The following is a 56,830-nucleotide window of genomic DNA, read 5'->3' on the forward strand; positions in this document are numbered from 1 at the left end:
CGCCTTATCCGGAGAGTCCGGCGACCGCGCTGCGCAGCCTGGAGGCTCCGCGCGGACGCCTCTTGCCACCCACCACCACCAAGGCTCAAATCAACCTAGGACTCTCGTTATGGCTGGATGAGAAAAGGGGGTCACGTCACCCCAAGCTCCATTAGCTTCTTATTAGTTTTTCCAATCCGCCATTCCACCCGGCACCTAGGGTAGTCTTCGAACTCGGAATATTTTCCCTTTTCCTGAATTTCATCCCTCTTGTTGTAGGCCATGTTTTTGAAGCCCTTATCAAGAAGGCTTGTCACTGTTTGGAGCCCGCCCTCCTTGTCCACATATAATTTGACCTTTCGATCATCGCGCAACTGGACCACCAAATCGTTGAACCTAATTCCGAGTATATCGACCGCAATATCCACCCTCGTAATGGTCCCGAATTTAACAAACCAACCAAGCCCGAACTTATTTTTAGAAATCTCTCGCAAATAAGAATCCATCTTGTCGACGGCATCCTGCGAAAAATGAGCTGGATTGAACTCAATTCGTATCGCCCAGGGCTTATCTGGGAGGCCAATTTGAATAAGCGCTCCAGCCTCTTTATCGATCACGAGAATGGCCGAGTGCTTATATTTTCCTGTTTCCTTCTTTTTATATTTTCCAAGCTCTTTTAACGAATATAGAGGCAGCCCGCCTTCTTGGTTGGCTTTTCCAACCAATTCGGCGACGTTCTGAGCGATCTTGGTATCCTCAATCTTAGCAGTGATACTAATATTATCAATTATCGGATTAAGAACGAAGGCCCCCTTCTTGGATCCAACCGCATAGGCGATCCTCGAACTGGGGATCTCAATCTTCTTATTAGAGGATGTGACGACGCTCCAGAAAACCGGCATCGTCAGGGCGCCGCCTTAACAGAGGCATCTTGGCGCAAAAACTCGAATTTCAGAGGGTATTTTACCTTCTGTATGGCCGAATTCAAGTGCTCAAGGGTGGCGCCAGAGCCATAAATCGCATGAACGCTGGCGTCTGAATGCCCCATGAGAGCTTTCGCAATGGATTCAGGAACTTCAGCTTCCATCAATGCATCCTTGAATGTGTGCCTCAGGCTATGAAATGTCAGCTTGCGGGATTTCAGTCCGATCGCGTCAAGATAACGCCCGAACTGCTTGCTGAAGGCGTGAGAAGGATCTCCCATGTTCCCGAGACGCACTTCGGGGAACAGGCGCCCTTTCGGATCGACCTTTCGCCGGCGCTCCACATAGTCGAGCAGGCCGCAGAAAATGAGTTCTCGATGAATTGGAATTTGCCGCTTGCTGGAAGCCGTCTTGAGGGTCTTCTGCCCCGCCGCTCCTTGCCATACGTGAATGAAGGGTATCTCGCCCTGTTGTCCGATGTCCGACACTTCCAGTTGAACGATTTCTCCGAGGCGCATTCCCGTAAAAAGCCCAATCAGGGGTATCCAGAATTGGCCATCTCGGATCACTACAGACCCCGGTGCAGATCGACGAGCGGCCGACTTCACCCCCGTATATGCAGGCGATGAAAAGAGTTGGCGGAGCTGATCCGCATTGAAGGCAAGCCGCGCATCTTGTTGTTCCTTCAATGATGGCTTCGCAACCTGAACCATCGCCCCTGGACGCTTGACGATAATTTCTTCGTTCTCAAGCCAAATCAGGAACGATTTCGCCAAGGCGAAATACTTTTGGACCGTTTTGGCGCTGAGTCGTTGGAAATCCTTGGGCTGTTTAGAATGGCCATCTGTGCCGGTCTCTTTGACGATTTGTCGCTTAGCCGCATGGGCAGGCAGATCCGTGAGACGCTCTCGGAAATTCTTCACATCGCTGGTCGTTAGCGACGCGGCCAGGCGATCTCCGCCGACCACTTCGTTGAAAAAATCCAGCACTCTCCTGTTGTCGAGATAGGTTTTGTGAACCCACTCCTTATCCTTCTTTTGAGCGCAATATTCTTCAGAAGCGGCCCTTATTGTCACGCTGGACGGCGGCGCAGAACTCGCCTCCAATTCAGGTGCCGGTGCAGTTGACTGCAAATTAGCAAAGAGCGGGTCCACGGGGCTGGCGTTCGCCTCATCTCCCCCCATCCGCGCGGCATAGATGCGGAGATGCTCGATCTGGGCGCGTACGATCGCTTCCCTGAGCTGGTCCCGACTATCCAAGGAGAGCTTTTCCACCGGGAGTCCAACCATCTGCAACGCCTGAACAGCCTCGGCCCAAACCCTACCGTCAAATGAGTGATTGGCGAGCGCCCCCCTGACCTTCTGAGCGGCCTCCAGCGAGTCTGAGGCCTCAAACTCTTTGTCCAGATCACGGCCGATGCGGGCAGCCCATACGAGCTCATTCACGCGCTTGAGGCCTTCGAGGAAATAGGCTCTCGCTGCCTTTTCGATATCCGGGCTGCAGTTCGATCATCGCTTCGACGCTTGCAATCAATTGCACGCAGAGCGCGCTTACGCTCCGGCATCGAAGCCTAGCGATTCCCGCATCGCTTGTCCTGAGGCTTATTTTCAGCTCGGTCCGCCCAAGAATGCGCCGGAGATGGCGCGGCACGGCCATTCGGAAGCCGTAGGTGGCCCGCCCTCGCACAAGATGGGGAAGCTTGTAGTTGGCCACAGTGCTGTACCGTCTTGCTGTACCAAAGACGGGCTGCGCGAACGTGCTGGCCGATTGGCGCCAGGAAAATCAGGCACCTAAGGGGAAACTGGCGGGCCGCGTCCGATAGTGATGATCACTACGTTTTCGCTATAGCACTATGAAATCGCTCGCCGCCCCATGTTGCGCGCGAGATCGAACGAATTGCGCAGCGTGTGGCTTTGATTGTATGGGGACCACCTCAAGTCGGACGACGCGAAATTCAACATGACTTTCGTATTTTCGATATGGCATTTCGCGTTCGCGGTTGCTGGCGTGCGAGGGTACGTGCTTTCCCATGCAGCCATGACTTTTCAAACCGCGACGCAATGCATGTTCGGACGCAGCGCGGCTTCGGCGATCGCGGCCGCGTCAGCGGCATCATTCTTCTGCCGCTTCACAAAGGGCTTCACGTAGATCGGCGGAACCAGCCGCACGTGGCGTCCAAGGCCTTGAGCGACGCGGCCCCAATAATGGCTCGTTGCGCAGGCCTCCATCGCCACGATGCAAGGCGGCTGCGCGCTCAACAGTTGGATCAGCTTCGCGCGGGACACCGTCCGGTTGAACAGAACCGCCCCGCCCCGATCCGTGCCGCAGACCTGGAAACTCCGCTTGGCCAGGTCGATCGCAAGGACATGAACATCTGGCATGTGCCCCTCCCTTGAAAGCGCCACCACGGCGCTGCCCGGACACAATACGAGCCCGCAGGAGGGGGCATCCACCCCATCAGTTCACGCCCTCCAGGCTCGGAACATCCCCTGTAACCTTACGTAAAAAAGGTGAGCCAGGACACCCACTTACCCATACATGTTATCGGCAGTGATGAGGACGGCATCCGATGCAGGATGCCGTCCTCTTTGTCTGGGGGATGGCTCAGAAATTGACCCGCAGATTGCCCTTGAGCGTGTTGCTCTGCGCATCGGAGCCGAGCACGCCGTCATAGGCGAAGCCGGCGCTGACCGCGTCGTTGAAGGCATAGCTGAGGCCCACATTGAGCGCCAGCGCATCGCGGGCGATGGGCGTGCCGGAGACCAGGAACGGGGTGGAGCCGTTCAGCCACATCACCGACGTCGTGTCCACGTCGCCGAAGGCATGCTGCCAGCCCAGCTTGAGGCTGGGGGTGAAGAGGCCGTTGCCCACCACCATGTCGGTGCTTAGCCGCGCGCCCAGGGTGGTAAGCGTGGTGCTCATGGACTGCGCCGAGCCTGAGAGTGCGGCGGCGCCGCCGGTTTCGGAGAAGGCGTCGAAGTTCTGGTTCACATAGGCCACCGCCGCGAACGGCGACACCTGAGCCGGTCCGAAAGCGAACGGACGCGAGACTTCGCCGAACACCTGGGCGGTGTTGCCGTTGTAGCTGCTACCCAGGCCGTTGGAGAAGGTGCCGAAGGCGACGTTGCGAGACGCCATAGAGCGCCAGGTCGGTGTGGCTGTTGTCGGCCTTGGAGTTGAGGCTGTCCACATGGCCATCGGACTGGCCGAAGCCGGCGGCGATGCCGAGGCGGGTGGTGTCGAACACCTTGACGTCGGCACCGGCGATGAAGCCGCTCTGGGTCCAGCCCAGGGAGGCGAGGCCGTCGCCGGAGGCATTGCCCCAGCCGCCGTAGCCGGTGGCCCACACGGCGACGTTCAGGCTCGACGAGAGCTTGGCGGTGGCCTTGTCGGGCTTGGGCCCGGTGGCGTCGTCCAGGCGCTCGTTGATGGCGGCGCGCACCTGGCGGGCGTCATCGAAGGTCTGGGCGGCGGTGGAGGCATAGACCTCGCCGGTCATCTGGCTGAGGGCGGCGGCCAATGCCGTCGGGGCCAGGCTGTAGAGGCTGTTGAACAGCCCGGCATTGGCTCCGGTCAGAGCAATGCCGGCCACCGGGCGAATGCTGTCCACCGCGCTGCCGAGCGCGCTGGCATTGGCGGTGGTGGCCAGGCCGTTGGCCGCCAGGTTGCCGTACCACAGCGGGGTGACCACCAGCGCCAGGCTGGTGGGGCCGTAGAGGGCATCGAAGCGGGTGGAGGCGGGCAGGCCGCTCGCCGGCTGGGCCAGGCCGGCGAAGGAGCCGGAGAGGCCGGCGCTGCTCTGGATCACCGTGAAGCTGGTGCCCAGCGGCGGGGTGTAGCTGTTGGTTGCGCTGCCGGTGATGCCGCGCAGGGTGGGCGCCAGGGTTCCGGCCACGGTGACTGTGCCGTTGGTGCCGGTGGTGACGAGGCGGGAATAATTGCCCGCGCCGGTTCCGGTGCCGGTGCCGTCGATGTCGGTCTGGAAGGTGGAGGTGCTGGCGAGCGTCACCGGCCCGTTGACGGTGAGGGTGCCGGGCGAGTTGCCCGGCGCCAGCCGCCCGGCCACCACCAGCGGGCCGGAGAGGGTGCCGGAGCCGCGCAGGGTGCCCGAGGTGCCGATGGCCAGCGTCGAGGAGAAGGCGCCGTTCACCGACAGCAGGCCGCCGGTGACGGTGGTGAGGCCGGTATAGGAGTTGTTGCCGGTGAGGGTGAGGGTGCCGGCACCGGCCTTGGTGAGGCTGGTGCGGCTGGCGCCATCGACGATCTGTCCGGCATAGCTGGCGGAGCTGCCGTCTGTGCCTACCGTGAGCTGGCCATTGCCAATAACGGCGGTGGCTGTGGTGCCGGTGAGCGATCCGACCGTCAGGGCGGTGCCGCCGAGATCGATGGCGCCGTTATTGCTTAGGCGGGTGATGCCTGTGGTGCTGCCGGTGAGGGCGACGGCTGCGCCGGAGGCATTGCTCACCGTTCCGGCGAGCACGCCGGCGGCCTGGACAAAGCCGGTATTGCTGAGCCCGCCGGCAATGGTGCCGGTGGTGATCAGGGTGCCGGCATTGGTGACGCCGCCGGCCAGGGTTCCTGCGTTGGTGAGGGTGGTTCCTGCCAAGGTGACGACCGGGGCGATGAGGCTCGCGGTTTCGGTAAGCTGGAGGCCGCCGCCGGCGAGGGTCGCCTGGCCGGTGAAGCTGTGGGTGGCGGTGAAAACCAGGGTTCCTGCCCCGAGCTTGGCGAGGCCGCCGGTGCCGGAAAGGGACTGGTTCAGGGTGAAGGTATTGTCCAGGCTGGCAATATCGAAGCCGCCGCCGCCGTTGCCCCAGGTGATGGCCCGGCCGGTGGTGGTGAAGCTGGTGCCGGTGACCTGGAGGATGCCGCCGTCAAAGGTAAGGCCCCCCGCCGCCGCGCCGAGGTTGGCGTCACGGGCCACCGACAGAATACCCCCAGCGAATGTGGTGCCGCCGGAATAGCTATTGGTTCCGGTGAGCGTGAGAATGCCGTCTCCGGCCTTAATCAGGCTGCCGCGGGTAGGGACATCGGCGAAAGCCGCGACGCGCGTGGTCTCCACCTGAATCTCGGTCTGCCACTCGGGGGTGAGTGTCGGATCATGGGCGGCCTTGCGGGCTGCCCATGCGGCCGCCGCTGCGTCATTCTCCTGCTTGCGCTGGATGAGGGCGTCCTCGGAGATGTTGTTGGACCAGGTATCGCGGGTGCCGGCCGGGAGGTTCGCGGCGACTGAGCCAAGAAATTGCCCTGGGCCATTCATGGCCTTATTGAGATCGATCACGCCCCAACCCCAGACGGCGTTGGGAGCATTGGGATTGGCATCCGCCACGCCGGCGACCACGTTGCGGTGATAGGCCGTGGTGAGCAGGACATCGCGGGCCTGCTGGTTGGTCATATAGGGAAATCGCTCCATGATCAGGGCCAGCGCGCCAGTGGCATGGGGCGCGGCCATGGAGGTGCCGTTCACTGTTGTGTAGCCGGTCTGCTTGTTTGGATTGATAGCCCATTCACCGAGATTCCATCGAGCGCCTGGCGCATAGGTAGGAACCGTACTGTTGATAGCGCTGCCTGGTGCGACAACGTACCAATATTTGGCGACGCCGGCTCGATTTGAATAGCTCGCGAGGACAAGATCTCCGGGATTTAGGCCGCCATTGCCCCCCTTAGCAGCTGCGCCTACGGCAAGCCAATTGCTCTCAAGATCCGGTCTGAAATAAGGTAGCGAAGATCTAACGTTTGGGTTGCTGTATCCGGTGTTTCCCGCCGCAAATACCTGAATAATATTGTATTGTTTTGTGGTCTCGGAAAGCGCGTCGACGTAGCTGAGCTTGCCAGAAAATTTAGAATAAGCTGTGCGTAAGCCTTGGATGGTGTTGTAATTGTCTCCAGTAGGCGGGCTGCCCCAAGAGGAATTAATCACACGTGCGCCGGCCGCCGCTAGGCTACCATAAGCGTTTTTGAAGTAGGCATAATCAACGTTCGTTCCGTATCGTGCCGAGTCGTTCGTTTGTGTGTTGGTGACGTAGACATTGGCATTGAACGCCACGCCTTGCATGCCGACGCCGTCTCGGGAGGCCCCGATCGTCCCTGTGACGTGTGTCCCGTGTGGATCGTTGTAGATGGGGCTGTACGTTCCCGGAGCGGTATAAGAATCACCCGCCTTGAAGAAGCTTGGTTGTGGCGACTGATTCTGCGGCTTTCCGGACCCGTCCATAAAATAGAAGCCGTCCGATCCGAAGGTCCCGGTGATGGTGAGCGGCTTGACGCGGCCATCGGCGAATTCCGGGTGGGCACTATAGACACCTGAATCAACAACACCCACCGTCACACCCAGGCCGGTGTAGCCCGCCGCATAGGCGTTGGCGGCGTGCATGGCTTCCAAGCCCCAATCGGCCTTGTATTCCGGCGTGCGCCAACTCGCGGGATCGGCGGTGGACAGACTCTGCGCCAAGGCGTTATGCGACACCGACGCGCCGAGCGCGGCCAGCCCTAGGGTCCAGACTCATAACCAGTAGCTGACGGTTGCCGCGATGCTGACTGCTGCAAGGAAGTTGATGGCGAGGCGGTCATATCGTGTGGCGATGCGCCGGAAGTCTTTCAGGCGGCAGAACATGCGCTCGATGGCGTTTCGGTCGCGGTAGAGCACGGGAGAGAAGCAGTTCTTCCAGAGCCTGTTGGAGCGGGGCGGAATGTTCGGCATGGCGCCCATGCCCTCGACCTGTCGGCGGATCGCATCGCTATCGTAGCCCTTGTCACCATGGAGGATGCGGGCACTGGACATCTGGCGCAGCAGAACCGCTCCAGCGGTGCAATCTGCGACCTGTCCGCCGGTCAGCAGGAATGCGACCGGTCGGCAGTGGCGGTCTGTCAGCGCATGGATTTTGGTCGTGCGCCCGCCCCGCGAGCGGCCGATCGCCTGACTGCTCTCCCCCCTTTTCCACCAGAAGCGGAGCGATGAGCTTTGACCGCAGAACTGTCGATCAGCACCTGGGCGGGAGGACCTCCTGCGCTGGCGAGAGCATGGAAGAGGTCTGTCCAGATCCCCTTGGCAGCCCATCGGACAAAGCGGTTGTAGAGCGTCTTGCGCGGCCCATATTCGGGCGGCGCGTCGATCCATCGGCCGCCCGATTTCAGGACATGCACGATGCCGCTGATCACCCGCCGGTCATCGACACGCGGCTTGCCGCGCGTGTCCCTGGGCAGATACGGCTCAAGCCGCGCAAACTGCGCATCCGTGAGCCAGAAACGGTCTCCGCTCATCATCAGATCCTCCACGGACTGATGAATCACAACATGCTGCGAAGGCCAATTATTTTATGGGTCCGAGCCCTAGGCCGGTGTGCCGCAGCAGCGAGGCGATAGATGTCCGCCGGCCCCTGCGATCCGTTGGGATTGATCGAACAAGCCTTTTCACGCGCATTCCACTCACCGCTTGATAGGAAACAGGATCGGCCATCCGTGACGGAGTGGACCGAATGCTCGAAATTCAGGTCAGCTTGCCGGTCACCCGCGACTTGGGCGTGGGAGGGTCTATGATGGCAGAAAGGGGACGCGACGATTGCCTTCGGCGCCAGACATGGCACATCAGTCGCGCAGGAATCTTGATGCGCACACGTGCAGCCAATCGCTCTCTTGGGTGCTTTTTTGTTGAGCTATCGCTCAGTTTGAGTGCTGGTGCCAGGGATGTGAAAGCCCTGGTCGGCGGCTGCCGGTAACATGGCATCGCCTGTCGCTCGCCGCTGGTGGAGAGCGAGCGCAGCCCAGCATGTCAGGCATTGTATCTCTATCCCTTTGTCACTCATTGGCTCGGAGAGCCATCGAGCATGGCGGCAATGGAAAAATTCGTCACCTAATTAGTCTAGGTTACGGTTCATAAAATCTGCTTGTCCAGAAAATTTAAGCAACTTTCAGAAACTATCTCTGGATATATTGGGTTGCGGTCGGATCGATATTATAATCAATTGGTGTAAGGCCTCGACACCTCACGCTAGGCCGTGTGGACGGATTGCGGTGGGTTTAGGCAGAGGGGATTCCCTTCTGCCCCTTTCGGTGATTCATAGCGGGTCGGCTTTTGGCGAGATCGACCATGCTGACGCGGATGACGGACGAGGATTGGGCGCTGGCGCTGGAGGTGTTCCGCGCCTGCCGTTCACGGCGCGGCGACAAGGGTCGCGACGATCGCAAGTTCCTCGAAGCCATGCACTATTTCACTGTGCACAACATCACCTGGCGGGCACTGCCTGCCGAGTTCGGCGCGTGGAATAGCGTCTGGAAACGGTTCTGGCGGCTACGTCAGGCCGGCGTGTTCGAGCTTTACTTCGAAACCCTGGCCTCGCTGAGCCGCACGGCCCATCTGGTCCAGATGTTCGATTCCACCGTGGTGCGCGCCCACGTCTCCGCCGCCGGAGCAAAAGGGGGCAGGACGGCCAAGCCCTCGGCCGTTCGCGCGGCGGCTTCTCCACCAAGATCCACCTCAAGAGCGACTTCGACGGCCTGCCGATCGCCTTCCACCTGACCGGCGGGGAAGCCGGCGACAGTCCGCTCTTCAAGCTGCTGCTGGATCTGGGTCCCGATGTCACGCCGCGCGCGGCGCTCGCCGACAAGGGCTATGACGCCAAGGCCAACCGGGCCATCGCCCGGGCGCGCGGCATCGCGTCCGCCATCCCTTTCAAATCCAACGCGAAGGAGCGCCCAGCCTTCTTCCCGAAGGCGCTTTACAGGGGGCGCGCCCGCATCGAGCAGTGCTTCGGAAAGCTCAAGCGCTTCAAGCGCGTCGCCCTGCGCTGCGAGAAGACCGAATGCGGCTTCGCCGCCATCGTCGCTCTCGCCTTCAGCTTCATCCTCATCCTCATCCTCATCCTCATCCTCATCCTCATCCTCATCCTCATCCTCATCAAAATCCGTCCACACAACCTAATATGGCGCAGTGGCACTCCACAAACCGATTACACATGAATTGCGCAAGATGGTCAATTAATTTCCAATTCGGTGCCAATTATAAACGATAAGATATAGTATTATTATATGAAGATCTGGCCATTAATATGGCAGCGATCGGCAGTGTGTCGTGGAACTTATAGTCTATCGTGGTCAGGTATATGTTTTTTTCTCCACCGCCGCCGCGCAGAACTTGAAGTCCGGCACGCGGGTGGTGGGATCCAGTCGGTTCACCGTCAGTTCGTTCGCAGCCGCCTCGAAGAAGGACATGGCCATCCACACGACGCCCGGCCGCACCGCCCGATCGGGCATAGCGGCGAGATGCACCATCCCGCGGCGCGTGCGTACCTCCACTTCCCCTCCGACGGTCACGCCCAGCCGGGCGAGGTCGTCAGGATGCATGTGGGCCTGCGGCTCCGGGCTCAGGGCCTCCAGCACCGGCGAGCGGCGGGTCATGGTGCCCGTGTGCCAGTGTTCGCGCAGGCGGCCGGTCATCAGGATGAAGGGATAGTCGGCGTCCGTCATCTCGTCCGCACCACTCGCGTCGAGAGGCACGATGGCGGCCTTGGCCCCGCGGGGAAAATCATCGCCGAACAGGCTCTCGCCGGCGCCGGCTGGGCGCAAGGGGTAGCGCGCATGGTCGTCTTGGACCATCATCCGCCAGCTGAAGCCGGCAAGGGTGGGCAGTTCCTGCGCCATGTCCTCGAACAGGCTCTCCACAGTCAGATTTGCCCACGATAGGCCGAGGCGCGCGCCGATGTCGCGAATGATGCGCCAGTCCGGTCGCGCGCCGCCGGGCAGGGGCAGCGCCGGTGCGATGCGTTGCACCAGTCGGTCGGTATTGGTCACGGTACCCGCCCGCTCCGCCAGCGCCGCTGCGGGCAGGATCACATCGGCGAAGGCCGCGGTCTCGGTGGGGAAGATATCCTGCACCACCAGATGCTCCAGGCAGGCCAGCCCGGCGCGGGTGACGGCGAGGTCCGGGTTGGCCATGGCCGGGTTGCCACCCACCACATAGAGCCCGCGCACCGCCCCTCGACGGGCCGCATCGAACATTTCCACCACCGTGTGACCTGCCTGCGCAAGCGGCCGGTAGCCGGGGAGATAGTTGGGCAACAGGCCGGCGTCGCAGGAGCCCTGCACGTTGTTCTGCCCGCGCAGGGGATGGAGGCCCGCGCCGGGACGACCCACCTGCCCGCACACGAGAGCGAGGGCGATGACGGCCCGGATGTTGTCCGCGCCGAAGGCGTGCTGCGAGGCACCCATGCCCCAGAAGGTCATGGCCGCGCGCGTCCCGGCGAACAGGCGGGCGGCGGCCACGATGTCCTGCGCCGGAACGCCCGTGAGGCCGGCCGCCATCTCCGGCGTGAAAGGTGCGACCCGCGCGCGCAGCGCCTCGAAGCCCTCCAGCCGCCCAGAGACGAAATCCCGGTCGTGGAGCCCCTCCTCAATCACCACGCGCGTCATGGCGGAGAGCAGGGCCACATCCGTCCCCGGGGCCGTCCTGAGGTGATGGGTGGCGAACCGCGACAGGGCCTGAATGCCGGGATCCACCAGGATGAGCTTCGTCCCACGCCGAAAGGCATTCTTCATGAAGGAGGCGGCCACCGGATGGTTGCTGTCCGGGTTGCTGCCCACCATCAGCACCACCTCGGCGCAGGCGATCTCCTCGATGGGGGCGGTCACGGCGGCGAAGCCGGTGGCCTCCGCCAGCGGCGGCACCGAGGCGCACAAGCGTGTGCAGTGGTCAACATGGGGGGTGCCCAAGCCCATGCGTGCGAGTTTCTGCAGGAGATAGGCATCTTCGTTCGAACCCTTTGCCGACCCTAGCACCGCCAGAGATCCGGGGCCGTGCGCCGCGCGCAACCGGGCGAAGCCACGAGCGGCGGTGTCCAGCGCCTCGTCCCAGTCAACGGGACGGAACAGGTCCAGCACCGCGGCGCCGCGCAGGGCGAGGGCCGGATCCTTGGGCGCATCCGCCCGGCGCACCAGGGGCACGGTGAGGCGATCCGGATGCCTCAGGTAGGAAAAGCCGAAGCGGCCCTTGACACACAACCGACCGCGGTTCGCCGGGCCGTCGGCACCTTCCGCCCACGCCACCTCGTCGTCGACCATATGCAGGGTGACCCGGCAGCCGACGCTGCAGAAGGGGCAGACCGTTTCGCCCTTGGCCGTCACCGCGGTCCGTCCACCGGCCCGCTCCAGCGCCTTGGGCGCCAGCGCGCCGGTGGGGCAGAGCTGGGCGCATTCCCCGCAGGAGGCGCAGTTGCTCTCCCCCATGGCCATCCCGGCATCGAATGTCACGTGGATGCCGTCGCCTCGCCCGGCGAGGGCGATGACCCCATTCACCTGCACGTCACGGCATCCCGCCCGGCACTTGCCGCAGCGGATGCACGCCTCCGGGTCGAGGACAATGGCGGGGTGGCTGGCATCCGCGGGACGGCCTGCCGCCCGGTGGCCGAAGCGATCGGGATCGGCTCCGGTGCGCGCGACGAGATCGAGGAACGGCGTGTCGGGGTGGCGCGCCTTCGCCGCGGCGCTCATCTCGGAGGCGAGCAGGCTGACCGCGAGCCGCCGCACCCGCGCGGCGCGCGGCGTGTCGGTGCGCACGGCGAGTCCGGTCCGGACCCTGTGGCGGCAGGCAGGAACCAACTCGGCTTCGCCCTCCACCTCCACCAGGCAGGTGCGACAGCTGCCCATGGGCGCGAAGCCATCGCGCGTAGAAGCGCACAGGTGAGGTAGGTCGAGTCCGGCGGCGGTGGCCGCCTGCAGCAGGCTCTGCCCGTCCTGCGCGGCAACGGGCTGGCCGTCGATGGTGAAGTTGATGAGGCTCATGCGCTAACACCGCGGCCGGGGATGGACAGCCGCCCGAGGAAGCGGCCCGCATTGCGCCCGAGCGCGCACAGGGAGGCTTCGCCCATGACCGCTGCGAGGTCTTCGAGAAGATGCTGATCCAGCGGGCCCGGCGCAGCCAGGGCGCGCGAGGCGTGCGCGGTGCCGATGCGGCAGGGCCCACACTGGCCACAGCTCTCCCGTGCCAGATAGGCCGCCATGCGGGCGGCAATGGCGCGCGGCTCGTCTGTCGCGCCGAACACGATCGCCCCGCCCGTGCCGAGGCGCAGCCCTTCGTCCAGCAGATCGGCAAGCGGCCTGTAGCAGTCTGCGGCGCTCACCAGCGCCCCCGCCGATCCGCCGATCACCATGCCGCCGAGGGCATGGCCGTCCTGCATTCCACCGGCGATCTCCACCAGGTCGGCGAGGCGCAACAGACCGCGCATCGGCTTCGGCCCCGGTGCGCACACCCGGCCCGAGACGCTGAACAGCCGAACCTCGGGATCCAGGAGGGCCGAGGCAGGCGAGCCCAGCGTGCCGCCCCACGCTGCAGTGACGCGATAGAAGGTCTCCACGTTGTGCAGCAAGGTGGGCCGGCCGAGATAGCCGCAGGCGGTGGGAAAGGGCGGGCGCTCGACAGGGCGGGCCGGGCGTCCCTCGAGGCTCGCGATGAGCGCCGTTTCCTCGCCGCAGATGAAAGCACCACCGCTGCGCCGCAGCTCCAGGGCGAGGCCCTCCGCGAGGCCGGCCCCCGCCACCTCCATCAGCGCTTGACGCAGGATGGCGTGGATGGGGACGTAGTCGTCGCGCACGTAGAGGAACACCTGGTCCGCGCCTATCACCCGCGCGGCCACCAGGGCCGCCTCGATCACGCCGTGCGGGTCGTTCTCCAGGATGAAGCGGTCCTTGAAGATGGCAAGCTCGCCCTCGTCGCCGTTCACGATGACCACCGGCGTGCCGCCGGCAGCGATCACCTGCCGCCACTTCTCCGCCACCGGGAAGCCGACGCCCGCCCGCCCCACCGCCTGGTGCACCGACAGCCGCTCCAACATCTGCGCCGCCGCGCCGGGATCGGCCATGATGCGGCCGAGCTGCCCGTAGCCCCCTGCCGCCCGGTAGGCCGCGAAGGAGCGCGGAACGGGTTCGGGGCGGGGCCCGTCACAACGGTTGCGGCACACTCCGGCGCCGAGCGCGCCGTGCAGCAGGCCGCACACCAGATCGCCGCAGCCGTCGGCGGCATAGGGCGTGGTGGCGGCGTAGTTCACCGCCGGAAATGCGGTGGCCACCTCGTATGCCTCGGAGGGGAACAGGCGCAGGCGCTCGGCCAGCGCCAGAAGCCCGGCCTGAGAGATGCCGATCCCGCCCTTGGCGTCGCGGACCTCCAGCAGGATTTCCAGAAGCCGGCCGCGATCATCGCCGCGGGCAAGCACGGTGGCGATCGCGGCCCATTCTGCGGTGTCAGCGGGCGTCGCGGTCTCAGGAACGGGCGGCACGATACAGGTCCTCCCGCAGGCCGGGGGTGAAGGCGGCCGCCGGGCCGTCGAAGAACAGGCGCCCCTGGCGCAGGGCGATGATGCGGTCGGCGTAGCGCACGGCGAGATCCACCTGATGCAGGCTGCACAACACCGAGAAGCCGCGCTCCCGCGCCGCCCGCTGCAGGATCTGCAGCACGTTCTCGGAGGATTCCGGATCGAGGCTGGATATGGGCTCGTCGGCGAGGATCAGTTCCGCCTGCTGGGCGAAGGCGCGGGCGATGGCGACCCGCTGCTGCTGCCCGCCGGAAAGACGCTCCGCGCGCTGATAGGCTTGGTCCATGAGGCCCACGCTGTCGAGGCAGGCGAGCGCCAATTGCCGGTCCCGCGCGCGGAAGCGGCGCAGCAGCACCCGCCACAGGGGCGTCGTCGCGAGCCGGGCCGCCAGCACGTTGTCGATGGCGCTGAAGCGCTTTACCAGATTGAACTGCTGAAACACGAACCCCACCTCCCGGCGCAGCGCCTCAAGGGCAGCGGGCTTCAGGGCAGTCACCTCGGTGCCGCGGATGGTGACGCTTCCGGCATCCGGCTCCACCAGGCGGGTCAGGCAGCGGAACAGGGTGGACTTGCCGCACCCGGAGGGGCCGAGCAGCACCACGAACTGGCCGGCAGGCACGGTGCAGGAGACGCGATCCAGCACCACGCGACCGTCGAACGCCTTGCTCAGGTCGCGCACGACGATTGCGGCACCCTCCTCCTCGCCCAGGGAACGGTCGTGCGGCAGATGCGCAGGGGCGATGCTCTTCATCGGTCAACTCCCATGGGCCGCTCAGGCGCGGCTTTCGCCTTCGAAAAGGCGCGTCGGCGTGCCGGCGCGGGTGGCGGCGGTCTCGGGGCTCAGCACGAGACGGCGCAAGTGGGCGCTCAGGGTGTCGATGGCGATCACCATGGCGAGGATGACGCCCAGCACGGTGGCCAACTTAGGAAAGTCGAGCAGGTCGATGGAGTCCTTCAGCGTCTGGCCGATGCCGCCGGCACCGACGATGCCCAGCACCGTGGAGGCGCGCACGTTGAACTCCCAGATGTAGAGGGTGACGGCGACGATGTTCGGCCACACGTCCGGCAGGAGGGCGTAGCGGAACGCGCGCACCGGGCCGGCACCGGTGAGCTCCAACGCCTCCACCGGGCCGCGATCGGCCGGCTCGATCACCTCAGTGAGCAGCTTGCCGAGGGCGCCCACCATGTTGAACATGACGGCCAGCACGCCAGTGAAAGGGCCGAACCCCACCGCCGCCACGAAGATGAGGGCGAATACCAGGATCTCGGTGCCGCGCAGCACCCCGAACACCGCCCGCACCAAACGATAGACCAGAAGATTCGGCGTGGTGTTGCGCGCGGCAAGCGGCACCAGTGGGATGCACACGAGAAGGGCGCCGATGGTGCCCACCGTGGCCATGGCGAGGGTCTGGAATGCGTCGCGCAGCACCCGGTCGATATCCCGTACGTCCGGCGGAAACATCTGCTGGAACCAGGAGGCGATCTTCGGCAGCCCGTCCACGAGCTTCGCCAGGTCCACCTTCGCCGCCGCGAAGCACATCCCGAGGAACAGGGTCACGGCGAGGAAGACGAGCCCCCGCCGCAGATTGTGCCACGTTAGTAGCGACCGGGCCGGCTCGACGTAGCGTGTCTCCTCGAAGCTTGCGATGGTCATGGACGGTCTCCCCTGGCTCGGCGCGCTATGAAACGGACGCCCGGCTTCATGCCGGGCGCGACGTGGCCGGTGCCCGAAGGCACCGGCCCGCGCGGATCAGGACTTCAGCTTGCCGGTGACGCGGCCGGCTTCCTCTATGATGCCGTAATCGGCATGGGTGGCTGGCACGAAGCCGTTGTAGCCGCTGCCCATGAGCGCCTGCGCCTTGTCCTCCGGGAGGGAGACGAGAATGTCGCGGATCTTCGTCTTCAACGCCGGGTCGAAGCCCTTGGGCACACAGATTGCGTCATTGGGCAGTTCCTGGGAGGTCCAGTAGACGACCACCTTGGCCGGATCCATCTCGCCGGCCTCGATCATGCCGTTGCGGCCGCGGTCCATGTCGGAACCGAGGTCGATGAGGCCCTGCTGGATCATGGACACGTTGTTGCCGAAGGTGGCCCCCTCGCGCAGTTGGAAGAAGTCGCGCGGATCGATGCCGCTCTTCACCAGGAAGGCGTAGGGGATGAGCCAGCCGGAGGTGTTGCCCTGGTCGCTTAGGGACAGCTTCATGCCCCTGGCATCCTTTGGAAACTCCTTGATGGGGAGATCCGGCCGCCCCTCGATGATGGCGTGGTAGAACGGCTTGCCGCGATACTTGGCGGTGGCGATCACCTCGGTGCCGGCGTGCTGGTTGGCCAGCACGTAGCCCCACGGGCCGAGCCAGCCCACATCCACGTGGCCGTTGCTCATGGCCACCGAGATGGCAGCCCAGCTCTCCGGGCTGACCAACTCGTAGGTGGCGCCGAGTTCGCCCGCCAGATAGCGGAACACCGGTTCAAATTCCTTGATGGTGATGGCGGGAGTTGGCCGCAGGGGGGCGATGGCGAAGCGCAGGTGGAGCTTGCCGTCGCGCATCTGCTGGCCGTGCGCGGCACCGGAAACGAGGGGAAGCGAGAGCGCGGAGGCGGCAAGCGCCCCGAAGCGACGACGCGTGATCATGTCGACCTCATGGGTTTATGGCGTGCGCGCCGAGACGGCCCGCCGGCGGGGCTGCCGCACGATGCAACTCCGTGGGCGCCTTCTTGGCGGCAGATAGATTACATATCTCAATGAAAAATAGACAACAATTGCATTTCATTTTGATGACGCTGGCGGCGAAGAGGGCGCGCGGATGCGATTTTATCCATATGTTTCCGACACAATATGAATGAGCTCACCAACGTGCGGGAAATGCCAATTAAATATGAAGTTGCAACATACATTCGTTTAATGCATACATTCCGGTGCAAGGGATGGAGCGGCTGTGGCCGCACAAGGGCGGGGGCATGCGCATGCTGAATCTGTCTCAGGTTCAGACCTTTCTGGCGGTCATCGATGAGGGCGGCATCCAGTCGGCAGCGGAGCGCCTTGCCTGCTCGCAGCCGGCCGTCTCGCAGCAGTTGCGCAAGCTCGAGGAGTTCGTCGGCGTGCCCCTCGTGGTGCGCAACCGCAGCCGCGCGGTCCCCACCCGTGACGGCGAGTTGTTCCTGCCGAAGGCCCGCTCCCTCATAGCCAGCGCCGACCGTGCCCGCGCCGTCGTCTCCGATCGCCGCCTGGTGGTGCATGCCAGCGGCAACGTAGGAGTCTATCTTGCGCCGCGCCTCATCGCCGTGTTCGAGCGCGACCTGGATCGGCCCGGCACGGTGGACCTCGTCATCACCACCAACCGCCATGCGGTGGACGCCCTCATCGCCGGCGAGGCGGACATCGCTCTCACCGAATGGAGCGAGGACCACCCGGCCGTGGAATGGCAGGGCTGGCGCCGAGAGAAGTTGGTGGTGATTGCCGGCCCCGACCATCCGCTCGCGAAGGAGCGCTGCATTCCGCGCCAGGCACTGCTCGACCATCCCATCATCGGCGGCGAGCCCGGCACCGGCACCGGCCGGGCGCTCGCCGGCATGTTCGGGCCCGATGCTGGGCGCCTGCGCGTGGCACGCCAACTCGGCAGCACCGCCGCCGTGAAGGAGGCGGTCAAGGCCGGGCTCGGCCTTTCCGTGGTGTTCGCCTATTCCGTGGCCGAGGAGGTGAAGGCCGGCACGCTCACCATGCTGGAACTGGAGGAGGCCGACATCTTCAAGACCTTGTTCATCGGCCTCGGCCGCGAAAGCCCGCAATCCTCCATGGCCCGGCGCTTCGCCACCTTCTGCCTCGCCTCCGCTTGATCCCACTCCTGCCGCAAGAGACATCCATGGCTCGCAAGACCCTCGTCACCAACTGGGTCCACCCCGAGGTGCTAGATCTGCTTTCCACCCGCGGTGCGGTAGAGGCCAACACCACCCGCGAGCCGTGGCCGCGCGCGGAACTCCTGCGCCGCGCGCGCGACGCCGACGCCATCCTGGCCTTCATGACGGACCACGTGGATGGCGCCTTCCTCGAAGCCTGCCCGGATCTGAAGGTCGTCGCCTGCGCCCTGAAGGGAGCAGACAATTTCGACATGGAGGCGTGCCGGGCGCGCGGCGTCGACGTGACCATCGTGCCCGACCTGCTCACCGCGCCCACCGCAGAACTCGCCGTCGGCCTCATGATCGCCCTCGGCCGCAATCTGCTCGCCGGCGACCGGCTGATCCGCCAGCACCCGTTCGCCGGCTGGCGGCCGGTACTCTACGGCATGGGGCTCGATGGGGCGGAGGTGGGCATCGTGGGCATGGGTGCCGTGGGCCAGGCCATCGCCCACCGCGTGCGGCCATTCCGCTGCCGCATCTCCTATTGCGACGCGCACCCGCTTTCTCCCGCCGCGGAGGATGCGCAGGGGCTCCTGCGGCGCGATCTGGCAGAGTTGCTGGCACGCAGTGACTATCTGGTGTTGGCGCTGCCATTGAACGCGGAGTCGCGCCACCTGATCGATGCGGCGGCGATCGCGGCCATGAAGCCGGGCGCGCTCCTCATCAACCCCGCCCGCGGATCGCTGGTGGACGAGGCGGCGGTCGCCAACGCCCTAGAGGCGAACCATCTCGGCGGGTATGCGGCCGACGTGTTCGAGACGGAGGACTGGGCCCGGCCTGATCGGCCCGCCGGCGTCGAGCCGCGACTGCTCTCTCATGCCCGCACGGTTCTGACCCCCCACATTGGCTCGGCGGTCGACAGCGTGCGGCGGGACATCGCCCTCGCCGCCGCTCGCAACATCCTGCGCCATCTGGACGGATTGCAGCGGGAGCCACCTTCGCACGATCGCTCTGCCGCCTGACACGGCCCGTCGGTGGCCATCAAGCAATACCAGCGCGACAGCAGCCTTCAAAGCATCATCATGACCAATGCGGAAATTGCGATCGCATCTTCAATCACCTCTTCAGCCGGGCCTTGCGCGAGGTGCGCGAAACCTCGAGCCCGTGATGTGCGTCGCCGTTGCGCGGCGTTGCCGCGCGATGACGGGTGGCGCTGCGATATGTGATGTCTCCGCGCCGCCCGCCATCGGTCATACCCTGCCATGCCGATCCTGCGCGGTGATGGGATTCATGCCGTAGCTTCATGCTCGAACGCCTGCTTTCCCTTGTCGGCCCAGAGCGCCAACGCCTTGTCGCGTTCATCGCTTTGGAGCTTGTCGGCCGCCCAGAGCAGGGCGCCGTAGATGATGGCGCGATCATCGCAGGTCAGGTCCACGATCCCGGCTTTGACGACGAGACCGCCGAGTTCGATCAGATGCCGCGTGCGTTGGCGGCGTTCGACCTGCCAGGTTCGCATATCATGCCGCGCTCGTGCTGCCTGATGCCGGTTGCGCACCGTCCGGTTGCGGTTGAGCGCCGCCCGCGTCGCGGTCAGATGCCGATGCAGATCGCCGCGCCCGGCTTTGAAAGAACGCGGCCCCGCGCTTGGCCCACGCCTCCCTCTTTCCGGCGTCCTTGGTTTCGGCCAGCACGATCAGCGCGCCCGCCAGTTCGTCGACGGTGAGCGCGTCGGCTCCGGTCAAGATCACCAGTTCGCCGAGTTGCTGCACCTTGCGCGTTTTAAGTTCCCGCGCCTTGTCCTCCAGCGCCTTCAGTTCAGCGCCATAGTCCCGTGGTTTCCGCATCGTCGTCTCCATAAGCAATGGATGGAGCGATGATAGTTTCGTGTCGGCCGGAATGCTGTAAGGTTGCCGGGACGGCCTGGAACGGCGCGGACCGTCCCGAGAAATTCATTTCGAGGGCGCGCTTATACGTCGTTCCGACGTGCGCTTGGGAGCAGTATCTGGTCGGTCGCCATGGCGATCTACCATTTCTCCGTTCAGGTCATCGGACGCGCGGCGGGCCGCAGCGTGGTGGCTGCCGCCGCCTACCGCTCGGCCTCGCGGTTGCGCGACGACCGGCTGGGCCGCGATCAGGACTTTTCCGCCAAGCGCGGCGTCGTCCATTCCGAGGTCATGCTGCCGGAGAACGCACCGGAGGAATGGAACGACCGCGAAAAGCTTTGGAACGATGTCGAGGCGTTCGAGAAAAGGAAGGACGCCCAGCTTTGCCGCGAGGTGGAGTTCGCCCTTCCGCGTGAGATGACGGAGCGCCAAGGCGTCGAACTGGCCCGCGATTTTGCCCAAGCCGAATTTGTCGATCAGGGCATGATCGCCGATGTGAACGTGCATTGGGATATCGGCGAAGACGGAATGCCGAAACCCCATGCCCATGTCATGCTGACCATGCGCAGCGTGGACGACAACGGGTTCGGCCAGAAGGTGCGGGAGTGGAACCGCACCGAGCTGGTCGAACGTTGGCGCGAACGCTGGGCCGATCACGTCAACGAGCGTCTTGCCGAACTCGACATCGACGCGCGGATCGACCACCGCAGCCTTGAGGCGCAGGGCATCGGTCTTGAGCCGCAGACCAAGATCGGCGCACCGGCGCAGCGCATCGAGGCTACCGGGATCGAGGCCGACCGCGCCGAGGATCACCGGCGCATCGCCCGCGAGAACGGCGCGCGCATCATCCAGAACCCGAACATCGCCCTGGACGCGATCACCCAGCAGCAATCGACCTTTACACGGCGCGACATGGCGATGTTCGCGCACCGGCACAGCGATGGCATCGACCAGTTCAACGAGGTCATGGGCGCGATGCGCGGCGCGCCCGATCTTGTCGAACTCGGCAAGGACGATGTTGGGCAGGACCGCTTCACCAGCCGCGGCATGATCGAGGCCGAACAGCGCCTGCATCGCGCCACCGCGATGATGGCCGAGCGCGAACGCCATGAGGTGAATGACAGGGGCCGAGAAGCCGCGTTGGCGCGCGCGGCGGATCGCGGGCTGACCCTTTCCGGCGAGCAGACCGAGGCGCTGGCGCATGTCACGGACGGGCGCGACCTTGGGATTGTCGTCGGCTATGCCGGGACGGGGAAGAGCGCGATGCTGGGTGTGGCGCGCGAAGCCTGGGAAGCGGCGGGCTATGAGGTTCGCGGCGCGGCGCTCTCCGGCATCGCCGCCGAGAGTCTGGAAGGCGGATCGGGCATCGCCTCGCGCACCATCGCCAGCCTGGAGCATCGCTGGTCGCAGGGCCGCGACATGCTCACCAGCCGCGACGTGCTTGTCATCGACGAGGCCGGGATGGTCGGCACGCGGCAGTTGGAGCGCGTGCTGTCCCATGCCGCCGAGGCCGGCGCGAAGGTGGTGCTGGTCGGCGATCCGGAACAGCTTCAATCCATCGAGGCGGGCGCGGCGTTCCGCTCGATCCACGAACGCCACGGCGGCGCGGAGATCAGCGAGGTTCGCCGCCAGCATGAGGACTGGCAGCGTGAGGCGACCCGCGACCTCGCCAGCGGCCGGACGGGCGAAGCCCTGAACGCCTACCGCGCCCGCGACATGGTGCATGAGGCTGGAACGCGGGAAGAAGCGCGGCGTGACCTGATCGACCGCTGGGACCGTGACCGGCAGGCCAGCCCAGACGCAACCCGTATCATCCTCACCCACACCAATGCTGACGTGCGGGAATTGAACGAGGCGGCCCGCGAACGGGTGCGCGATGCAGGCGAGCTTGGCGCGGATGTGCATATCGCCGCCGAACGCGGCGTGCGGAATTTCGCCACCGGCGACCGCATTATGTTCCTGCAAAACGAGCGCAGCCTTGGCGTGAAGAACGGCACGCTCGGCACCATTGAGCAGGTCAGCGGGCAGAGCATGACCGTCCGCGCCGACGATGGGCGCAATGTCACGTTCGACCTGAAGGGCTACAACAAGATCGACCACGGCTATGCCGCCACGATCCACAAGGCGCAGGGCATGACCGTGGACCGCGCCCATGTGCTGGCGACGCCCGGCATGGACCGCCATGGCAGCTATGTCGCCCTGTCAAGACACCGCGACGGCATGGACCTGCATTACGGCCACGACGACTTCGCCAGCCGGGACCGGCTTATCAACACCCTGTCGCGCGACCGCGCCAAGGACATGGCAGCGGATTACCAGCGGATCGACCCGGCCCAGGATTACGCCGAGCGGCGCGGCATCACCTTCCGCGAGCACGTCGAGCGTGTTGTGGAGATCGCCCGCCGAGTTCCCGAGAAGGTGCGCGGCATCTTCGACGACTTGCGCCTGCCCGCCGCAGACGGACAGGGGCCGGAAAGGAAGGTGGAGGAAGACCCGGAGGCGGCGTTACGCCGGGCGCGTGGGCGGGCGCTCGTCCGTCATGCCCGCGCCGTCGATGCGATCTTCGCGGCGCAGGATCAGGGCGGCGAGGCCAGACCTGATCAGGTCAGGGAATTGCAGGAGGCGCGCCAGCGGTTCGAGGAGGTGCGCCCCCACGGCTCGCATGACGCCGAAGCGGCCTACAAGAAAAACCCGCAGCTTGCGGCGGAGGCGGCGTCAGGTGACGCCCGGCGCGCGATCCACGCCCTGCAACTGGAAACCGAGTTGCGCACCGATCCCGGCCTGCGAGCCGACCGTTTCGTGGAGCGCTGGCAGAAACTCCACCGGGCCAGCGACCAACGCTATGCGGCGGGCGACTATGCAGGTCACAGGGCGGCGCGGGCGGCGATGGGGAACATGGCGCAGAGCCTCGAACGCGACCCGCAGATGGAATCCCTGCTCGCCAACCGCAAACGCGAACTCGGCATCTCATTCGATTCGGGAATGGGCGTCGCCCGTGACCTCACCCTCACGTTCGGGCTTGGCCGGGGCCGGGGTCTCGGGCTGTAAACCGTCCTATTTACCGCCCCCTCTGCGCCACGGCCCTACGACGGCTAAATCCCTATTGCACAACAATAAACCCTTGCCTTTGCCTCTCCTGGCAGTCCCACGAAAAGCCAGCAGGAGGCAGCCCAGCCATGCGCCAGCCAGATCGTATCATCCGCATGAACACCGTCCGCGACCGCACCGGCCTGTCCCGGTCCACCATCTACCGCAAGATCGCCGAGGGTACGTTCCCGCCCCAGATCAAGATCAGCATCAACGGCGCGGGCTGGCGGGAATCCGACATCGACCGTTGGGTCGCCAACCCCGTGGCGTGGCGGCCCGGAAGCGGGCGCGGCCGCGATGGCGTCTGATCGCGGAGCGCGCTCCCGCGCCCGGCGCGTCAGGCCGCCCACAGCGTCGGAGCAGCTTGAGGCGCTGCTGGGATACCATGTTCCCATGGGCCGACCGCCCAAACACGACCTGTCCATCTGGACCGTCACCGACGATTGGCCGCGCCCCGTTCCGGTCACAGAGGCTGAGATCGAGGTGTTCGAGCAATGGTTCGGCGACCTGTTCGATGAACTATTCTGTTCCGGCGGCTGATGCTTCAGGCGTCGAAATCGACGTTGAAATCTGCCCTCCGACAGACTACTTGTAGTCACAAGTGTCTACATATGTGAGGGCGCAACATGCTGACCATCAACCTCAGAGACGCCAAGGCTGGATTTTCGAGCCTGGTCGATGAAGCCGTCAAAGGAGAAATCGTGACCATCACCCGTCATGGCAAACCCGTTGCGGCCCTGGTCTCGGTTGAGGCGGCGGAGATCGCGCGCAAAGCGCTCGAACGTAAACGGGCGGGCCTTGTCAGTTATCTCAGGACGTTCCCAGGCGGAGAGTTCCCGCGCAACCGCAAACCATCGCGGGATGTCGAGCTTTGAGCGGCTTCCTTCTCGACACCAACGTCGTCTCCATGCTCGCGCCGTCGAAGGCGGAAGCATCCACTGACTTCCTCACCTGGCTGGACCGTATGGACGCCGATGGTCGGCTATTTCTGTCGGTCGTTTCTATCCACGAGATCGAGAAGGGAATCGCGCTCCTCGACCACAAGGGGGCGACGACGAAAGCCGCGAGCCTGCAAGCATGGCTCAGTGGTCTCGTCTCCACATACGATGACAAGATCATTGGCTTCGACGCGCAGGCCGCCGCAATCGGCGGGCGGCTGGAGGCGAAGGCGCTTGCGGCCGGTCACGACCCCGGAATGGCCGATGCCGTGATTGCCGGTATCGCCGCAGCGCATGAACTCGTCATCGTCACCCGAAACACGAAGCATTTCCTTCCGTTCGGCGTCGCCGTGTTGTCGCCTGACGAGGCGGCTGCACAAGGAGGCCCGGCATGACCGCTTCCACAATCCCTCTGCGTGCCGCCCTTTATCTTCGGGTTTCGACGGCGCGGCAGGCCGAGCATGACGTTTCCATCCCCGACCAGAAGCGGCAGGGCGAAGCCTACTGCGCCTCACGCGGCTATCAGCTTGTCGAAACCTATGTGGAGCCAGGCGCATCCGCCACCAACGACCGCCGCCCCGAGTTCCAGCGCATGATCGAGGCGGGGACCAGCAAGCCCGCGCCATTCGATGTCGTCGTAGTCCATTCGTTCAGCCGCTTCTTCCGCGATCACTTCGAACTGGAGTTCTATGTCCGCAAGCTGGCGAAGAACGGCGTCAAGCTGGTTTCGATCACTCAGGAAATGGGGGACGACCCCATGCACGTCATGATGCGCCAGATCATGGCTTTGTTCGATGAATACCAGTCGAAGGAAAACGCCAAGCACGTCATGCGCGCCTTAAAGGAGAACGCCCGGCAAGGCTTCTGGAACGGCGCGCTCCCACCTATCGGCTACCGGGTTGTCGCCGCCGAGCAGCGCGGGGCCAAGGTCAAGAAGAAGCTCGAAATCGATCCGCTGCACGCCGACACGGTACGGCTGATCTATCGGCTTGCGCTGGAAGGTGACGGCACCACCGGCCAGATGGGCGTCAAGAACATCGTCTCCTATCTCAACAGCCGCCGCATCTTCACCCGCGACGGCGGGCGCTGGGGCATCGGTCAGGTTCACCGCATCCTGACCCGTCGCACCTATATGGGCGAGCATGAGTTCAACAAGCGCAGCAAGACCAAGGAACTGAAACCCGTCAGCGAGATCGTCACGGTTCCGGTGCCGCCGATCATCGACCGCGAGACGTTCGACACCGTGCAGGCGCTCTTGAAGGCCCGCAACCCCAAGCTCATCCCTTCCGCCGTTATCAGCGGCCCGACCATGCTCACCGGCCTGATCCACTGCGCCAAGTGCGGCGGCGCCATGACCATCCGCACCGGCAAGGGCGGGCGTTATCGTTACTATGCCTGCTCCATGAAGGCGCGGCAGGGACCGACCGCCTGCGAGGGCATGGCTGTGCCGATGGACAAGCTGGACAATCTTGTCGCCGATCACCTTGAAAGCCAGCTTCTCCAGCCCGAGCGGTTGGAAGCCATCCTCGCCAGTGTTCTCGACCGCAGGCAGGAGCAATCCCAGCGCCGCCGCGAGCACATCGCCGAACTGAACAAGCGTGCTACCGAATCGGAACTGCGCCTGAAACGCCTCTACGATGCCATTGAGGCGGGCGTGGCCGACATCGACGATCCGGCGCTCAAGGACCGCATCGACGGCCTCAAGGCCATCCGCGATCAGGCCAAGGCCGACGCCGAGCGCGCCCAGGCCATGCTCGACAGCTCCGGCTCCAAGGCCGTCACCCCGCAAATGGTCCGCACCTTCGCCAAGACAGCCCGCCAGCGCATCCGCCTCGAAGGCGGCGGCTACCGCCGCGACCACCTGCGCGCGCTAGCCCAGCGTGTCGAGGTCGCGGACGGCGAGGTTCGGATCATGGGATCGAAGACCCAGCTGCTTCAGGCGCTGGTGTCGGGCGGCGGCGTAAGCGCAGTGCCCACTCAGGGACTGAAGTGGCGGAGAGGGAGGGATTCGAACCCCCGATACGGTTGCCCGTATGCCGCATTTCGAGTGCGGTGCATTCGACCACTCTGCCACCTCTCCGCAGAGCCGGCGCCGGAGGAGTTCCGCTAGGGAAATCCATGACGCCGGTGGCGTGGTCGTGCGCTTCTAGCGGACGTTGGGGCGAAGGACAAGCGGTCGCGCGCAGGTCCGTCGCGGGAACATGAACCGATCTGCGCGGCCGGAGCTGGGAACCCCCAGAGTCCAGCGCCACCATGGGGCGAAGCGCACCGCTCACACCGCCTTCAGGTGCCGCAGCGGCCGGCCGGAGGAGATGCCCTGGGCGGCGGCGATGATGGCGGCGGTGTCGAGGCCGTAATGGGCATAGAGGTCGGCCAGCGTCCCGGTCTGGCCGAAATGCTCCACCCCCAGCGCCCGCACGCGGTGGCCCGCCACGGCGCCGAGCCAGCCCAAAGTCGCGGGATGGCCGTCGATGACGGTGACGAGCCCGCAATGGCGCGGCAAGGCCGACAGCAGCCGCTCCACATGGCTCTGCGCCCCGGCAAAACCGCGCTCGCGGGCGCGGGCGGCCGCCGTCCAGCCGGCGTTCAGCCGGTCGGCGGAGGTGACGGCGAGGAGGCCCACGTCGCGCCGGTCCTCGGCGATGAGGGCCACAGCATCGATGGCCTCGGGCGTCACCGCCCCCTGCACGGCGATCACCACGTCGCAATTGGGGCCGGGCTCGCGCAGCCAATAGGCGCCGTCCACGATGGCGCGCTTCTGCGCATCGGTGAAGACGCGCTTCGGCTGCTCCAGCGGACGGGTGGAGAGGCGGAAATAGACCGAGCCGCCGGTCTCGTCGCGCAGCCAGTTGCGCTCGTCGGCGGCGCCATCCCCGTCGCGCTGCACATAGTCGAAGGCGAATTCCATCAGCACCGCCAGCTCGTCCACGAAGGCCGGCTCGAAGGCGGCGAGGCCGTCCTGCGCCATGCCGATGAGCGGGGTGGCGATGGACTGGTGCGCCCCGCCCTCGGGGGCGAGCGTGATGCCGGAGGGGGTCGCGACGAGGATGAAGCGGGCATCCTGGTAGCAGGCGTAGTTCAGCGCATCGAGCCCGCGGCAGATGAAGGGGTCGTAGAGCGTGCCCACCGGCACGAGGCGGGCGCCGAACAGGGAGTGGGAGAGGCCGAAGGCCGAGAGGGTCAGGAACAGGTTCATCTCGGCGATGCCGAGTTCCATATGCTGGCCCGTGGGCGAGAATTCCCAGGCGAAGGTGGAGGGGATGCGCTCGCGGCGGAACACATCTGCCAGCGCCTCATGGGCGAACAGACCGCGCCGGTTCACCCACGGCCCGAGATTGGTGGAGACGGTCACATCCGGCGAGGTGGTGACGATGCGATCCGCGAGCGGGCTGTCGCCTTTCGCGAGGTCCTGCAGGATGAGGCCGAAGCCGGCCTGGGTGGAGATGCTGGGATTGGGCGGCGGGGCGAGCGCCGGCACGGCGAGTGCGGGATCGGCATAGCGGCGCGGGCCGCCCTGCGCGAAGGGCACGCGATCGAGGAAGGCGCGCAGCTCGCCTTCAGGGCGCTTTAGCCCCTCGAAGGGCTCCCATTCGCGGCCGGCGCCCACGTTCATGGACGCGCGCAGGGCCTCCATCTGGGTGGGGGTCATGAGGCCGGCGTGGTTGTCCTTGTGGCCGGCGAGCGGCAGGCCGAAGCCCTTCACCGTGTAGCAGAGGAAGGCCACCGGCCGGTCGTGGTCGATGGAATCGAAGGCGGCGATGAGGGAGGCGATGTCGTGGCCGCCGAGATTGGTCATCAGCGCGGACAGCTCGGCGTCCGAGCGCCGGGCGATGAGGGCGGAGACCTCGCCCTGGTCGCCCAGGTCGTCCATCAGGCGCTTTCGCCAGGCCGCGCCGCCCTGGAAGGTGAGCGCGGAGTATTCGGCGTTCGGGCAGGTGTCGATCCAGCGCTTCAGCGCCTCTCCGCCGGGCTCGGCGAAGGCGGCCTGCTGGAGCGTGCCGTATTTCAGCACGACCACCTGCCAGCCCATGGCCTCGAAGATGCCGGTGAAGCGCTCGTAGAGGCCCTCGCGCACCACGCCGTCGAGGCTCTGGCGGTTGTAGTCGATGATCCACCAGGTGTTGCGCACCTCGTGCTTCCAGCCCTCCAGCAGCGCCTCGAAGACGTTGCCTTCGTCCAGCTCCGCATCGCCCACGAGGGCGATCATCCGCCCCTTGGGCCGGCCGCCGGCGAGGCCGTGGGCGTGGACGTAATCCTGCGCGAGGCTGGCGAACAGCGTCTGCGCCACGCCGAGGCCCACCGAGCCGGTGGAGAAGTCCACGTCGTCGGCATCCTTGGTGCGCGAGGGGTAGGACTGCGCGCCCTTGAAGCCGCGGAAATTCTCCAGCCGTGCGCGATCCTGCCGGCCGAGCAGATACTGGATGGCGTGGAAGATGGGGCTCGCATGGGGCTTCACCGCCACCCGGTCCTCAGGGCGCAGCACATGGAAATAGAGCGCGCACATGATGGCGGCGAGGGACGCCGAGGAAGCCTGGTGGCCGCCCACCTTCAGGCCGTCCGTGCCGGGCCGCAGATGGTTGGCGTTGTGGATCATCCAGCTCGCCAGCCACAGCACCTTCTTCTCCAGTTCGCCGAGCACCGCGAGATCGGCGGTCGAGGGCGGCGCGGGCGGGGTGCGGAGTGCGGGAGCGGCGGAACGGGGGGAGGCCATAGCGTTTCCTCGGCGCGGGTGTCTTCAGCGATGTCTTCTTCAGCGGGCGGGCCGGAGCACCCGCCCGCAACCCGATTGTAGCGTGGGCGGAGCGGCGTTTCCGGTCGAATCGGCCTTACCTTGGCGCGACTTGAGCCATAAAATGCCACGGAACGCAGCCAATGGAGCAGGATCATGCGCCTCGACGCCATCGACCGGAAGATCCTCGCCGTCCTGCAGGCGGATGGCCGCAAGAGCATCGCAGAATTGTCCGGCGAGGTGGGGCTTTCCCCCTCGCCGTGCCTGCGGCGGGTGAAGGCGCTGGAGGAGGCAGGGCTCATCTCGCGCTATGCGGCGGTACTGGACCAGCGCAAGGCCGGGCTGCCGGTGAGCGTGTTCGTCTCCATCAAGCTGGAGCGCCAGCAGGAGGAGGCGCTGGATGCGTTTTCCGCCGCCATTCGGGGCTGGCCGGAGGTGCTGGAATGCTATCTGATGACCGGCCCGCGCGATTACCTTTTACGGGTGGTGGCGGCCGATCTCGACGCCTATGAGCGCTTCCTGAAGGAGAAGCTCACGCGGCTCGACGGCATCGCCTCCATCGAAAGCTCCTTCGCGCTGGAACAGGTGAAATATTCCCACGTCCTGCCGCTGCCGTGACGGCCGGACGCGCAAGGAGGATCAGATGGCCATACGCGTCGGCATCGGCGGCTGGACGTTCGAGCCGTGGCGCGGCGTCTTCTATCCGGAAGGCCTGCCCCACGCGAAGGAGCTGCCCCACGCGGCATCCGTGCTGAAGACCATCGAGATCAACGGCACCTTCTACCGCACGCCCTCCGCCAAATCCTGCGCCGAATGGGCGCGGCAGGTGCCGGACGGCTTCGTGTTCGCGCTCAAGGCGACGCGCTACGTCACCCAGCGCCGCGTGCTGGCGGAGGCGGAGGAGAGCGTCGGCAAATTCATCACCAGCGGCATCGTCGAGATGGGCGACCGGCTCGGCCCCATCAACTGGCAGTTCGCGGCGACGAAAGCGTTCGACCCCGACGACATGGCCGCGTTCATGGCCCTGCTGCCGAAGGCCCATGACGGCGTGGCCCTGCGCCACGCGCTGGAGGTGCGGCACCCCTCCTTCGCCGTGCCCGAGTTTGTGGAGCTGGCACGGAAGCATGGCGTCGCCATCGTCTTCGCCGACCACGAGACCTATCCCGCCATCCCCGACCTGACGGCGGACTTCACCTATGCCCGGCTCCAGCAGACCGCCGAGACGATCGAGACCGGCTATGGCGCCGCCGACCTCGCGCGCTGGGCGAAGGCCGCGAAGGCGTGGGAGGCCGGCACCGTGCCCGAGGGCCTGCCGCAGGCGGGGGCGCCCGCGAAGGCGAAGGGAAAGACGGCGGCCAAGCGCGATGTCTTCCTCTACCTCATCGGCGGTGCGAAAGTGCGCAACCCGGCCGGCGCCATCGCCTTGCAGCGGCAGGTGGACGGCGAGTGAACAGCCGTTGACCTCAATCAACGCCGGATGTGTGCACTGCGGTAAAGAGATGATGCAGAGACGGTTCCCGACGCCCCGCGGGAGTGCCATCCTCCACCGGCATCGCGGGGGCGTGCCAGCCCCCTGAAGGTGTCCCTATGAAGCGCTCCCTTGCCATCCTCGCCGTCATCGTCGCCCTCGCGGCCGCAGGCGGCGCCGGGGCGTGGTATCTCGCGCACCGCAGCCGCGCCCTGCCCCCAGGCTTCGCCGAGGGCAACGGCCGCATTGAGGCCACCGAGGTGGACGTCGCCACCAAGGCCCCCGGCCGGCTGCTCGACGTGCTCGCCGAGGAGGGCGACTTCATCAAGCAGGGGCAGGTCATCGCGCACATCGACGTCTCGGACCTCGAGGCGGCCCTGCGCACGGCGGATGCGCAGGCAGCGCAGGCGCGCCAGTCCCGCGACACGGCCATGCATGTGGTGGAGCAGAGGAAGGGCGAGCTGGACCTCGCCACCAAGGAGCTGGAGCGGCAGGAAACCCTTGTCGCCAAGGGCTTCGCCACCGAGCAGAAGGTGGACCAGTATCGCACCACCAAGCTCACCGCCGCCGCGGCGCTCGCCGCCGCCCAGTCGAGCCTCGCGGCGAGCGAGAGCGCCATCCGCGCCGCCGAAGCGGAGGTGGACCGCCTGAAGCGCCTCGTCGCCGACGGCACCCTCATCGCCCCCAAGTCCGGCCGGGTCATCTACCGCCTCGCCGAGCCGGGCGAGGTGCTGGGCGCGGGCGGCAAGGTGCTGACCTTCATCGACCTGTCCGACGTCTACATGACCATCTTCCTGCCCGCCGCCGACGCCGGGCGCATCGGCCTCGGCACCCCCGCACGGCTGATGCTGGAGCCGCTGCCCGACCGCGCGGTGCCGGCCGCCGTCTCCTTCGTCTCGGCCCGCGCCCAGTTCACCCCCAAGCAGGTGGAAACCCAGCGCGAGCGCGACCGCATGATGTTCCGCGTGAAGCTTCGCGTCGCCCGGCCGCTGGTGGAGAAGTATCTGGACCATGTGAAGACCGGCGTCACCGGCGTCGGCTACGTCCGGCTCGATCCCGCCGCCCAGTGGCCCGCCTGGCTCGACTCGGACCTCGTGCGCGACGCCGCCGATGCGCCCAAGGACGCGGGTACCAAGGACGCGGGAGCCAAACCGTGAGCGAGGCCGCTCCGGCGGCACTCCCGGACGCCGTCCGGCTCGCCGGCATCCACCACGCCTACGGGAAGACGCGCGCGGTGGACGGGGTGGACCTCACCATCGCCGAAGGTTCCGCCGTCGCCCTCGTGGGGCCGGACGGGGTGGGCAAGTCCACCCTCCTCGGCCTCATCGCCGGGGCGAAGCGCATCCAGACCGGCCGGGTGGAGGTGCTCGGCGCGGACTTCGCCGCGCGCAAGGCGCGGGAAGAGGCGCAGCCGCGCATCGCCTTCATGCCGCAGGGGCTGGGGCGCAACCTCTATCCCAACCTCTCGGTGGCCGAGAACATCGCCTTCTTTGCCCGCCTGTTCGGCGAGGATGCGGCGGCCAAGGGCGCCCGCGTCGCCCCCCTGCTCGCCGCCACCGGCCTCGACCCGTTCGCCGACCGACTCATGCGCAAGCTCTCCGGCGGCATGAAGCAGAAGCTCGGCCTGTGCTGCGCGCTGGTCCACGACCCCGACCTTTTGCTGCTGGACGAGCCCACCACCGGCGTCGATCCCCTCTCCCGCCGGCAGTTCTGGGACTTCGTGGACACCATCCGCGCCGACCGCCCGCACCTGACCCTCCTTGTCGCCACCGCCGACATGGAGGAGGCCGCCCGCTTCGGCCGCGTCGTGCTGATGGACAATGGCCGCATCCTCGCCGACGGCAGCCCGGCCGAGCACCTGGCCCGCACCGGCCAGCCGACGCTGGAGCGCGCCTTCATCGCCTTGCTGCCGGACGGCCAGCGCGGCGACGGCGACGCCGCGCTCCCGGTTGCCGCCATTCCGGCCGACGCGCCGGTGGCGATCGAATCCCGCGGCCTCACCCGCCGCTTCGGCGACTTCGTGGCGGTGGACGATGTAAGCTTCACCATCCGCCGCGGCGAGATCTTCGGCTTCCTCGGCTCCAACGGCTGCGGCAAGTCCACCACCATGAAGATGCTCACCGGCCTGCTGCCGGCAAGTTCCGGCGAGGCGCTGCTGTTCGGCGTGCCGGTGGACCCGAAGGACATCGAGACGCGCCGGCGCGTCGGCTACATGTCGCAGGCCTTCTCGCTCTACGGCGAACTCACCGTGCGGCAGAATCTGGAGCTGCACGCCCGCCTGTTCGCCTTGCCGGAGGACGCGGCGGCCAAGCGCATCGCCGATCTCGTCGCCACCTTCGATCTCAAGCACCATCTCGACGACCTCTCGGACGGCCTGCCCCTCGGCGTGCGCCAGCGCCTGTCGCTGGCCGTGGCGGTGCTGCACGAACCGGAGGTGCTGATCCTCGACGAGCCCACATCCGGCGTCGATCCGGTGGCCCGAGACGGCTTCTGGGATCACCTCCAGCGGCTCTCGCGGGATGAGGGCGTGACCATCTTCGTCTCGACCCACTTCATGGGCGAGGCGGAGCGCTGCGACCGCATCTCCTTCATGCATGCCGGCCGCGTCATCGCCACCGGCACGCCGCAGGCGCTGAAGGACGCGCAGCACGCGGCGAGCCTGGAAGAGGCATTCGTCGCCTATATGGAGATGGGCGGCCGCGCCGCCGGCACCGAGGCCCGCCTGCCGCCGCCCCAGCCACGACCGGCGGGAAAGCCGGCCGCCTTCTCCCCCCGCCGCCTCGCCGCCTATGCTTGGCGCGAAACGCTGGAGCTGAAGCGCGACCCCGTGCGCCTCGCCTTCGCGCTGCTCGGCACCGCCTTCCTGATGATCATCTTCGGCTACGGCATCACGCTGGACGTGGACAAGCTGCGCTTCGCCGTGCTCGACCGCGACCAGACGCCGGAAAGCCGCGCCTATATCGACGGCTTCGCCCACTCCACCTATTTCCGCATCCAGCCGCCGCTCGCCTCGCCGGACGATCTCGACCAGCGGCTGAAGTCCAACGCCATCGCCTTCGCCATCGAGCTGCCGCCGAACTTCGGCGCCGATCTGCGCTCTGGCCGGCAGACGGAAGTGCTCGTCACCATCGACGGCGCCATGCCGTTCCGGGCCGAGACCATCAAGGGCTATGTGGAGGCGGTGCACACCATGTTCCTCGCCGATGCGGCGCAGGCGGCGGGGCGCAGCTTCTCCGCCTTCGCCGGGCTGGAGATGCGCTATCGCTACAACCAGTCCTTCCGCAGCCTCGACGCCATGGTGCCGGCCAACATCGCGCTGATGCTCATCTTCATCCCGGCCATCCTCACCGCGCTGGGCGTGGTGACGGAGAAGGAGCTGGGCTCCATCACCAACCTCTACGTCACGCCGGTGACGAAGCTGGAATTCCTGCTGGGCAAGCAGGCGCCCTATGTGGGGGTGGCGCTGTTCAACTTCGTCGTCATGGTGCTGATGGCGCTGTTCCTGTTCGGGGTGCCGCTGAAGGGCTCGTTCCTCGGGCTGGCGCTGGGGGCCTTCGCCTATGTGCTGGCGACGACCGCCATCGGGCTCGTCTCCTCCACCCTCACCAACACCCAGGTGGCGGCGCTGTTCGGCACGGCCATCGGCACCATGATGCCCGCCACCCAGTTCTCCGGCATGCTCCAGCCGGTGGCCTCGCTGGAGGGCGGGGGATGGGTGCTCGGCACCTTCTTCCCCACCACCTATTTCATGCGGGTGAGCGTGGGCGCCTTCACCAAGGGGCTGAGCTTCACCGAGCTTCTGCCGTTCGTCATGGCCACCGCCGCCTTCTGGCCGGCGCTGCTGGCCATCGCCTTCCTCATCCTGCGCAAGCAGGAGACCTGACATGGCCGCGCCCGCCCCCTCCGCGAAAGCCCCCGCCCCCCGCCGCCTGCCGCTGGCCAACGTCCACTGGCTGGTGGGCAAGGAACTGCTCGGCCTGTGGCGCGACCGGGCGCTGCTGGTGCTGGTGGTCTATGCGTTTACCGTCGCCATCGTGCTGCAGGCCAACGGCATGAAGCACGATCTCAACCGCGCCGCCGTGGCGGTGGTGGACGAGGACAATTCCGCCCTCTCCAACGCCATCCTCGACGCGCTGCTGCCGCCCTCCTTCCAGCGCCCGGTGCCCATCGCCCCGCAGGACGTGGACCCGATGATGGACGCGGCGCGCTACACCTTCGTGCTCAACTTCCCGCCCAACTTCCAGGCGGACGTGCTGGCCGGACGCAGCCCCGAGGTGCAGCTGCTCATCGACGCCACGGCGCTGATGCAGGCCGGCCTCGGCGCCAACGACATCTCCGCCATCTTCCAGACCGAGGTGAACCGCTTCGTCCTGCGCCATTCCGAAGGGGTGGCGAGCCCGGTCAACCTCCAGATCCGCGCCGCCTTCAACCAGGGGCTAGAATCTTCGTGGTTCACCGGCACCATGGGCCTCATCACCAACATCACCATGCTCTCGGTGCTGCTCGCCGGCGCGGCGCTGATCCGCGAGCGCGAGCACGGCACGCTGGAGCATCTGCTCGTGCTGCCGGTGCGCCCCTCCGAGATCATGCTGGCGAAGGTGGTGGCGAACGGAGCGGTGATCCTCGTCGCCACCCTCGTCAGCCTCATCGCGGTGCTGAAATGGGTGCTGGGCGTGTCCATCGCGGGCTCGATCCCGCTGTTTCTCGCCGGTGCCGCGCTCTATCTGTTCTTCACCGCGTCGCTTGGCATCTTCCTCGGCACGCTGGCCGGGTCCATGCCGCAGTTCGGGCTGCTGTTCTTCCTCGTGGTGCTGCCCATGAACATGCTGTCGGGCGGGTTCACGCCGCTGGAGAGCATGCCCGAATGGTTGCAGGTGGCCATGCAGGCCTCGCCCTCCACCCAGTTCGTGGCCTTCGCGCAGGCCATCCTCTACCGGGGCGCGGGGCTGGAGACCGTGTGGCCGCGCTTCGCCGCCACCTTCGGCATCGGCGCCCTGTTCTTCGCCGTGGCGCTGGCCCGCTTCCGCACCTTCCTCGCTGCGCAGCAGTGAGGGCGTCCTGCACGTCTACGCTCAAGCGCCGCGCGGGCTTGGTTTGCCTCCGCTCAGGCGCCGCGCGGGCTTCAGATGTAGTCGACGAAAGAGGCGAGCTGCTCCTGGGAGAGGTCCCGCATCTGGGCGAGGGTGTAGGTGTCGAGCACCGTGCCGATGGCGTCGCGCACCCGCACCATGAGCAGGCGCACCTCGCAGGTGGCGATGTCGCAATCCTCGCACGGCTCGTAGGCGTTGCGGCTGGCGCAGGGGAAGGGCGCCAGCGGCCCGTCGAGGGCGCGGATCATCTCGCCGACGATGATGTCGTCCGGCGCCTTGGCGAGCCGGTAGCCGCCGAGCTTGCCCTTCTTGGACGAAAGGAAGCCGGCGTTGCGCAGCTCGCCGAGGATCACGTCGAGGAATTTCTTCGGGATATTGTTGGCCTCGGCGATATCAGCCACCTGCGTGGAGCCGCCGGGCGGCAGACGCGCCAGGTGCACCGCCGCCTTGAGACCGTATTTTCCCTTTTTCGTCAGCATGGAGCGCCCTCTTTCGGGCTTATGGGGACATCGCGCGTCGCCGTCAACGGCGGCCACGTGAAATTCGGGGCGGCGTCACTTGGCGCCGGAGCCGTCCTTCAGCTCGTAGCGGCTCATCAGCGGCGCCTGGGCGATGGCGAAGGCGAAGGTCAGCGGCAGATAGCCGAAGGTCTTGAAGGCGACCCAGGTGTCGGTCGAAACCGACCGCCACACGATCTCGTTCAGCACCGCCATGACCAGGAAGAAGATGCCCCAACGGATGGTCAGCTTGCGCCAGCCTTCCTCGGTGAGCTTCACCATCCCGTCGAAGACGTAAGGCAGGAGTGGCTTCTTGAAATAGAGCCCGCCCAGCAGCAGCACGCCGAACAGGGCGTTCACCATGGTCGGCTTCAGCTTGATGAAATGGTCGTCCTGAAGCCACAGCGTCAGGCCGCCGAACACCATCACCACCAGCGCCGACACCAGCGGCATCACCGCGATGCGCCGCGCCAGCACCCACATGGCGCCGAGCGCCAGCAGCGTCGCCACCATGAAGACGCCGGTCGCCACATAGATGCCGCCGCGCCCGTTGGCGATGAAGAACAGCACCAGCGGGCCGATCTCCAGGCCGATCTTGAGCCACGGACTCATCTTGCGGGGGGCGGGCGAGGAGGCGGGCGCGGGCACTGGAGCTTGTGATTGGGTCATTCAGGCGGGCCGGCAGGAGAAAAATACCGCCGATCCCGGCGGTTCAGCCGGAACGGCGCGACGTCCCCCATGTGGCGCGTGTCGGGCCAACAATCAAGCCGCGCGCGGTTCAGCGCAGCGGGCCGAGGCACGCGACCAGTTCCGGCCCCTCCTTCGGCACCCGCGCCTGAAGACGGGCGGCAAGCCGCTGGACGCCGGCGCTAGGGTTGCCGGCGTCGCGCCGGTGCGGATTGGGCAGCATCACCGCCAGCAGCGCCGCCTGCCGCGCCTCTACCTGCGCCGCCGGGATGCCGAAGGCGCGCCGGGCGCCGGCCTCGACGCCGAACTCCCCGTTCGGTCCCCATTCGGCGATGTTGAGATAGATCTCGATCAGCCGCCTCTTGCTGACCACCAGATCGAGCCAGATGGCGAGCGGCATCTCGATGGCCTTGCGGATGAGGGCCCGCCCCGGCCAGAGGAACAGGTTCTTGGCGATCTGCATGGGGATGGTGGAGGCGCCGCGGGTCTCCTCCAGATCGTCGGCCTTCTCAAGCGCCTCGCGCAGCTCGCCGATGTCGATGCCGATGTTCTGGCAGAAGCTGGCATCCTCCGAGGCGATGACGGTGCGCACCAGCGCCGGCGACATCTTCTCGATGGGCGTCCACACGCGCTCCACCCGCTCACCCGTGATCCAGCGGCCGATCATCAGCGTCGAGACCGGATTGACGACGTTGTAGAGGACGGAGAGCAGCAGCGGGATGGCGGCGAGGACGAGCACCACCCGAAGCACCAGACGGATCATCCCCAGCCCTCCCCGCCGCCATGCGGCTTGACCTTGCCCCCTGGTTGGGGCACCCGGTGGCCCCCGTCAACGGTGCGCCCCGCCCGGGCGTTCCCACCTTGCCCTTCTCAGCCACGCTAGGCCACCCGGTGACCTCTTCCCTCAAGGATCGTCTCGACGCCGCCGCCGCCATCACCGAAACCCGGCTCGCCACCGCGCTCGGCGCGGCGGCGCTGCCCGGCGAACGGCTGCGGCCGGAGCGCCTGATGGGCGCCATGCGCCACGGCGCGCTGGGCGGCGGCAAAAGGCTGAGGCCCTTCCTGGTGATCGAGGGGGCGGCCCTGTTCGGCGTCACGGCGGAGGCCGCCGTGACCGCCGCCACCGCCATCGAGTGCGTGCACTGCTATTCCCTCGTCCATGACGACCTGCCGGCCATGGACGACGACGACCTGCGCCGGGGCCGGCCCACCGTTCACAAGGCCTATGACGAGGCCACCGCCATCCTCGCCGGCGACGGGCTGCTGACGCTCGCGTTCGACCTGCTGGCGGGCGAGGACGCCCATCCCGATCCCGCCGTGCGCATCGCGCTGGTGCGGGCGCTGGCGCGGGCGGCGGGCATCGGCGGCATGGTGGGCGGGCAGATGCTGGACCTCGCCGCCGAAGGGCGGTTTACCGGCGGCACGCCCCTCGCCCACGGCGAGGACGCCATCCGCGACCTGCAGGCCATGAAGACCGGTGCGCTGCTCGCCGTCTCGGCCGAGACGGGGGCGATCCTCGGCGGCGCGGATATGGGCCAGCGCGCGGCGCTCCTCGCCTATGGGCGGGCGCTGGGCGCGGCGTTCCAGATCGCCGACGACATCCTCGACGTGGAAGGCACGGCGGAAGAGGTGGGCAAGAAGGTGGGCAAGGATGCCGCCGCCGGCAAGGCGACGCTGGTCTCCCGGCTCGGCCTGCCAGAGGCGCGCCGGCTGCTGGACCGTCTGGTGGCGGAAGCGGCGGACGCCCTCGCCCCGTTCGGCGCGCGCGGCGAAATCCTCGCCGAGGCCGCCCGGTTCGTGGCCGCGCGGCGCAGCTGAGCGCATTTTCGGATGGGAGCGGCCGGCGAACCGGCCGCCTCCACAGGCGTTCTCAGACGGCCGTCCTCACACCGCGAGGTCGCGCCTGTCCTCGACGGTGGAATCGGCGCGCATCCGGTAGACCATCGGCACGCCGGTGAGCACCTCGCGCTTCATGATGCCTTCGGGAGACAGCTTCTCCAGCACCATGATGAGGGCGCGCAGCGAATTGCCGTGGGCGGTCACGATCGTGGTCTCGCCCCGCAGCACGCGCGGCAGGATCTCCTGATTGTAATAGGGCAGCGTGCGGGCCACCGTATCGCGCAGGCTCTCGCCGCCGGGCGGGGGGATGTCATAGGAGCGGCGCCACACATGCACCTGCTCCTCGCCCCACTTGGCGCGGGCGTCATCCTTGTTGAGGCCGGAGAGGTCGCCGTAGTCCCGCTCGTTCAGCGCCTGGCTGGCCAGCGTCTCCACGCCCTCCTGCCCCATCTCGCCGAGCACCAGCGACAGGGTGCGCTGGGCGCGGGAGAGGAGCGAGGTGAAGGCGACGTCGAACTTCAGGCCTTCGGCCTTCAGGAGCGCGCCCGCCCGCTTTGCCTCCGCGACGCCCTGCTCGGTGAGGTCGGGGTCACGCCAGCCGGTGAAAAGGTTCTTCAGGTTCCACTCGCTCTGCCCGTGACGGACGAGGACGAGGATGCGATCCGACATGAAAAGTCTCCAGACACTCAGAAATCGGCGAGGCCGAGCACATCGGCCATGGAATAGAGCCCCGGCTCCCGCTTGGTCTCTCCGCATTTCGTCCAACGGGCGGCGGCAAGCGCGCCGTTGGCGAAGAGCGTGCGATCCTCGGCCTTATGAACCAGTTCGATGCGCTCGGCGGCGCCGGCGAAGATCACCATGTGCTCGCCCACCACGGAGCCGCCGCGCAGGCTGGCAAAGCCGATATTGCCCTTCACCCGCGGGCCGGTGATGCCGTCGCGGCCGCGCTCGGAGCAGTCGTCGAGCCTGCGGTTGCGACCCGCCGCCGCCGCCTCGCCCAGCAGCAGTGCGGTTCCCGAAGGGGCATCCACCTTCCGGTTGTGATGCATCTCCACGATCTCGATGTCGAAGTCGTCGCCCAGCGTCGCCGCCACCCGGCGGGTCAAAGCGGCGAGCAGGTTCACCCCGAGGCTCATGTTGCCGGACTTGACGATGACCGTGCGCAGCGCCGCATCGGCGATGGCGGCGTTGTCCTCGTTGGAGAGGCCGGTGGTGCCGATGACGTGGGCGATCCCGGCCTCGGCGAGGCGGCCGGCGAGGCGCACCGTGGCGGCGGGGGTGGAGAAGTCGATCACCACGTCGGCGCCGTTCAGCGAAGGCGCGACGTCGCTTTCGACGGTGACGCCGTTCGGTGCCCCGCCCGCCATCAGGCCCGCATCCTCACCGAGATGGGGGGAGCCGGCATATTCGAGCGCGCCCACGAGCTTCAGCCCCTCGGTCTCGGCGATGGCGCGGATGAGGGTGCGGCCCATGCGGCCGCCGGCCCCGGCAATGACGATGCGCAGATCGGTCACGGGTGTGTCCTTAAGATGGGCCGCGCTCAGGCGGGTGGCAGCTCGCGCCCGGTATAGCCGGAGATGATGAGGAAGTCGGCCACCGACGCCTCCTGCCGGATCGCTCGCGCCGTCTGGTAGGCGGGAGAGAAATAGCACGCGCGCGCCGTCGCCACGTCCTTGAACGCGGTGACGACATACCGTGAACGGCCATGGCCTTCCAGAAGATGATTGCGCCCCCCGCGCACCAGGAACCACGCACCGTATTCGGTGAAGGCCTCGGCAGCGGCAGCGGCATAGTCCTTGTACCGATCGGGGTCGGTCACATCCACCTTGACCATCCAGTAGCCGCGCGGGTTGTCGGCCGTGCCCTCCGGCGGCTCCGGCGAGAGCTGCGGGCCGTCGAAGCCCTCCACCGCGGCAAGGTCGGCAATGGCGGTGGCCCCGCGCAGATCGCGCACAGGCCGGTAGTCGGGCGCGTCGTAGAGGGTGACAGCATCCTCATACGAGGGCAGTTCCACCAGCACGTTGCGATGGCGCTTGATGCCTTCGAGCTGCTCGAAATCGCCACCGCGAATCACGTAACGGAAGCCGTGCGACCGGGCGTAGGCGAAGGTCGCCTCCCGGTAGGTGATGTAGTCCACCGGATTGACCACATCGAGATTGAGGAACCAGTAGCCCTTTGCCATCGCTCCGCCCCCGTCACGCACCCTGAAGTTCGGCAAGGATCGCCTGCGCCGCCGCGACCGGGTCCTCGGCCGCCGTCACCGGACGGCCAACCACGATACGATCGGCGCCCGCCGCCAGCGCCTCGGCCGGCGTGGCGATACGCTTCTGGTCGCCCACCGCCGCCCCCTTCGGCCGCACGCCCGGCGTCACCACCCGGCGGTCGGGGCCGAGGATGGCGCGCACCATGGCGGCGTCGGTGGGAGCGCAGATGACGCCGGCGATGCCGGCATCCCGCGCCTGTCCGGCCCGCAGGCGCACGGTCTCGGTGACGCCGCCGATGACGCCGGTGGCGGCGAGGTCGGCATCGTCATAGGAGGTGAGCACGGTGACGCCCAGCACCTCAAGCTTGCTCCCGGCGGCGCCGCGCGCGGCGGCGGCCATGGTCATGGGGTAGGCGTGCACGGTGAGAATGTCGAAGCCCCTCTCGGCGGCGGCGGCGGTGGCCCGCTCCACCGTGTTGCCGATGTCGTGGAGCTTGAGGTCGAGGAACACCTTCTTGCCGGCAGCGATGAGGTCGGTGGCGAGGTCGATGCCCCCCGAGACCGCCAGCTCCAGCCCGATCTTGTAGAAGCTCACCACGTCGCCGAGCTGCGCGACGGCAGCCTCGGCGGCGGCGACGGAGGGATAGTCGAGGGCGACGATGAGCTTGTCGCGGACATCCGCGCGGATCGGGGTGCCCTGAACAACCTGCGTCATGCCGTCTCCTCCATTGCGCGCCAGCGGTCCGGCCGCCGCGCGGGACCCGCGCGGAACCAGCAGCCGCCCCCGACCGGTGGCTGGTCGTGGACGCGGGAGATGGGGTAGCCCGCCAGGTGGCACAGAAGCAAGGTGCCGACGCCGCCATGGCCGACGAAGAGGAGGCGCTGTCCCGCCCCGCCGAAGGCCGCCAGCGCCGCCTCCACCGCCGCGACGATGCGCGCCTGCGCATCCACCGCCCGCTCCCAGCCGCGCACGCTCTCGGTGGGGCGGGCGAAGAAGGCGTCGGCCATCTCTTGGAATTCGGCTTCGGGCAGGTAGCCGGTGGCGGAGCGGTCGTTCTCCTCCATCCCGTCGCGGATGATCACCGGAAGCCGGAGGGGCGCGGCGATCAGGGCCGCAGTCTCCTTCGCCTTCTCCTCGGTGGAGGAGATGACATGGCTGATGCCGGAGAGATCGAAGCGCGCGGCAAAGGCCAGCGTGCGCGCCCGCCCGACGGCGGACAGGCCCCAGCGCGGCACGGGGACGGCCGGGTCCACCTGGACCTGAGGATGGGTCAGATAGAGGAAATCCGTCACGGGCGGCACCGGCGGCGTAAGGCCGGCGCCGGACCGGCCGGGAAGGGGATCAGGGCCGGCGATAGGCCCAGACGCGGGCCGGGGGAATGTTGCGCCACACCCGCGGCGAACGCTCGCCCTCGATGGCGCCCGGCAGCAGCGGCACGGGCGAGACCACCGCATAGGTGAACTGCACGAAAGGCATACCGGAATGGGAGAGGTCGAACGCCTCGTTGACCATCCGGTGGCGCTCGCTCTCCGGCATGGTGAACAGCGGCAACGACGAAATGGTACCCACCGCCTTGCCGGGCAGGCGATCCTTCAGCGTCTTGCCGAGCTGGTAGGCATCGCCGTTGATGACGGTGACGCCGGGATAGCGCAGGCGCAGCAGGGCGCAGAATTCGGGATTGTACTCGATCAGGAACAGGCGCTCGGGGGCGAAGCCCCGCTGGATCAGCGCCTTGGTGACCGGGCCGGTGCCCGGTCCAAGCTCTATGACCGGGCCGTCCATCTTGGGATCGAGATAGCTCGCCATCATCTTGGCGAGCGCCGGGCTCGAGGGCGCGACCGCGCCGGTCTTGAGCGGATTCTGGAACCACGACTGCAGGAAACGCACCTCGTCCTTGAGGTTCGGCTTCTGGAGCAGGGGCTTCTGGAGCGGCCTGCGGTGGTCGTGGGACTGGAGCATCAACTGCACCTCGGGGCGCCCGAGCGGGTCGGATATCAGGCGCTTAGACGGGAAAGGGGGCCGGGTCAAGGTTCGCGGTTCGGGCGCAGGGCCCCGTGAAGCAGGTTGTCGAGGGCTGTCGCGAGGAGATCCTCCTCGGAAGCAACGAGAAAGGCGGAGCAGGTGAGCTTCAGGCTGACCATGCCGTGCAGGACGATCCAGAAGGTCAGCGCGAGGCTCTCGATGTCGAGCCCGTCCCGCAGCCGCCCGGCGGTCGCGAGATTCTGGAACACGCCGCCGATGAGCGCGAATGCCGCCGCCCCGGCCGCATCCTTCCCCCCCAGCGCGGTCGCTGCGAAGCCCGGCTCCATGAAGATCAGCCGGTAGGTCTCGGGCTCGGCGCGCCCGAACGCCGCATAGGCGAGCCCCAGGGCCTTGAGCCGCTGGAGCGGGTCCACGGTCTTGCCCGCCTCGGCCAGGGCGTCGAGCAGAGCGCGCATGCCGGCCTCGCCGAGCTCGCGGGCGATGGCCTCGCGATTCTCGAAATGGAGATAGAGCGCTGCCGCCGAATAGCCGGCGGCCTCGGCGATGCGGCGCATGGTGAGCGCTTCGAACCCCTGGTCGAGAACGATCCGGCGCGCCTCGGCGAGGATGCGGGCGCGGGCGTCTTCCTTCCGACGGGCGCGCGGCGAGCCGCCAGCGGGCGGAGGCGAGGACTTCACTTCGGACACGACGGATCCCTGCCGCTTGACATGAACGATGTTCAGTTTATGAACGATGTTTAGTGAACATTGTTCAGGACCCCACCATAATGACCACCCCCGCTCCCCTGCAAGCCGTGGACGCGCCCCGAATCGCCCTCGTCGGGGCGACCGGCGCCATCGGCGACAGCATCGCCCAGGCCCTGAGCGCGGCCGGCACGCCGTTCGCCGTGGTCGGACGCTCCGCCGCCGGCCTATCGGCCGCCTTCCAAGGGCACCCCCTCGCCACCCCGCGCGTCTGGAACCCGGAGGACATGGCCAGCCTGCGGGCCGCCGTGCGCGGGATGGATACGCTCGTCCACATGGTGGGCGTGCCCTATGACGCCTTCCACCTCCATCCCCGCCTCATGCGGGCAGTGGTCGAGGCAGCCGAGGCGGAGGGGGTGCGGCGGGTGCTGCTCATCGGCACCGCTTATCCCTTCGGCCGGCCGCAGGCGGCGCGCGTGGACGAGAGCCATCCGCGCATGCCGCACACCTTCAAGGGGCGGATGCGCAAGGAGCAGGAGGACATCCTGATGGAGGCCGACGCGCGCGGTGCGCTGCGAGGGCTGATCCTGCGCCTGCCCGATTTCTATGGCCCCGGCGTGGAGCGCAGTTTCCTCACCGACCTCTTCGCCGCCGCTGCGGCCGGACGCCGGGCCAAGGTGGTGGGGCCCATCGACACCCCGCACGAATTCGTCTTCGTGCCGGACGTGGGGCCGGTGGTGCGGGCCCTGCTCGGCCGGGAGGAGGTTTTCGGCCGCAGCTACGATCTCGCGGGGGCGGGCACCATCACCGTGCGGGAGGTGGCGCGGCAGGCGTTCGCCCTCGCCGGTCGCGCGCCGAAGCTCATGGTCGCGGGCAAGACCATGCTGCGCCTCGCCGGCCTGTTCGATCCGGTCATGCGCGAACTCGTGGAGATGCATTATCTGATGACCACGCCGGTGATCTTCGACGGCAGCGCCCTCGAACGGGCCATCGGCCCCATCGCGAAGACGTCCTATGCGGACGGCATCGCCCAATGCATGGCAGCGGCGCGCGCCGGCTGAGCGCCGGCGCGGATCAGGCCCCCTCGCCGGCCGCGCCCTGGAAGAATTCCTTCACCTTGGCGAAGAAGCCGGCGGATTCGGGATGGGTCTCGCCGGAGCTTTCCTTGTCGAATTCGGCGAGCAGTTCCCTCTGACGCTTGGTCAGCTTCTGCGGCGTTTCCACCACCACCTGCACATACATGTCGCCGGCGGAGCGCGAGCGCAGGATGGGCATGCCCTTGCCGGAGAGGCGGAAGCGCTTCTGCGACTGGGTGCCCTCGGGAATCTTCACCTTGGTCTTGTCGCCGTCGATGGTCGGCACTTCCACCGCGCCACCCAGCGCCGCCGTGACCATGGAGATGGGCACGCGGCAATAGAGGTCCGCCCCCTCCCGCTGGAAGAAGGCGTGCTGTTCGATGGACAGGAAGATGTAGAGGTCGCCCGCCGGCCCGCCGCGCACGCCGGCCTCGCCCTCGCCGCCGAGGCGGATGCGGGTGCCGTCCTCGACACCGGGCGGGATCTGCACCGAGAGGGTGCGCTCGCGCGTCACGCGCCCCGCGCCGGCGCAGGCGCCGCACGGGTCCTCGATGACGCTGCCGCGACCCTGGCAGGTGGGGCAGGTGCGCTCAAGGGTGAAGAAGCCCTGGGCATGGCGGATCTTACCGGCGCCGCCGCAGGTGCGGCAGGCCTTCGGCTGGGTGCCGGGCTTGGCGCCGGTGCCGTTGCAGGCCTCGCAGGCGACGGAGGTGGGGATCTTGATCTGCGCCGTCTTGCCGACGAACGCTTCCTCAAGGGTGATCTCCATGTTGTAGCGCAGGTCCGAGCCGCGCCCGCGCTGCTGGCCGCCGCCACCGCCGCGCCCGCGACCCATGGCGCCGCCGAACAGATCATCGAAGATGTCGGCGAAGGAGGAGGCGAAGTCGTTGCCGAAGCCGGGACCGCCGCCGCCATTCTCGAACGCGGCATGGCCGAAGCGGTCATAGGCGGCGCGCTTCTGGGGGTCCTTCAAGACCTCGTAGGCCTCGTTGACCTCCTTGAACATCACCTCGGCTTCCGCATCGCCCTGGTTGCGATCGGGATGCCACTTCATGGCGAGCTTGCGGTAGGAGGCCTTCAGCACCGTCTCGTCGGCGCCGCGATCGCAGCCGAGGGTTTCATAATAATCGCGCTTGGCCATCGTCTGCCTTCACCTGCCACACTGGCACTTGCCACGCCGGCTCTGTCTTGAGCGGCCATCCTGCAATAGCGATCGGATGCCGGTCCCCAGCCTCACGCACCCCGCTCAGCATCTGGAAGAAGGGTCGGCGCTGCGTCCGGCCTGCGCCCGGTCAATCCGGGGAATAACGCCTGAAACGGCGCGAATCAAATGGCCGCCGCGGCGGCGAAAGACCGGCGGGGCTCGCCCGCCGGTCCTTTTCAAAGTCACGCAGACTTCTTCTTGTCGTCGTCGACCTCGGTGAACTCGGCGTCCACCACGTCGTCCTTCTTGGCCGCACCGGGCTCCGCGCCGCCCTGCTGGGCCGCGTACATGGCCTCGCCGAGCTTGAGGGAGGCCTGGGCGAGGGTGTTGGTCTTGGCGGTTATCGCCTCCACGTCGTCGCCTTCCAGCGAGGACTTGAGGTCATTGAGCGCCGCCTCGATGGCACCCTTCTCCGCCGCGCCGACCTTGTCGCCATGCTCGGCGACGGCCTTCTCGGTGGAGTGGACGAGGGCTTCCGCGTGGTTCTTGGCTTCCACCAGGGCCCGACGCTTCTTGTCCTCGGCCGCGTGGGCCTCGGCGTCCTTCACCATCTTCTCGATGTCGGCGTCATTCAGGCCGCCCGAGGCCTGGATGCGGATCTGCTGCTCCTTGCCGGTGCCCTTGTCCTTGGCGGAGACCTGCACGATGCCGTTGGCATCGATGTCGAAGGTCACCTCCACCTGCGGCACGCCGCGGGGCGCCGGGGGAATGCCCATGAGGTCGAACTGGCCGAGGATCTTATTGTCCGCCGCCATCTCGCGCTCACCCTGGAACACGCGGATCGTCACCGCGGTCTGGCCATCCTCAGCCGTGGAGAACACCTGGCTCTTCTTGGTGGGGATGGTGGTGTTGCGGTCGATGAGGCGGGTGAACACGCCGCCCAGCGTCTCGATGCCCAGCGACAGCGGGGTCACGTCGAGCAGCAGCACGTCCTTCACGTCGCCCTGGAGCACGCCCGCCTGGATGGCGGCGCCGATGGCGACCACCTCGTCCGGGTTGACGCCCTTGTGGGGCTCCTTGCCGAAGAACTGCTTCACCACTTCCTGCACCTTGGGCATGCGGGTCATGCCGCCGACGAGGACGACCTCGTCGATCTGCCCGGCGGTGAGGCCGGCATCCTTCAGCGCGAGCCGGCAGGGCTCGACGGTCCGCTGGATGAGGTCATCCACCAGCGCCTCGAACTTGGCGCGGGTGAGCTTCATGGTGAGATGCTTCGGGCCGGTCGCATCCGCCGTGATGAAGGGCAGGTTGATCTCGGTCTGGGTCGCGGACGACAGCTCGATCTTGGCCTTCTCGGCGGCTTCCTTCAGCCGCTGGAGGGCGAGCTTGTCGTTGCGCAGGTCGATGCCCTGCTCCTTCTTGAACTCATCGGCGAGGTAGCCGACGAGGCGCATGTCGAAGTCCTCGCCGCCAAGGAAGGTGTCGCCGTTGGTGGACTTCACCTCGAACACGCCGTCGCCGATCTCCAGCACCGACACGTCGAAGGTGCCGCCGCCGAGGTCATAGACCGCGATGGTGCCGGCCGACTTCTTGTCGAGGCCGTAGGCGAGAGCCGCCGCGGTGGGCTCGTTGATGATGCGCAGCACCTCGAGGCCGGCGATGCGGCCGGCGTCCTTGGTCGCCTGGCGCTGGGCGTCGTTGAAGTAAGCGGGGACGGTGATGACCGCCTTCTCCACCTTCTCGCCCAGGAACGACTCGGCCGTCTCCTTCATCTTCTGCAGGATGAAGGCGGAGATCTGCGAGGGGGAATACTTCTTGCCGTCGGCTTCCACCCAGGCGTCGCCGTTGTCGGCGCGCACGATCTGGTACGGCACAAGGTTCTTGTCCTTGGCGACGGTCGGGTCGTCATAGCGGCGGCCGATGAGGCGCTTCACCGCGAAGAAGGTGCGCTCGGGATTGGTGACGCTCTGCCGCTTGGCAGGCTGACCGACGAGACGCTCGCCGTCCTCCGTGAAGGCGACGATGGAGGGCGTGGTGCGCGCGCCCTCGGCGTTCTCGATGACTTTCGGGGTGGACCCCTCCATCACCGCGACGCAGGAATTGGTGGTGCCGAGGTCGATACCGATGATCTTGGCCATATGATTCTCCTTGCCGGCAGGCCGACCGGGCCCTTGCGGCACCCGAGGTGGAGGGCCGCGAGCCCCTCTCGCGACCGATCCGCCGGCCCCCTGAAACTTTAGAATTGGGGTTCGCCGCGAAAACAGCGATCGAGGCGCATATAGGGGGGGTGATTTGGCCCCGCAAGGCATGGTAGCAGGCGCCACGCTCCATTTTTCACAGCCGCGCGAGGAAAACGGATGGCCCCCTTCAAGCCAACCGCCGGGCCCGGTCCCGGAGCCGATCCGCGCACGGCCCTCATCCTCGTCGATCTGCAGGTGGACTTCCTGCCCGGCGGTGCCCTTGCGGTCCCCGGCGGCCATGACGTCGTGCCCCTCGCCAACCGGCTCGCCGCAGGCTTCCGCAACGTCGTCCTGACTCAGGACTGGCATCCGCAGGGGCACATTTCCTTCGCCTCGACCCATCCTGGCCGGGCGATCTACGACATGATCGATCTGCCTTACGGCCCGCAGATCCTGTGGCCGGACCATTGCCTGCAAGGCACGCCGGGCGCCGCCTTCGCGCCGGGTCTGGACGTGCCCCACGCGCAACTGGTGGTCCGCAAGGGCCACCACAAGGCCATCGACAGCTATTCCACCTTCTATGAGGCCGACCGCACCACCCCCACCGGCCTTGCCGGATACCTCCGGGAGCGGGGAATAGATACCGTCTATCTCGCCGGCCTCGCCCTGGATTTCTGCGTCTCGTGGTCGGCAGTGGACGCCGCACGGCACGGTTTTACCACTTACGTGATCGAGGACGCCTGCCGCTCCATCGACGTGGACGGCTCGCTGGCGGCCGCCCTTGCCGACATGAACAGGGTCGCGGTCCGCCGGCTGGCGGCGGCGGACCTTCTCACCTGAACGAACGACCGCGACCGTGGACTATCCCTGATCGGCGGCGGTCATCATGCCGAACGGCGCGCCGGTGGCGTCGCAGACGATGGCGATGCGGCCGACGCCGGGAATGTCGAAAGGCTCACGGATCACCTGCCCGCCGGCCGCTTTCAGCAGCTCCACACGCGCGCCCACATCGTCCACATTGATATAGCTGAACCAGTGGGGTGGCACCTGCGGCGGCAGGATCTCGGTCTTGTCCATCATCCCGGCCACCGGCTCGCCGCCGAGGGTCGCGACGTAATAGGCGTGGCCGCCGTCCATGGGCATCTCGCTGAAGGTCCAGCCCAGCGTCGCGGCATAGAAGGCCTGCGCCTTCTCCACGTCGTCGGTCATCAGCTCGTTCCAGTAGAATTTCCCGTGCGGGCCCATCGGCGCCTCCCTCGAACCGGCCGGATGGCCGGCGGCACTATGCCCGAGGCACGGCGCCGCCGCCACGCAGGGCGAGACCTACTCCACGATCAGGATGATCCGCCGCGAGCGCGGCTCCACCACCGCCGCCTCATTGCCGGGCAGGGTGACGTAGCGGTATTGGGAGAGGCCGGCGCCCGGCGCGTATCCGGCCTCGTCCAGCGTCTGGTAGCCCTCGTCGGCGTCGAAGTCCGCGCCGTCGCCCGGCTGGCCATAGTCCTCCTGCGCCACCGCCTGCCCATAGCGGCCATAGGGCTCCGGGGCGGCGCCGAAGCGGCGCAGGTCCACGTCGGGCGGCACCACCGCACCCACCTCGGCGACGAAGCCGCCGGGGATATCCGCCGGCGGAACCGGGTGGCGGACCACATAGGTCTCGATGTAGCGCCGCTGCACCGGCGTGAAGGTCACATAGCCGCCGGGCACCGCCACCGTGGTCTGGGCGGCGGCGGGGGAGACGCCCCCGGCGACCACCAGCGGGAGGAAGGCGACAGCGACCAGACCGGACAGCATCACCGGACGCGCCCGGCCTCGCGAAAAAAGACCATTCGACAGGAGATGATTGCGCATGACGACAACTCCTCTTCCCGACCCCAGCACCGGGAAGGCATCGTCCGCGGGGATTCTGTCGGCATATGGCCGAAACCTGAGATGAAATATATAGTTACTACCTTGTTAAAACCGGCGTCAGGACAAGGGAAAGCCACCATGCCGCTGCCGCCTCTTCTTCAATCTGCCAAGATCACGTGCGCAAAGATCACGGCGTCCGGACGATGACGGGATCTGCGGCGGCAGCGCCGGCTCCCCTCGAACTCCAGCCCGGTGCCCTCTGGTTCCGCGAGGCGCTGGACCGGGAGGCGCAGGCCCTGCTCCTCGCCGACATCCGCGCGGTGCTGGATGAAGCGCCCCTCTTCACGCCCACAATGCCGCGTTCGGGCCAACCCTTCTCTGTGCGCATGAGCAATTGCGGGCCGCTCGGCTGGGTGTCGGATGCCGCCGGCTACCGCTACCAGAGCTTCCACCCGGACACGCGCCGCCCCTGGCCGGCCATGCCGCCGCGACTGATGGAGCTGTGGGAGCGCCTCGCCGGCGGATCGGCGCCGCCCGAGGCGTGCCTCATTAATTATTACGCGCCGGACGCCCGCATGAGCCTGCACCAGGACCGCGACGAGGCCGACTTCACCGCGCCGGTGCTGTCGGTGTCGCTGGGCGATACCGCCGTCTTCCGTGTGGGCGGCGAAACGCGGCGGGGGCCGACGCGCTCCATCCATCTCTCATCGGGCGACGTCTTCCTGCTGTCCGGGCCGAGCCGCCTCGCCTTCCATGGCATCGACCGCCTGCTGCCCGGCACCTCCCGGCTGGTCGAGGAGGGCGGGCGATTCAATCTCACGCTGCGACGCGTCACCGCCGCGTGATCGGCCACTTTTCCGCCACGTCATTCACAGAAAAGCCGGATTGCCGCCGGACACAGGCAGACCGGCCCGCAGGCGAAGGCCCGCTTTGGCCGGGTTCCGCCGGAGCCCTCGATGCGCCTCGCCTTCACGTCCGCCTTCCTCTCCGCCGCCTTCGCCGTCCTCTTCGCCTTATCGCTGGCCGCCCCCGCCAGTGCGACGGAGGTGATGTATCCGCGCGGCTCGGCCCTTGGCCTCGTGCCCCCGCCGGGCATGGTGGAGAGCAACCAGTTCGCCGGCTTCGAGGACGACGCGACGAAGTCCTCCATCCTGGTGGTGGACATGCCGGCCGATGCCTATGACCAGCTCCTGCCGGGCTTCAGCGCACAGGCCCTGAACACGCGGGGCGTGATCCTGGAAGACCGCGAGGACTTCCCGCTCAAGGACGCGAAGGCGGTCCTGTTCATCGGCCGCCAGACGGCCGGACCGGTGACCGTGCGCAAATGGGTGCTGCTGGTGGGCAGCGACAAGGGCACGGGCATCGTCACCGTGCAGGTGCCCGAGGCGGGCGCGTCCAGCTATCCCGACAAGGTGGTGCGCCAGGCGCTGTCCACCATCACATTCCGCAGCGTCGCCGATCAGGCAACCTCCCTGCCCTTCGCCGTCACCAACCTCGCCGGCTTCCGCCCCGTGCGGGCGCTGGGCGGCACGACGCTGCTGCTCACCGACGGACCGAAGGATGCCCTCGACGGCCCCGACCAGCCGGTGTTCGTCGTCTCCATCGCCGGCGGCGCGCCGCGCGACGACGAGCGCCGCCAGTTTGCCCTGCGCGCCCTCTCCACCATTCCCGGCGTGAAGGACTTGAAGCTCGACAGGGCCGAGCCCCAGCGCATCAACGGACAGGCCGGCTTCGAGGTGATGGCCACCGGCGCCGATGCCCGCACCGGCGTGCCCATCAAGGTGGTGCAGTGGATCCGCTTCGGACCCACCGCCTACATTCGCATGGTGGGCGTGACCAAGCTCGACGCCTTCCCCGACGTCTATGACCGCCTGCGCGCGCTGCGGGACGGCGTGGAGTCCCGCTAGGCGCGCATTGCGCCGGTACCACCCGCGGGATTACCCTTCGCGGTCACTTCCTCCGCCGAGGACCGCTCATGCCCATGTCGGGGCGCAAGGATGCGCCGAGGGAACCGCTGCCCGACAGTCCGCTCGCCGGCGCGCTTTCCCTGCCGGGGGCGGGGACGGACTTCGGCGCCATCGATGCGGACGAGGCGTGGATCGCCGTCATCCGCAAGATGGACGAGACCTATGCGGAGCTGGTCCGCCAGCAGGTGGAGCTGGAGGCCAAGAACACCGCGCTGGAAGAAGCCCAAGGCTTCATCGCCGGCCTCCTCGGCTCCATGACCGATGTGCTGGTGGCGTGCGACCTCTCCGGCCGGGTGGAGCAGGTGAATCTCGCCGCCGAGCGCGCCTTCGGCCTCAGGGCCGACGCCCTCCTCGGCCGTTCCCTGTCCGATCTGCTGGACCCCTCCTCCGAAACCACGGCGGCCGACGTGCTCGCCACCGTCGCCCGCCGCCAGCGCATCGCCGACCGGGAATTTACACTGGCGACGCCCGACGGGCCGCTCGCCATCGCGGTCAACGGCGCGCTGAGGTTCGATCCGCGCGGACGGGCGGTGGGCATCGTGCTGGTGGGGCGCCCCATCGGCGAGCTGCGCGCCGCCTATGGCGCCCTCGCCAAGGCCCATGAGCACCTGAAGCGCACCCAGCAGCAGCTGGTCCATGCGGAGAAGATGGCCTCCCTCGGCCGCCTCGTGGCCGGCGTCGCCCATGAACTGAACAATCCCATCTCCTTCGTCTACGGCAATGCCCATGCGATGAAGCGCTACGCCGAGCGGCTGATCGCCTATCTCGATCAGGTGCATGCGGGGGCCGATGCCGCGACCCTCGCCAAGGCGCGGGGCGAATTGCGCATCGACCGGGCGCTGTCCGACATTCCCGCCACCCTCTCCGGTATGCTGGAGGGCGCCGAGCGGGTGCGCGACATCGTGGCGGACCTGCGCCGCTTCTCCTCCGACCGGCGCGAGGCGCGGGAGGTATTCGACCTCGCCGGCGTGGTCCGCTCGGCGGTGGACTGGGTGGCGAAATCCCAGATGCCGGACCTGCCCATCACGGTTGCTGTGCCCGAGGGGCTGGAGGCGGTGGGCCATCCCGGCCATATCCATCAGGTGATGATGAACCTCGTGCAGAACGCCGTGGACGCCATGGAAGGCCGCCCCGACCGCCGCCTGGAGATCACCGGCACCCGCTTCCAGACCCCGGACGGGCTGCAGGTGGCGGTGCGGGTGCGCGACACCGGGCCGGGCATTCCCGACGCGCTCATGGACCGCATCTTCGACCCCTTCTTCACCACCAAGGCCGTGGGCAAGGGCACCGGCCTCGGCCTCTCCATCTGCTATCGCATCGCCGAGGAGCACGAGGGACGGCTCGAAGCCGCGAACCATCCGGACGGCGGCGCCATCCTCTCCCTCGTGCTGCCGGCGGCACCATGATGCGGGACTTGAACGCGCCCTTCACCGTGCTCTGGCTGCAATCGGGCGGCTGCGGCGGCTGCACCATGTCGCTGCTGTGCGCCGAGGCGCCGGACCTTGCCGCGACCTTGGCCTCCGCCAACATCCGCTTCCTGTGGCATCCCACCCTCTCTGAGGAGACGGGCGACGAGGCCATCGCCCTGTTCGAGGCGGTTCTGTCCGGCGATATCCGGCTCGATGCCCTGTGCATCGAGGGCGCGCTGCTGCGCGGGCCGAACGGCACCGGGCGCTTCCATACGCTGGCCGGCACCGACACGGCGACCATCGACTGGGTGCGCCGGCTCGCGGCGGTGGCGGAGCACGTGGTGGCGGTGGGCACCTGCGCGGCCTATGGCGGGGTGACAGCGGCGGGCGTCAATCCCGCCGATGCCTGCGGCCTGCAATATGACGGGCGCCGGCCGGGTGGCGCATTGGGCGCCGATTTCCGCGCCCGTGCTGGCCTGCCGGTCATCAATGTCGCCGGCTGTCCGACCCATCCCAACTGGGTGACGGAAACGCTGATGCTCCTCTCCGCCGGCCTGCTGCACGGCGGAGACCTCGACAGCTACGGACGCCCGCGCTTCTACGCCGACCACCTCGTCCACCACGGCTGCCCGCGCAACGAATATTACGAGTACAAGGCCAGCGCCGAGAAGATGAGCGACCTCGGCTGCATGATGGAGCACCTCGGCTGCCTCGGCACCCAGGCCCATGCGGACTGCAACACCCGCTTGTGGAACGGCGAAGGCTCCTGCACCCGCGGCGGCCACGCCTGCATCAACTGCACCGCGCCCGAGTTCGAGGAGCCGGGCCACGCCTTCATCGAGACGCCGAAGATCGGCGGCATCCCGGTGGGACTGCCCACCGACATGCCCAAGGCCTGGTTCATCGCCCTGTCGTCCCTCGCCAAGGCGGCGACGCCGGAACGCCTGCGCCGCAATGCGGTGAGCGACCACGTTGTCACCCCGCCCGCCGTCCGGGACATCAAAAAGCGATGACCGAGGGCACGAAACGGCTGGTGGTCGGCCCCTTCAACCGCGTGGAGGGCGACCTGGAGGTGCGCCTGGACGTGGCGGACGGCGCCGTGAAGCAGGCTTTCGTCTCCTCGCCCTTGTTCCGGGGCTTCGAGCGCATCCTGGAGGGGCGCGATCCGCGCGACGCCCTCGTGATCGCGCCGCGCATCTGCGGCATCTGCTCGGTGTCGCAATCCCATGCGGCGGCGCTGGCGCTGGCGGGGCTGGAGGGCGTGGTGCCCACCGACAACGGGCGCGTCGCCACCAACCTCATCCTCGCCACCGAGAATCTGGCCGACCACCTCACCCATTTCCACGTCTTCTTCATGCCGGACTTCGCCCGCGCGGCCTATGCCGACCGGCCGTGGTTCGCGCAGGCCGAGCGCCGGTTCAAGGCGGCGCACGGGCTGAGCGTGCGCGATGCCCTCGCCACCCGCACGACGCTGCTCCACGTCATGGGCCTGCTCGCCGGCCGCTGGCCGCATACCCTGGCGCTCCAGCCCGGCGGCGTCGCCAAGGGGGCGGACGCGCGCGACAAGATGCGGCTGCTGGCCACCCTCGGTTCCGTCCGCGCGGACCTTGAGGCCCGCCTCTTCGGCGCGCCGCTGGAGCGCGTCGCAGCGCTGGCCGACGCGGAAAAGCTGGACGCGTGGCGCCGCACGGGACCGGACGGTGATTTTCGCCTGTTCCTCACCATCGCCGAAGACCTCGGCCTCGCCGCGCTGGGCCGGGCCGACGATCGCTTCCTCTCCTACGGAGCCTATCCGCAGGAGGAGGGCCGGCTCTATGCGGCCGGCACCTTCGCAGGCGGTCGCCTCGGCTCGGTCGACACCTCGGCCATTTCCGAGGATCATTCCTTCGCCCGCATGGAGGGGCGGGAGGCGCCCCATCACCCGTTCGAGGGCTCGACCTTTCCCGATGGCGTGGACGAAACCGGCTACACCTGGTGCAAGGCGCCCCGCCTCGCCGGCCTTCCCTTTGAGACCGGCGCGTTCGCCCGGCAGGTCATCGCCGGCCAGCCTCTCGCCCGCGACCTCGCGGCGAAGGAGGGCGCCAATGTGCGCTCGCGCGTTGTCGGGCGGCTGGTGGAGACCGCGCGCACGCTGATCGCCATGGAAGGCTGGGTGAGGGCCTTGAGGCCCGGCGAGCCCTGGTGCGCGCAGGGCGCTCTGCCGCAGACCGGCCGCAGTTTCGGCCTCACCGAGGCGGCGCGCGGCGCGCTCGGCCACTGGATGGTGGTGGAGCGCGGCCGCATCGCCCGCTATCAGATCATCGCCCCCACCACCTGGAACTTCTCCCCCCGCGACGCCGCCGGCCAGCCGGGACCGCTGGAGACCGCCCTCGTCGGCGCGCCGGTGCGGCAGGGCGAGACGACGCCGCTTGCCGTGCAGCACATCGTGCGCTCGTTCGATCCCTGCATGGTCTGCACGGTGCATTGAACGACCATGGACGGGGCGGCCATCGCGGGCGAAACCATCGAGATTTCCGGTATCGTGCAGGGCGTGGGCTTCCGGCCCTTCGTCTATCGCCTCGCCCTGCGCCTCGGCCTCGACGGCACCGTCTCCAACACCGGAGGCCGGGTGCTGATCCATGCGGGCGGCCCGCGCACGGCTCTCGAAGCCTTCGCCGCGGCTCTGGTGGCCGAGGCCCCGCCGCTGGCGCGCATCGAGCGGGTGGAGCGCCGCCCGGCCGCCGTGCCGGACCCGGGATTCCGCATCGTGGAAAGCGGGGCCGGCACGGTCTCCATCGGCGTGGTGCCTGATGTGGCGACCTGCCCGGCCTGCCGTGCCGAGATCGCCGATCCCAAGGCCCGGCGGCATCGCTACGCCTTCACCAATTGCACGGATTGCGGCCCGCGCTTCTCCATCGTCGCCGGCCTGCCCTATGACCGGCCGGCGACCACCATGGCCGACTTTCCCATGTGCCCGGCCTGCCGCGCGGAATACGAAAACCCCGCCGACCGGCGCTTCCACGCCCAACCCATCGCCTGCCCCGCCTGCGGCCCGCGCCTGTGGCTGGAGCGGGAGGGGACGGAGATCGCCTCCGCCGATCCCATCATCGATGCGGCCGAACTGCTGCGGTCAGGCCATATCCTCGCGGTGAAGGGCATCGGCGGCTTCCACATCGCCTGCGACGCCACCGACGCCGCGGCCGTCGCCACCCTCCGCGACCGCAAGCATCGCCCCACCAAGCCGCTGGCGGTGATGGCGGACCTTCCCGCCGCGCACCGCCTCTGCGTCATCTCACCAAAGGAAGAGGCGGCACTGCTCGCCCCCTCCGCGCCCATCCTGCTGCTGCCGCTCCGGCCGGATGCGGCCCTCGCCGCCGGCCTCGCGCCGGGCCAGAGCCATCTCGGCCTGATGCTGCCCTATACGCCGCAGCATCATCTGCTGATCGCGGCGACCGGCCGCCCGCTGGTGATGACCTCCGGCAACCGCTCCAGCGAGCCACAGATCTTCCGCGACGACGAGGCCCGAACCGGCCTTGCCGGCATCGTGGACGGCTTCCTGATGCACGACCGTCCCATCGCCCGCCGGCTGGATGACAGCGTGGCGCGCTTCGCCGCCGGCGGACTGCGCGTGATGCGGCGGGGGCGGGGCCTTGCGCCGCTTCCCCTGGCGCTGCCGGAGGATTTCGAGGGGGCGCCGCCGGTGCTCGCCATGGGCGGCGAACTGAAAAGCGCGCTCTGCCTCACCCACGGCGCCCGCGCCCTCCTCTCCCACCATCTCGGCGACCTCGACGAGCCGGCCACGGGCGACGCCTTCGAGACCGCTTTGGCCGACTATTCCGCCCTCTTCGCCCATGTGCCGCAGGTGATCGCCGCCGACCTCCACCCGGATTATCGCGCCAGCCGCCTCGCCGCCGCCCTCGCCGAGGCGTGCGGGCTCAAGCTGGAAAGCGTGCAGCATCACCATGCCCACATCGCCGCCGCCATGGCCGAGACCGGCTGGCGGCGCACGGACGGCAAGGTGGTGGGCATCGCCCTCGACGGGCTGGGGCTGGGCGACGACGGCACCGTGTGGGGCGCCGAGGTGCTGGTCTGCGACTATCGC

50 protein-coding genes, 1 tRNA gene and 3 pseudogenes (1 of these 54 cut by a window edge) are annotated in these 56,830 nt (G+C 67.4%); 24 read left to right on the plus strand and 30 right to left on the minus strand.

All coding sequences use genetic code 11. The features are described 5' to 3' along the window. Positions 1-131 precede the first annotated feature (131 nt). From ACE3QW_RS04845 to ACE3QW_RS04875, 7 genes and pseudogenes are all read right to left on the minus strand, one after another. Entirely contained in the window at positions 132-881 is a 750-nt protein-coding gene (locus ACE3QW_RS04845; protein WP_374250681.1) for a hypothetical protein, read from the minus strand. A 2-nt stretch (positions 882-883) separates the two neighbouring features. Further along, complete coding sequence (locus ACE3QW_RS04850; protein WP_374250682.1) at positions 884-2,347, minus strand: site-specific integrase; 1,464 nt, start codon at positions 2,345-2,347, stop codon at positions 884-886. Beyond that, positions 2,340-2,615, minus strand: a complete 276-nt coding sequence (locus tag ACE3QW_RS04855) for a DUF6538 domain-containing protein (protein ID WP_374250683.1) — start codon at positions 2,613-2,615, stop codon at positions 2,340-2,342. The genes ACE3QW_RS04850 and ACE3QW_RS04855 overlap by 8 nt, the downstream gene beginning before the upstream one ends. Positions 2,616-2,950: 335 nt before the next feature. Next, positions 2,951-3,283: pseudogene (locus ACE3QW_RS04860) on the minus strand (IS110 family transposase); the annotation flags it as partial. 223 nt (positions 3,284-3,506) lie between these two features. Then, a complete protein-coding gene (locus tag ACE3QW_RS04865; RefSeq protein ID WP_063112050.1) occupies positions 3,507-4,040 on the minus strand; it encodes an autotransporter outer membrane beta-barrel domain-containing protein in 534 nt (177 codons plus the stop codon). Continuing rightward, positions 3,991-7,275, minus strand: a complete 3,285-nt coding sequence (locus tag ACE3QW_RS04870; RefSeq protein WP_082772844.1) for a S8 family serine peptidase — start codon at positions 7,273-7,275, stop codon at positions 3,991-3,993. The genes ACE3QW_RS04865 and ACE3QW_RS04870 overlap by 50 nt, the downstream gene beginning before the upstream one ends. A 129-nt stretch (positions 7,276-7,404) precedes the next feature. Next, a protein-coding gene (locus ACE3QW_RS04875; protein WP_133866454.1) for an IS5 family transposase occupies positions 7,405-8,162 on the minus strand; the annotation gives its coding sequence in 2 pieces (ribosomal slippage) (positions 7,405-7,826 and positions 7,826-8,162; 759 coding nt in all). Between the two features lie 838 nt (positions 8,163-9,000). Between ACE3QW_RS04875 and ACE3QW_RS04880 the strand changes: the two are divergent. Together ACE3QW_RS04880 and ACE3QW_RS04885 are read left to right on the plus strand one after the other, a co-directional pair. Beyond that, positions 9,001-9,201, plus strand: a pseudogene (locus ACE3QW_RS04880) (transposase); the annotation flags it as partial. Next, a complete protein-coding gene (locus tag ACE3QW_RS04885) occupies positions 9,183-9,857 on the plus strand; it encodes an IS5 family transposase (protein ID WP_371745139.1) in 675 nt (224 codons plus the stop codon). The pseudogene ACE3QW_RS04880 and the gene ACE3QW_RS04885, both read left to right, overlap by 19 nt. Positions 9,858-9,992: 135 nt before the next feature. On the opposite strand, the gene ACE3QW_RS04890 is transcribed toward ACE3QW_RS04885, so the two are convergent. The 5 genes from ACE3QW_RS04890 to ACE3QW_RS04910 all read right to left on the minus strand — a co-directional run bounded on the left by ACE3QW_RS04890 (position 9,993) and on the right by ACE3QW_RS04910 (position 16,832). After that, on the minus strand, positions 9,993-12,674 hold the full coding sequence (locus ACE3QW_RS04890; protein WP_063112045.1) for a molybdopterin-dependent oxidoreductase: 2,682 nt from the start codon (positions 12,672-12,674) through the stop codon (positions 9,993-9,995). After that, on the minus strand, positions 12,671-14,164 hold the full coding sequence (locus tag ACE3QW_RS04895) for an NADH-ubiquinone oxidoreductase-F iron-sulfur binding region domain-containing protein (RefSeq protein WP_063112044.1): 1,494 nt from the start codon (positions 14,162-14,164) through the stop codon (positions 12,671-12,673). The genes ACE3QW_RS04890 and ACE3QW_RS04895 overlap by 4 nt, the downstream gene beginning before the upstream one ends. Next, the gene (gene phnC / locus ACE3QW_RS04900) at positions 14,148-14,951 is read right to left on the minus strand and encodes a phosphonate ABC transporter ATP-binding protein (protein WP_082772846.1); all 804 of its coding nucleotides are present in this window, start codon (positions 14,949-14,951) and stop codon (positions 14,148-14,150) included. Before phnC ends, ACE3QW_RS04895 begins: the two co-directional genes overlap by 17 nt. A gap of 21 nt (positions 14,952-14,972) precedes the next feature. Then, complete coding sequence (phnE, locus tag ACE3QW_RS04905) at positions 14,973-15,854, minus strand: phosphonate ABC transporter, permease protein PhnE (protein ID WP_063112043.1); 882 nt, start codon at positions 15,852-15,854, stop codon at positions 14,973-14,975. Between the two features lie 96 nt (positions 15,855-15,950). Then, on the minus strand, positions 15,951-16,832 hold the full coding sequence (locus ACE3QW_RS04910) for a phosphate/phosphite/phosphonate ABC transporter substrate-binding protein (RefSeq protein ID WP_082772847.1): 882 nt from the start codon (positions 16,830-16,832) through the stop codon (positions 15,951-15,953). 332 nt (positions 16,833-17,164) lie between these two features. On the opposite strand from ACE3QW_RS04910, the gene ACE3QW_RS04915 reads away from it, so the two are divergent. Further along, complete coding sequence (locus ACE3QW_RS04915) at positions 17,165-18,034, plus strand: LysR family transcriptional regulator (RefSeq protein ID WP_200671161.1); 870 nt, start codon at positions 17,165-17,167, stop codon at positions 18,032-18,034. Positions 18,035-18,060: 26 nt separating this feature from the next. Further along, positions 18,061-19,056 carry a phosphonate dehydrogenase gene (locus ACE3QW_RS04920; protein WP_063112041.1) on the plus strand — a complete coding sequence of 332 codons (996 nt, stop codon included), beginning with the start codon at positions 18,061-18,063 and terminating at the stop codon, positions 19,054-19,056. A gap of 266 nt (positions 19,057-19,322) precedes the next feature. Here the strand turns inward: ACE3QW_RS04920 and ACE3QW_RS04925 are convergent, their stop codons facing one another. Together ACE3QW_RS04925 and ACE3QW_RS04930 are read right to left on the minus strand one after the other, a co-directional pair. Next, positions 19,323-19,550 (minus strand): conjugal transfer protein TraD, encoded by a 228-nt coding sequence (locus tag ACE3QW_RS04925; RefSeq protein WP_063112040.1) that lies wholly within the window; start codon positions 19,548-19,550, stop codon positions 19,323-19,325. A 1-nt stretch (position 19,551) separates the two neighbouring features. Beyond that, the gene (locus tag ACE3QW_RS04930; protein WP_197430434.1) at positions 19,552-19,878 is read right to left on the minus strand and encodes a conjugal transfer protein TraD; all 327 of its coding nucleotides are present in this window, start codon (positions 19,876-19,878) and stop codon (positions 19,552-19,554) included. 171 nt (positions 19,879-20,049) lie between these two features. On the opposite strand from ACE3QW_RS04930, the gene traA reads away from it, so the two are divergent. The 6 genes and pseudogenes from traA to ACE3QW_RS04960 all read left to right on the plus strand — a co-directional run. Beyond that, positions 20,050-22,965, plus strand: coding sequence for a Ti-type conjugative transfer relaxase TraA (gene traA, locus ACE3QW_RS04935; protein WP_063112038.1), 2,916 nt, complete (start codon positions 20,050-20,052; stop codon positions 22,963-22,965). A gap of 128 nt (positions 22,966-23,093) precedes the next feature. Continuing rightward, the gene (locus ACE3QW_RS04940) at positions 23,094-23,312 is read left to right on the plus strand and encodes an AlpA family transcriptional regulator (protein ID WP_063112037.1); all 219 of its coding nucleotides are present in this window, start codon (positions 23,094-23,096) and stop codon (positions 23,310-23,312) included. An 85-nt stretch (positions 23,313-23,397) separates the two neighbouring features. Beyond that, entirely contained in the window at positions 23,398-23,544 is a 147-nt protein-coding gene (locus tag ACE3QW_RS04945) for a hypothetical protein (protein WP_229644492.1), read from the plus strand. Between the two features lie 86 nt (positions 23,545-23,630). Further along, the gene (locus ACE3QW_RS04950; RefSeq protein WP_082772848.1) at positions 23,631-23,879 is read left to right on the plus strand and encodes a type II toxin-antitoxin system Phd/YefM family antitoxin; all 249 of its coding nucleotides are present in this window, start codon (positions 23,631-23,633) and stop codon (positions 23,877-23,879) included. Then, complete coding sequence (locus tag ACE3QW_RS04955; protein ID WP_063112035.1) at positions 23,876-24,337, plus strand: type II toxin-antitoxin system VapC family toxin; 462 nt, start codon at positions 23,876-23,878, stop codon at positions 24,335-24,337. The genes ACE3QW_RS04950 and ACE3QW_RS04955 overlap by 4 nt, the downstream gene beginning before the upstream one ends. After that, positions 24,334-25,962: pseudogene (locus ACE3QW_RS04960) on the plus strand (recombinase family protein); the annotation flags it as partial. The gene ACE3QW_RS04955 and the pseudogene ACE3QW_RS04960, both read left to right, overlap by 4 nt. Here ACE3QW_RS04960 and ACE3QW_RS04965 read toward each other — a convergent pair. Together ACE3QW_RS04965 and ACE3QW_RS04970 are read right to left on the minus strand one after the other, a co-directional pair. Beyond that, positions 25,933-26,022: transfer RNA gene (locus ACE3QW_RS04965), tRNA-Ser, on the minus strand. The pseudogene ACE3QW_RS04960 and the gene ACE3QW_RS04965 sit on opposite strands and share 30 nt — an antisense overlap. A gap of 192 nt (positions 26,023-26,214) precedes the next feature. Beyond that, complete coding sequence (locus tag ACE3QW_RS04970) at positions 26,215-28,653, minus strand: transketolase (RefSeq protein WP_374250685.1); 2,439 nt, start codon at positions 28,651-28,653, stop codon at positions 26,215-26,217. 171 nt (positions 28,654-28,824) lie between these two features. On the opposite strand from ACE3QW_RS04970, the gene ACE3QW_RS04975 reads away from it, so the two are divergent. The 5 genes from ACE3QW_RS04975 to ACE3QW_RS04995 all read left to right on the plus strand — a co-directional run bounded on the left by ACE3QW_RS04975 (position 28,825) and on the right by ACE3QW_RS04995 (position 35,190). Further along, positions 28,825-29,289: an Lrp/AsnC family transcriptional regulator gene (locus ACE3QW_RS04975; RefSeq protein ID WP_024281234.1), complete on the plus strand. Its 465-nt coding sequence runs from the start codon at positions 28,825-28,827 to the stop codon at positions 29,287-29,289. 25 nt (positions 29,290-29,314) lie between these two features. Next, positions 29,315-30,121 carry a DUF72 domain-containing protein gene (locus ACE3QW_RS04980; protein ID WP_374250686.1) on the plus strand — a complete coding sequence of 269 codons (807 nt, stop codon included), beginning with the start codon at positions 29,315-29,317 and terminating at the stop codon, positions 30,119-30,121. A gap of 137 nt (positions 30,122-30,258) precedes the next feature. Continuing rightward, positions 30,259-31,296, plus strand: coding sequence for an HlyD family secretion protein (locus ACE3QW_RS04985; RefSeq protein WP_374250687.1), 1,038 nt, complete (start codon positions 30,259-30,261; stop codon positions 31,294-31,296). Next, positions 31,293-34,022, plus strand: coding sequence for a ribosome-associated ATPase/putative transporter RbbA (gene rbbA, locus ACE3QW_RS04990; RefSeq protein ID WP_374250688.1), 2,730 nt, complete (start codon positions 31,293-31,295; stop codon positions 34,020-34,022). Before ACE3QW_RS04985 ends, rbbA begins: the two co-directional genes overlap by 4 nt. A gap of 1 nt (position 34,023) precedes the next feature. Beyond that, the gene (locus ACE3QW_RS04995) at positions 34,024-35,190 is read left to right on the plus strand and encodes an ABC transporter permease (RefSeq protein ID WP_024281238.1); all 1,167 of its coding nucleotides are present in this window, start codon (positions 34,024-34,026) and stop codon (positions 35,188-35,190) included. A gap of 71 nt (positions 35,191-35,261) precedes the next feature. Here ACE3QW_RS04995 and ACE3QW_RS05000 read toward each other — a convergent pair whose 3' ends face one another. The 3 genes from ACE3QW_RS05000 to ACE3QW_RS05010 all read right to left on the minus strand — a co-directional run bounded on the left by ACE3QW_RS05000 (position 35,262) and on the right by ACE3QW_RS05010 (position 37,176). Further along, positions 35,262-35,708, minus strand: coding sequence for an Rrf2 family transcriptional regulator (locus ACE3QW_RS05000; protein ID WP_024281239.1), 447 nt, complete (start codon positions 35,706-35,708; stop codon positions 35,262-35,264). A gap of 75 nt (positions 35,709-35,783) precedes the next feature. After that, on the minus strand, positions 35,784-36,395 hold the full coding sequence (locus ACE3QW_RS05005; protein ID WP_374250689.1) for a septation protein A: 612 nt from the start codon (positions 36,393-36,395) through the stop codon (positions 35,784-35,786). 109 nt (positions 36,396-36,504) lie between these two features. Then, entirely contained in the window at positions 36,505-37,176 is a 672-nt protein-coding gene (locus tag ACE3QW_RS05010; protein ID WP_374250691.1) for a transglycosylase domain-containing protein, read from the minus strand. Positions 37,177-37,304: 128 nt separating this feature from the next. Between ACE3QW_RS05010 and ACE3QW_RS05015 the strand changes: the two genes are divergently transcribed. Further along, entirely contained in the window at positions 37,305-38,231 is a 927-nt protein-coding gene (locus ACE3QW_RS05015) for a polyprenyl synthetase family protein (RefSeq protein WP_374250692.1), read from the plus strand. A 66-nt stretch (positions 38,232-38,297) separates the two neighbouring features. On the opposite strand, the gene ACE3QW_RS05020 is transcribed toward ACE3QW_RS05015, so the two are convergent. From ACE3QW_RS05020 to ACE3QW_RS05050, 7 genes are all read right to left on the minus strand, one after another. Then, on the minus strand, positions 38,298-38,921 hold the full coding sequence (locus ACE3QW_RS05020; protein ID WP_250167782.1) for a 2,3-bisphosphoglycerate-dependent phosphoglycerate mutase: 624 nt from the start codon (positions 38,919-38,921) through the stop codon (positions 38,298-38,300). 17 nt (positions 38,922-38,938) lie between these two features. Further along, entirely contained in the window at positions 38,939-39,766 is an 828-nt protein-coding gene (dapB, locus tag ACE3QW_RS05025; RefSeq protein WP_374250693.1) for a 4-hydroxy-tetrahydrodipicolinate reductase, read from the minus strand. A 26-nt stretch (positions 39,767-39,792) separates the two neighbouring features. Then, positions 39,793-40,434: a DUF1330 domain-containing protein gene (locus ACE3QW_RS05030; RefSeq protein ID WP_374250694.1), complete on the minus strand. Its 642-nt coding sequence runs from the start codon at positions 40,432-40,434 to the stop codon at positions 39,793-39,795. Positions 40,435-40,447: 13 nt separating this feature from the next. After that, on the minus strand, positions 40,448-41,170 hold the full coding sequence (pyrF, locus tag ACE3QW_RS05035; protein ID WP_374250695.1) for an orotidine-5'-phosphate decarboxylase: 723 nt from the start codon (positions 41,168-41,170) through the stop codon (positions 40,448-40,450). Next, a complete protein-coding gene (locus ACE3QW_RS05040; protein WP_374250696.1) occupies positions 41,167-41,748 on the minus strand; it encodes a histidine phosphatase family protein in 582 nt (193 codons plus the stop codon). Before ACE3QW_RS05040 ends, pyrF begins: the two co-directional genes overlap by 4 nt. A gap of 49 nt (positions 41,749-41,797) precedes the next feature. After that, entirely contained in the window at positions 41,798-42,415 is a 618-nt protein-coding gene (locus tag ACE3QW_RS05045; RefSeq protein WP_024281248.1) for a class I SAM-dependent methyltransferase, read from the minus strand. A 65-nt stretch (positions 42,416-42,480) separates the two neighbouring features. Then, the gene (locus ACE3QW_RS05050) at positions 42,481-43,125 is read right to left on the minus strand and encodes a TetR/AcrR family transcriptional regulator (protein ID WP_374250697.1); all 645 of its coding nucleotides are present in this window, start codon (positions 43,123-43,125) and stop codon (positions 42,481-42,483) included. Between the two features lie 80 nt (positions 43,126-43,205). Between ACE3QW_RS05050 and ACE3QW_RS05055 the strand changes: the two genes are divergently transcribed. Further along, positions 43,206-44,183 (plus strand): NAD-dependent epimerase/dehydratase family protein, encoded by a 978-nt coding sequence (locus ACE3QW_RS05055; RefSeq protein WP_374250698.1) that lies wholly within the window; start codon positions 43,206-43,208, stop codon positions 44,181-44,183. Between the two features lie 13 nt (positions 44,184-44,196). Here ACE3QW_RS05055 and dnaJ read toward each other — a convergent pair whose 3' ends face one another. Together dnaJ and dnaK are read right to left on the minus strand one after the other, a co-directional pair. Next, positions 44,197-45,339: a molecular chaperone DnaJ gene (gene dnaJ / locus ACE3QW_RS05060; RefSeq protein WP_029556483.1), complete on the minus strand. Its 1,143-nt coding sequence runs from the start codon at positions 45,337-45,339 to the stop codon at positions 44,197-44,199. A gap of 245 nt (positions 45,340-45,584) precedes the next feature. Then, entirely contained in the window at positions 45,585-47,480 is a 1,896-nt protein-coding gene (gene dnaK, locus ACE3QW_RS05065) for a molecular chaperone DnaK (RefSeq protein WP_029556482.1), read from the minus strand. A gap of 219 nt (positions 47,481-47,699) precedes the next feature. On the opposite strand from dnaK, the gene pncA reads away from it, so the two are divergent. Next, positions 47,700-48,362, plus strand: coding sequence for a bifunctional nicotinamidase/pyrazinamidase (gene pncA / locus ACE3QW_RS05070; RefSeq protein WP_374250699.1), 663 nt, complete (start codon positions 47,700-47,702; stop codon positions 48,360-48,362). 21 nt (positions 48,363-48,383) lie between these two features. Here pncA and ACE3QW_RS05075 read toward each other — a convergent pair whose 3' ends face one another. Next, entirely contained in the window at positions 48,384-48,767 is a 384-nt protein-coding gene (locus ACE3QW_RS05075) for a VOC family protein (protein WP_029556480.1), read from the minus strand. 78 nt (positions 48,768-48,845) lie between these two features. Next, the gene (locus ACE3QW_RS05080) at positions 48,846-49,373 is read right to left on the minus strand and encodes a hypothetical protein (RefSeq protein WP_374250700.1); all 528 of its coding nucleotides are present in this window, start codon (positions 49,371-49,373) and stop codon (positions 48,846-48,848) included. A gap of 203 nt (positions 49,374-49,576) precedes the next feature. Here ACE3QW_RS05080 and ACE3QW_RS05085 point away from each other — a divergent pair, with 203 nt between their 5' ends. The 6 genes from ACE3QW_RS05085 to hypF form a co-directional block, all read left to right on the plus strand. After that, positions 49,577-50,218, plus strand: a complete 642-nt coding sequence (locus ACE3QW_RS05085) for an alpha-ketoglutarate-dependent dioxygenase AlkB (RefSeq protein ID WP_374250701.1) — start codon at positions 49,577-49,579, stop codon at positions 50,216-50,218. A gap of 111 nt (positions 50,219-50,329) precedes the next feature. Then, positions 50,330-51,280 (plus strand): hypothetical protein, encoded by a 951-nt coding sequence (locus ACE3QW_RS05090; protein WP_029556477.1) that lies wholly within the window; start codon positions 50,330-50,332, stop codon positions 51,278-51,280. A gap of 68 nt (positions 51,281-51,348) precedes the next feature. After that, a complete protein-coding gene (locus ACE3QW_RS05095) occupies positions 51,349-52,746 on the plus strand; it encodes a sensor histidine kinase (protein WP_250167772.1) in 1,398 nt (465 codons plus the stop codon). After that, complete coding sequence (locus ACE3QW_RS05100) at positions 52,743-53,762, plus strand: HupU protein (RefSeq protein WP_374250703.1); 1,020 nt, start codon at positions 52,743-52,745, stop codon at positions 53,760-53,762. The genes ACE3QW_RS05095 and ACE3QW_RS05100 overlap by 4 nt, the downstream gene beginning before the upstream one ends. Beyond that, positions 53,759-55,216: a nickel-dependent hydrogenase large subunit gene (locus ACE3QW_RS05105; protein ID WP_374250704.1), complete on the plus strand. Its 1,458-nt coding sequence runs from the start codon at positions 53,759-53,761 to the stop codon at positions 55,214-55,216. The genes ACE3QW_RS05100 and ACE3QW_RS05105 overlap by 4 nt, the downstream gene beginning before the upstream one ends. A gap of 6 nt (positions 55,217-55,222) precedes the next feature. Further along, positions 55,223-56,830 carry the 5' portion of a carbamoyltransferase HypF gene (gene hypF / locus ACE3QW_RS05110; protein ID WP_374250705.1) on the plus strand. It continues 693 nt past the right edge of the window, so the window shows 1,608 of its 2,301 coding nt (coding positions 1-1,608); its start codon is at positions 55,223-55,225; its stop codon lies off the right edge, out of view.

The organism is Xanthobacter sp. (genome assembly GCF_041911315.1).
GTDB classification, from domain to species: domain Bacteria; phylum Pseudomonadota; class Alphaproteobacteria; order Rhizobiales; family Xanthobacteraceae; genus Xanthobacter; species Xanthobacter aminoxidans.

Coding starts and splice junctions, on each gene's coding strand:
- ACE3QW_RS05030 (WP_374250694.1), bottom strand. CDS start 40,434: ATGGCAAAGGGCTACTGGTTCCTCAATCTCGATGTGGTCAATCCGGTG.
- ACE3QW_RS04920 (WP_063112041.1), top strand. CDS start 18,061: ATGGCTCGCAAGACCCTCGTCACCAACTGGGTCCACCCCGAGGTGCTA.
- ACE3QW_RS05010 (WP_374250691.1), bottom strand. CDS start 37,176: ATGATCCGTCTGGTGCTTCGGGTGGTGCTCGTCCTCGCCGCCATCCCG.
- ACE3QW_RS04945 (WP_229644492.1), top strand. CDS start 23,398: ATGGGCCGACCGCCCAAACACGACCTGTCCATCTGGACCGTCACCGAC.
- ACE3QW_RS05045 (WP_024281248.1), bottom strand. CDS start 42,415: ATGCTCCAGTCCCACGACCACCGCAGGCCGCTCCAGAAGCCCCTGCTC.
- pncA (WP_374250699.1), top strand. CDS start 47,700: ATGGCCCCCTTCAAGCCAACCGCCGGGCCCGGTCCCGGAGCCGATCCG.
- ACE3QW_RS05075 (WP_029556480.1), bottom strand. CDS start 48,767: ATGGGCCCGCACGGGAAATTCTACTGGAACGAGCTGATGACCGACGAC.
- ACE3QW_RS04940 (WP_063112037.1), top strand. CDS start 23,094: ATGCGCCAGCCAGATCGTATCATCCGCATGAACACCGTCCGCGACCGC.
- traA (WP_063112038.1), top strand. CDS start 20,050: ATGGCGATCTACCATTTCTCCGTTCAGGTCATCGGACGCGCGGCGGGC.
- ACE3QW_RS04985 (WP_374250687.1), top strand. CDS start 30,259: ATGAAGCGCTCCCTTGCCATCCTCGCCGTCATCGTCGCCCTCGCGGCC.
- ACE3QW_RS04930 (WP_197430434.1), bottom strand. CDS start 19,878: ATGCGGAAACCACGGGACTATGGCGCTGAACTGAAGGCGCTGGAGGAC.
- phnC (WP_082772846.1), bottom strand. CDS start 14,951: ATGAAGAGCATCGCCCCTGCGCATCTGCCGCACGACCGTTCCCTGGGC.
- ACE3QW_RS05090 (WP_029556477.1), top strand. CDS start 50,330: ATGCGCCTCGCCTTCACGTCCGCCTTCCTCTCCGCCGCCTTCGCCGTC.
- ACE3QW_RS04970 (WP_374250685.1), bottom strand. CDS start 28,653: ATGGCCTCCCCCCGTTCCGCCGCTCCCGCACTCCGCACCCCGCCCGCG.
- phnE (WP_063112043.1), bottom strand. CDS start 15,854: ATGACCATCGCAAGCTTCGAGGAGACACGCTACGTCGAGCCGGCCCGG.
- ACE3QW_RS04925 (WP_063112040.1), bottom strand. CDS start 19,550: ATGCGAACCTGGCAGGTCGAACGCCGCCAACGCACGCGGCATCTGATC.
- ACE3QW_RS05095 (WP_250167772.1), top strand. CDS start 51,349: ATGCCCATGTCGGGGCGCAAGGATGCGCCGAGGGAACCGCTGCCCGAC.
- ACE3QW_RS04845 (WP_374250681.1), bottom strand. CDS start 881: ATGCCGGTTTTCTGGAGCGTCGTCACATCCTCTAATAAGAAGATTGAG.
- ACE3QW_RS05085 (WP_374250701.1), top strand. CDS start 49,577: ATGACGGGATCTGCGGCGGCAGCGCCGGCTCCCCTCGAACTCCAGCCC.
- ACE3QW_RS04910 (WP_082772847.1), bottom strand. CDS start 16,832: ATGATCACGCGTCGTCGCTTCGGGGCGCTTGCCGCCTCCGCGCTCTCG.
- ACE3QW_RS04980 (WP_374250686.1), top strand. CDS start 29,315: ATGGCCATACGCGTCGGCATCGGCGGCTGGACGTTCGAGCCGTGGCGC.
- dnaJ (WP_029556483.1), bottom strand. CDS start 45,339: ATGGCCAAGCGCGATTATTATGAAACCCTCGGCTGCGATCGCGGCGCC.
- ACE3QW_RS04890 (WP_063112045.1), bottom strand. CDS start 12,674: ATGAGCCTCATCAACTTCACCATCGACGGCCAGCCCGTTGCCGCGCAG.
- ACE3QW_RS04870 (WP_082772844.1), bottom strand. CDS start 7,275: ATGCACGCCGCCAACGCCTATGCGGCGGGCTACACCGGCCTGGGTGTG.
- dnaK (WP_029556482.1), bottom strand. CDS start 47,480: ATGGCCAAGATCATCGGTATCGACCTCGGCACCACCAATTCCTGCGTC.
- pyrF (WP_374250695.1), bottom strand. CDS start 41,170: ATGACGCAGGTTGTTCAGGGCACCCCGATCCGCGCGGATGTCCGCGAC.
- ACE3QW_RS05080 (WP_374250700.1), bottom strand. CDS start 49,373: ATGCGCAATCATCTCCTGTCGAATGGTCTTTTTTCGCGAGGCCGGGCG.
- ACE3QW_RS05105 (WP_374250704.1), top strand. CDS start 53,759: ATGACCGAGGGCACGAAACGGCTGGTGGTCGGCCCCTTCAACCGCGTG.
- ACE3QW_RS05100 (WP_374250703.1), top strand. CDS start 52,743: ATGATGCGGGACTTGAACGCGCCCTTCACCGTGCTCTGGCTGCAATCG.
- ACE3QW_RS04995 (WP_024281238.1), top strand. CDS start 34,024: ATGGCCGCGCCCGCCCCCTCCGCGAAAGCCCCCGCCCCCCGCCGCCTG.
- ACE3QW_RS05005 (WP_374250689.1), bottom strand. CDS start 36,395: ATGACCCAATCACAAGCTCCAGTGCCCGCGCCCGCCTCCTCGCCCGCC.
- ACE3QW_RS05000 (WP_024281239.1), bottom strand. CDS start 35,708: ATGCTGACGAAAAAGGGAAAATACGGTCTCAAGGCGGCGGTGCACCTG.
- ACE3QW_RS04950 (WP_082772848.1), top strand. CDS start 23,631: ATGCTGACCATCAACCTCAGAGACGCCAAGGCTGGATTTTCGAGCCTG.
- ACE3QW_RS04915 (WP_200671161.1), top strand. CDS start 17,165: ATGCTGAATCTGTCTCAGGTTCAGACCTTTCTGGCGGTCATCGATGAG.
- ACE3QW_RS05020 (WP_250167782.1), bottom strand. CDS start 38,921: ATGTCGGATCGCATCCTCGTCCTCGTCCGTCACGGGCAGAGCGAGTGG.
- ACE3QW_RS05055 (WP_374250698.1), top strand. CDS start 43,206: ATGACCACCCCCGCTCCCCTGCAAGCCGTGGACGCGCCCCGAATCGCC.
- ACE3QW_RS04865 (WP_063112050.1), bottom strand. CDS start 4,040: ATGGCGTCTCGCAACGTCGCCTTCGGCACCTTCTCCAACGGCCTGGGT.